General features: G+C 70.7%; 52 protein-coding genes (1 of these 52 cut by a window edge). 31 read left to right on the top strand and 21 right to left on the bottom strand.

Features of this window, described 5'->3' with window-relative positions:
- Both ABH926_RS46210 and ABH926_RS46205 read right to left on the bottom strand, forming a co-directional pair.
- Nucleotides 1-600 carry the 5' portion of an ArsR/SmtB family transcription factor gene (locus ABH926_RS46210; protein WP_370373512.1) on the bottom strand. The gene continues 162 nt to the left of window position 1, outside the view, so the window shows 600 of its 762 coding nt (coding positions 1-600); it begins with the start codon at nt 598-600; its stop codon lies beyond the left edge, outside the window.
- Nucleotides 601-721: 121 nt separating this feature from the next.
- Entirely contained in the window at nt 722-1,774 is a 1,053-nt protein-coding gene (locus tag ABH926_RS46205; RefSeq protein ID WP_370373510.1) for a phosphatidylinositol-specific phospholipase C domain-containing protein, read from the bottom strand.
- A 267-nt stretch (nt 1,775-2,041) separates the two neighbouring features.
- Between ABH926_RS46205 and ABH926_RS46200 the strand changes: the two genes are divergently transcribed.
- Together ABH926_RS46200 and ABH926_RS46195 are read left to right on the top strand one after the other, a co-directional pair.
- Nucleotides 2,042-2,884 (top strand): SAM-dependent methyltransferase, encoded by an 843-nt coding sequence (locus ABH926_RS46200; protein WP_370373508.1) that lies wholly within the window; start codon nt 2,042-2,044, stop codon nt 2,882-2,884.
- Nucleotides 2,885-3,034: 150 nt separating this feature from the next.
- The gene (locus ABH926_RS46195; protein ID WP_370373618.1) at nt 3,035-4,849 is read left to right on the top strand and encodes an ABC transporter ATP-binding protein; all 1,815 of its coding nucleotides are present in this window, start codon (nt 3,035-3,037) and stop codon (nt 4,847-4,849) included.
- Between the two features lie 9 nt (nt 4,850-4,858).
- Here the strand turns inward: ABH926_RS46195 and ABH926_RS46190 are convergent, their stop codons facing one another.
- Nucleotides 4,859-5,551 (bottom strand): B3/4 domain-containing protein, encoded by a 693-nt coding sequence (locus tag ABH926_RS46190; protein ID WP_370373506.1) that lies wholly within the window; start codon nt 5,549-5,551, stop codon nt 4,859-4,861.
- 173 nt (nt 5,552-5,724) lie between these two features.
- Here ABH926_RS46190 and ABH926_RS46185 point away from each other — a divergent pair, with 173 nt between their 5' ends.
- Nucleotides 5,725-7,785 carry a phosphocholine-specific phospholipase C gene (locus ABH926_RS46185; protein WP_370373504.1) on the top strand — a complete coding sequence of 687 codons (2,061 nt, stop codon included), beginning with the start codon at nt 5,725-5,727 and terminating at the stop codon, nt 7,783-7,785.
- A 202-nt stretch (nt 7,786-7,987) separates the two neighbouring features.
- Complete coding sequence (locus ABH926_RS46180) at nt 7,988-9,070, top strand: FUSC family protein (RefSeq protein WP_370373502.1); 1,083 nt, start codon at nt 7,988-7,990, stop codon at nt 9,068-9,070.
- A gap of 17 nt (nt 9,071-9,087) precedes the next feature.
- Here ABH926_RS46180 and ABH926_RS46175 read toward each other — a convergent pair whose 3' ends face one another.
- Together ABH926_RS46175 and ABH926_RS46170 are read right to left on the bottom strand one after the other, a co-directional pair.
- Nucleotides 9,088-9,666 carry a potassium channel family protein gene (locus ABH926_RS46175; protein WP_370373500.1) on the bottom strand — a complete coding sequence of 193 codons (579 nt, stop codon included), beginning with the start codon at nt 9,664-9,666 and terminating at the stop codon, nt 9,088-9,090.
- Entirely contained in the window at nt 9,663-10,595 is a 933-nt protein-coding gene (locus ABH926_RS46170; protein ID WP_370373498.1) for a hypothetical protein, read from the bottom strand. Before ABH926_RS46170 ends, ABH926_RS46175 begins: the two co-directional genes overlap by 4 nt.
- Before the next feature lie 262 nt (nt 10,596-10,857).
- Here ABH926_RS46170 and ABH926_RS46165 point away from each other — a divergent pair, with 262 nt between their 5' ends.
- The 12 genes from ABH926_RS46165 (at nt 10,858) to ABH926_RS46110 (ending at nt 25,714) form a co-directional block, all read left to right on the top strand.
- On the top strand, nt 10,858-12,237 hold the full coding sequence (locus ABH926_RS46165) for a S8 family serine peptidase (protein ID WP_370373496.1): 1,380 nt from the start codon (nt 10,858-10,860) through the stop codon (nt 12,235-12,237).
- Nucleotides 12,238-12,465: 228 nt separating this feature from the next.
- Entirely contained in the window at nt 12,466-13,680 is a 1,215-nt protein-coding gene (locus ABH926_RS46160; protein WP_370373494.1) for an ROK family protein, read from the top strand.
- A gap of 604 nt (nt 13,681-14,284) precedes the next feature.
- Complete coding sequence (locus ABH926_RS46155) at nt 14,285-14,899, top strand: ThuA domain-containing protein (RefSeq protein ID WP_370373492.1); 615 nt, start codon at nt 14,285-14,287, stop codon at nt 14,897-14,899.
- Nucleotides 14,900-14,996: 97 nt separating this feature from the next.
- A complete protein-coding gene (locus ABH926_RS46150) occupies nt 14,997-16,427 on the top strand; it encodes an aldehyde dehydrogenase family protein (protein ID WP_370373490.1) in 1,431 nt (476 codons plus the stop codon).
- Nucleotides 16,428-16,440: 13 nt separating this feature from the next.
- A complete protein-coding gene (locus ABH926_RS46145) occupies nt 16,441-17,760 on the top strand; it encodes an ABC transporter substrate-binding protein (protein ID WP_370373488.1) in 1,320 nt (439 codons plus the stop codon).
- A 20-nt stretch (nt 17,761-17,780) separates the two neighbouring features.
- Nucleotides 17,781-18,671 carry a carbohydrate ABC transporter permease gene (locus ABH926_RS46140; RefSeq protein WP_370373487.1) on the top strand — a complete coding sequence of 297 codons (891 nt, stop codon included), beginning with the start codon at nt 17,781-17,783 and terminating at the stop codon, nt 18,669-18,671.
- Complete coding sequence (locus ABH926_RS46135; RefSeq protein WP_370373486.1) at nt 18,668-19,597, top strand: carbohydrate ABC transporter permease; 930 nt, start codon at nt 18,668-18,670, stop codon at nt 19,595-19,597. Before ABH926_RS46140 ends, ABH926_RS46135 begins: the two co-directional genes overlap by 4 nt.
- Nucleotides 19,594-20,535 (top strand): aldo/keto reductase, encoded by a 942-nt coding sequence (locus ABH926_RS46130; RefSeq protein WP_370373485.1) that lies wholly within the window; start codon nt 19,594-19,596, stop codon nt 20,533-20,535. Before ABH926_RS46135 ends, ABH926_RS46130 begins: the two co-directional genes overlap by 4 nt.
- A 159-nt stretch (nt 20,536-20,694) precedes the next feature.
- Nucleotides 20,695-22,527: a serine/threonine-protein kinase gene (locus ABH926_RS46125; RefSeq protein ID WP_370373483.1), complete on the top strand. Its 1,833-nt coding sequence runs from the start codon at nt 20,695-20,697 to the stop codon at nt 22,525-22,527.
- Nucleotides 22,528-22,641: 114 nt separating this feature from the next.
- Nucleotides 22,642-24,402, top strand: a complete 1,761-nt coding sequence (kstD, locus tag ABH926_RS46120; RefSeq protein ID WP_370373481.1) for a 3-oxosteroid 1-dehydrogenase — start codon at nt 22,642-22,644, stop codon at nt 24,400-24,402.
- Between the two features lie 119 nt (nt 24,403-24,521).
- Nucleotides 24,522-25,082: a SigE family RNA polymerase sigma factor gene (locus ABH926_RS46115; RefSeq protein WP_370373479.1), complete on the top strand. Its 561-nt coding sequence runs from the start codon at nt 24,522-24,524 to the stop codon at nt 25,080-25,082.
- An 11-nt stretch (nt 25,083-25,093) separates the two neighbouring features.
- Nucleotides 25,094-25,714: a hypothetical protein gene (locus tag ABH926_RS46110; protein ID WP_370373477.1), complete on the top strand. Its 621-nt coding sequence runs from the start codon at nt 25,094-25,096 to the stop codon at nt 25,712-25,714.
- Here the strand turns inward: ABH926_RS46110 and ABH926_RS46105 are convergent.
- Complete coding sequence (locus ABH926_RS46105) at nt 25,704-26,084, bottom strand: darcynin family protein (RefSeq protein WP_370373475.1); 381 nt, start codon at nt 26,082-26,084, stop codon at nt 25,704-25,706. The genes ABH926_RS46110 and ABH926_RS46105 overlap by 11 nt on opposite strands.
- Complete coding sequence (locus tag ABH926_RS46100; RefSeq protein ID WP_370373473.1) at nt 26,084-26,974, bottom strand: NAD(P)H-binding protein; 891 nt, start codon at nt 26,972-26,974, stop codon at nt 26,084-26,086. The genes ABH926_RS46105 and ABH926_RS46100 overlap by 1 nt, the downstream gene beginning before the upstream one ends.
- Before the next feature lie 114 nt (nt 26,975-27,088).
- Here ABH926_RS46100 and ABH926_RS46095 point away from each other — a divergent pair, with 114 nt between their 5' ends.
- Nucleotides 27,089-28,123, top strand: coding sequence for a LysR family transcriptional regulator (locus ABH926_RS46095; RefSeq protein WP_370373472.1), 1,035 nt, complete (start codon nt 27,089-27,091; stop codon nt 28,121-28,123).
- A gap of 44 nt (nt 28,124-28,167) precedes the next feature.
- Here ABH926_RS46095 and ABH926_RS46090 read toward each other — a convergent pair whose 3' ends face one another.
- The 3 genes from ABH926_RS46090 to ABH926_RS46080 form a co-directional block, all read right to left on the bottom strand.
- Complete coding sequence (locus tag ABH926_RS46090; RefSeq protein ID WP_370373471.1) at nt 28,168-29,253, bottom strand: sugar ABC transporter substrate-binding protein; 1,086 nt, start codon at nt 29,251-29,253, stop codon at nt 28,168-28,170.
- 358 nt (nt 29,254-29,611) lie between these two features.
- Nucleotides 29,612-30,103: an RICIN domain-containing protein gene (locus ABH926_RS46085; protein WP_370373469.1), complete on the bottom strand. Its 492-nt coding sequence runs from the start codon at nt 30,101-30,103 to the stop codon at nt 29,612-29,614.
- A gap of 191 nt (nt 30,104-30,294) precedes the next feature.
- On the bottom strand, nt 30,295-31,902 hold the full coding sequence (locus tag ABH926_RS46080) for a lipase (protein WP_370373467.1): 1,608 nt from the start codon (nt 31,900-31,902) through the stop codon (nt 30,295-30,297).
- A 182-nt stretch (nt 31,903-32,084) separates the two neighbouring features.
- On the opposite strand from ABH926_RS46080, the gene ABH926_RS46075 reads away from it, so the two are divergent.
- From ABH926_RS46075 to ABH926_RS46050, 6 genes are read left to right on the top strand one after another with little or no spacing between them, the layout of a single operon-like run.
- Complete coding sequence (locus ABH926_RS46075; RefSeq protein WP_370373465.1) at nt 32,085-32,834, top strand: response regulator transcription factor; 750 nt, start codon at nt 32,085-32,087, stop codon at nt 32,832-32,834.
- Nucleotides 32,831-34,213: a sensor histidine kinase gene (locus tag ABH926_RS46070; protein ID WP_370373464.1), complete on the top strand. Its 1,383-nt coding sequence runs from the start codon at nt 32,831-32,833 to the stop codon at nt 34,211-34,213. The genes ABH926_RS46075 and ABH926_RS46070 overlap by 4 nt, the downstream gene beginning before the upstream one ends.
- A gap of 58 nt (nt 34,214-34,271) precedes the next feature.
- Nucleotides 34,272-34,685, top strand: coding sequence for a hypothetical protein (locus ABH926_RS46065; RefSeq protein WP_370373463.1), 414 nt, complete (start codon nt 34,272-34,274; stop codon nt 34,683-34,685).
- Nucleotides 34,682-35,008: a hypothetical protein gene (locus tag ABH926_RS46060; protein WP_370373461.1), complete on the top strand. Its 327-nt coding sequence runs from the start codon at nt 34,682-34,684 to the stop codon at nt 35,006-35,008. The genes ABH926_RS46065 and ABH926_RS46060 overlap by 4 nt, the downstream gene beginning before the upstream one ends.
- 9 nt (nt 35,009-35,017) lie before the next feature.
- On the top strand, nt 35,018-35,950 hold the full coding sequence (locus ABH926_RS46055) for a PHB depolymerase family esterase (protein WP_370373459.1): 933 nt from the start codon (nt 35,018-35,020) through the stop codon (nt 35,948-35,950).
- Nucleotides 35,951-35,954: 4 nt separating this feature from the next.
- Entirely contained in the window at nt 35,955-36,548 is a 594-nt protein-coding gene (locus ABH926_RS46050; protein WP_370373457.1) for a hypothetical protein, read from the top strand.
- A gap of 79 nt (nt 36,549-36,627) precedes the next feature.
- Here ABH926_RS46050 and ABH926_RS46045 read toward each other — a convergent pair whose 3' ends face one another.
- The 3 genes from ABH926_RS46045 to ABH926_RS46035 all read right to left on the bottom strand — a co-directional run bounded on the left by ABH926_RS46045 (nt 36,628) and on the right by ABH926_RS46035 (nt 39,897).
- Complete coding sequence (locus ABH926_RS46045; protein WP_370373455.1) at nt 36,628-37,812, bottom strand: nitrous oxide reductase family maturation protein NosD; 1,185 nt, start codon at nt 37,810-37,812, stop codon at nt 36,628-36,630.
- A gap of 353 nt (nt 37,813-38,165) precedes the next feature.
- A complete protein-coding gene (locus tag ABH926_RS46040) occupies nt 38,166-39,005 on the bottom strand; it encodes an SDR family NAD(P)-dependent oxidoreductase (RefSeq protein ID WP_370373453.1) in 840 nt (279 codons plus the stop codon).
- 49 nt (nt 39,006-39,054) lie between these two features.
- Complete coding sequence (locus ABH926_RS46035; protein ID WP_370373452.1) at nt 39,055-39,897, bottom strand: MaoC/PaaZ C-terminal domain-containing protein; 843 nt, start codon at nt 39,895-39,897, stop codon at nt 39,055-39,057.
- Nucleotides 39,898-39,998: 101 nt separating this feature from the next.
- Between ABH926_RS46035 and ABH926_RS46030 the strand changes: the two genes are divergently transcribed.
- Nucleotides 39,999-40,487, top strand: coding sequence for an SCP2 sterol-binding domain-containing protein (locus tag ABH926_RS46030; RefSeq protein WP_370373450.1), 489 nt, complete (start codon nt 39,999-40,001; stop codon nt 40,485-40,487).
- 92 nt (nt 40,488-40,579) lie between these two features.
- Here the strand turns inward: ABH926_RS46030 and ABH926_RS46025 are convergent, their stop codons facing one another.
- The 3 genes from ABH926_RS46025 to ABH926_RS46015 form a co-directional block, all read right to left on the bottom strand.
- Nucleotides 40,580-41,974, bottom strand: coding sequence for an FAD-binding oxidoreductase (locus ABH926_RS46025; RefSeq protein ID WP_370373447.1), 1,395 nt, complete (start codon nt 41,972-41,974; stop codon nt 40,580-40,582).
- Between the two features lie 10 nt (nt 41,975-41,984).
- Nucleotides 41,985-42,350: a VOC family protein gene (locus ABH926_RS46020; protein WP_370373445.1), complete on the bottom strand. Its 366-nt coding sequence runs from the start codon at nt 42,348-42,350 to the stop codon at nt 41,985-41,987.
- A 119-nt stretch (nt 42,351-42,469) separates the two neighbouring features.
- A complete protein-coding gene (locus ABH926_RS46015; RefSeq protein ID WP_370373444.1) occupies nt 42,470-44,002 on the bottom strand; it encodes an MFS transporter in 1,533 nt (510 codons plus the stop codon).
- Between the two features lie 137 nt (nt 44,003-44,139).
- Here ABH926_RS46015 and ABH926_RS46010 point away from each other — a divergent pair, with 137 nt between their 5' ends.
- Entirely contained in the window at nt 44,140-44,739 is a 600-nt protein-coding gene (locus tag ABH926_RS46010; RefSeq protein WP_370373442.1) for a TetR/AcrR family transcriptional regulator, read from the top strand.
- Between the two features lie 62 nt (nt 44,740-44,801).
- On the top strand, nt 44,802-45,773 hold the full coding sequence (locus ABH926_RS46005; RefSeq protein ID WP_370373441.1) for a DUF2797 domain-containing protein: 972 nt from the start codon (nt 44,802-44,804) through the stop codon (nt 45,771-45,773).
- Between the two features lie 50 nt (nt 45,774-45,823).
- Here the strand turns inward: ABH926_RS46005 and ABH926_RS46000 are convergent, their stop codons facing one another.
- A complete protein-coding gene (locus tag ABH926_RS46000) occupies nt 45,824-46,813 on the bottom strand; it encodes an NAD(P)-dependent alcohol dehydrogenase (RefSeq protein WP_370373616.1) in 990 nt (329 codons plus the stop codon).
- A gap of 126 nt (nt 46,814-46,939) precedes the next feature.
- On the opposite strand from ABH926_RS46000, the gene ABH926_RS45995 reads away from it, so the two are divergent.
- The 3 genes from ABH926_RS45995 to ABH926_RS45985 all read left to right on the top strand — a co-directional run bounded on the left by ABH926_RS45995 (nt 46,940) and on the right by ABH926_RS45985 (nt 49,267).
- Nucleotides 46,940-47,599: a TetR/AcrR family transcriptional regulator C-terminal domain-containing protein gene (locus ABH926_RS45995; RefSeq protein ID WP_370373439.1), complete on the top strand. Its 660-nt coding sequence runs from the start codon at nt 46,940-46,942 to the stop codon at nt 47,597-47,599.
- Nucleotides 47,600-47,657: 58 nt separating this feature from the next.
- Nucleotides 47,658-48,257 (top strand): hypothetical protein, encoded by a 600-nt coding sequence (locus ABH926_RS45990; protein WP_370373437.1) that lies wholly within the window; start codon nt 47,658-47,660, stop codon nt 48,255-48,257.
- 71 nt (nt 48,258-48,328) lie between these two features.
- Nucleotides 48,329-49,267, top strand: a complete 939-nt coding sequence (locus tag ABH926_RS45985) for an oxidoreductase (protein ID WP_370373435.1) — start codon at nt 48,329-48,331, stop codon at nt 49,265-49,267.
- Between the two features lie 176 nt (nt 49,268-49,443).
- On the opposite strand, the gene ABH926_RS45980 is transcribed toward ABH926_RS45985, so the two are convergent.
- Genes ABH926_RS45980 through ABH926_RS45965 form a run of 4 tightly spaced genes read right to left on the bottom strand, consistent with a single transcriptional unit; the run spans nt 49,444 to nt 52,344 of the window.
- Entirely contained in the window at nt 49,444-49,983 is a 540-nt protein-coding gene (locus ABH926_RS45980) for a GNAT family N-acetyltransferase (protein WP_370373434.1), read from the bottom strand.
- A 23-nt stretch (nt 49,984-50,006) separates the two neighbouring features.
- Complete coding sequence (locus ABH926_RS45975) at nt 50,007-50,834, bottom strand: isocitrate lyase/phosphoenolpyruvate mutase family protein (RefSeq protein WP_370373433.1); 828 nt, start codon at nt 50,832-50,834, stop codon at nt 50,007-50,009.
- 10 nt (nt 50,835-50,844) lie between these two features.
- The gene (locus ABH926_RS45970; protein WP_370373431.1) at nt 50,845-51,423 is read right to left on the bottom strand and encodes an AAA family ATPase; all 579 of its coding nucleotides are present in this window, start codon (nt 51,421-51,423) and stop codon (nt 50,845-50,847) included.
- Nucleotides 51,424-51,438: 15 nt separating this feature from the next.
- On the bottom strand, nt 51,439-52,344 hold the full coding sequence (locus ABH926_RS45965; RefSeq protein WP_370373430.1) for an esterase/lipase family protein: 906 nt from the start codon (nt 52,342-52,344) through the stop codon (nt 51,439-51,441).
- A 196-nt stretch (nt 52,345-52,540) separates the two neighbouring features.
- Between ABH926_RS45965 and ABH926_RS45960 the strand changes: the two genes are divergently transcribed.
- Together ABH926_RS45960 and ABH926_RS45955 are read left to right on the top strand one after the other, a co-directional pair.
- Nucleotides 52,541-54,166 carry an AMP-binding protein gene (locus ABH926_RS45960; protein ID WP_370373428.1) on the top strand — a complete coding sequence of 542 codons (1,626 nt, stop codon included), beginning with the start codon at nt 52,541-52,543 and terminating at the stop codon, nt 54,164-54,166.
- A gap of 202 nt (nt 54,167-54,368) precedes the next feature.
- Complete coding sequence (locus ABH926_RS45955) at nt 54,369-56,057, top strand: AMP-binding protein (RefSeq protein ID WP_370373426.1); 1,689 nt, start codon at nt 54,369-54,371, stop codon at nt 56,055-56,057.
- Nucleotides 56,058-56,164: the final 107 nt, after the last annotated feature.

Here is a 56,164-nt window from a genome sequence, read left to right as displayed (position 1 = left end):
GCCGACCGGCTCGATCTCCCAGGTCACCCGGGTCGTCCCGGCGGCCTCGGCCTGCGGGCCCCACAGCGCGCGCATGGTCTGCACCAGCCGGCGCGGCGGATCGACCACCAGGTTCTCGCCCTCGATGATCGGCCGCTCGGCCGCCGGGTGCCTCAGCTCGTACCGCGAGCCCCGGGTCCAGTCGGACTCCACTTCCAGGCCGAAGTGGTACTTCGCCCGGATGTCGGGATCGGTGATCGCCTCCCACAGCCGTTCGGGCGTGGTGCGGATGTAGATCTCGAAGACGCGCTCCATGAGTTCCTCCAGCTCACGCTTCAGGCCCACCAGCCCGGCAGCCCACTGCTCGGTGTACTTGCCGACCCAGCGGTCGTGGACCTGGCGGATCGGGACCGGGTTGAGGAAGTGCAGCTTCTCCCGGCCGCGCCGGCGGGTCACGACCAGGCCCGCCTCCTCCAGGATCCGCAGGTGTTTGGCCACGGCGATGCGTGTCATCTCGTGCCGCGCCGTCAGGGCCGCCAGGGTCTGGCCGTCGTCGGCGAACAGCTCGTCCAGCAGTGCTCGGCGCGTCGGGTCGGCCAGGGCCTTGAACACGGGGTCCATGGCTTCCACAATAGGAAACCATTTGGTTTCCTGTCAACGGCGCGCGGCGGGGGCGGACAGCACACCGCCCGGCCGTGAGAACCCGGCCGAGCGGTGGGAAAAGCGGCTTTGAGCAGGTGGTTCAGCCGCGCGGCAGGACCTCGGACAGCACCGCGGGCAGGCCGGTCCAGTCGGTCGAGACCACACTGGCGTGCTTGCTCGCCAGCAGCGCCACCCGGGCCTGGGCGTCGGACTGGCTCGGGGCGGTGTCGCTGAGCGCCGGGGCGACGTTCTGCGCGTCGGTCATGATCAGGATGTAGTGGTCGGTGTCGTACCACGACGTGTCGACGCTGGTGACGAAGGTGTTGGCGTCGCCGTCGAAGACCACGAACCACGGCCGGATCGAGGTGTCCGAGTACTGGCTGCGCGGGTCGCCGGTCTGCGCGCCCAGGACGCAGGGGAAGACGGCGGCCTGCGACACGTTGCCGGCGGCCGCCAGGTTCTTCAGGTACGTGCCGTACTCGACGTCCGTGTGCAGGGTGTCGAACGGGTTGGCCAGCTCCACCGTGCCGGGGATGACGTAGAGGATGACCTTGCCGGCCAGCGCCGAGCGGGACGGCCAGGCGTCGGCCTTCGCGGCCGCGTCCAGGTTCGGGTACGTGCCGTTGAGCAGGTCCGCGGGCCGGTACACCAGGCTGCCGAGGTGGGCGTTGATCAGCGCGTCCAGCTGCGAGGGGCCCAGGCCGTAGTCGGCCTCGAAGCCCTGCTTCATCTCCAGCTTGATGTACAGCGGCCCGGAGGTGGTGTGCGAGGCCAGCCAGTACTTGACGTCGTCCAGGCAGGACCCGAGGTCCTTGTTCGCCGAGCCGGTGTAGATGTCGGCCGGCTTGGCGGCGTCGACGCAGTTGTTGTTGTTCCCCAGCGGGTTGCTGTGGCTCACCTTCCACTCGTTCGTGAACACGTCGGTCCAGGTGTCGAGCTCGATCATCGACGTCCCGGCGTCCAGCGCGTTGGCCAGGTGCGGGAACTCGGCCCCGTCGTCGTACGTGTTGTGCAGGCCGACCACGGTGCTGTGGGACACCGGGGACGAGCCGGTGTCCGCGGCGGCCGGCGCGATGGTCGCGGCCAGTGCGAGCACGGCGGCGCCGAGCGTCGCGGCGCCGGCCGTGAAGCGGCGGAGCCAGGGTGCTGTCATGGGTGGGTACCTCCTGGGTGGCAATCGCCGGAGCGTGGGGTTTGCTCCGCGGTGGAGGTTAGCCGCGATGTCAGGAGGAAGACAGAGTCCTCAGATGAACCGTGTGTGACCGGTTGGATCACCCGCGTTCGGTGGTTGAAGTTTCACAGAGTCCTGATACCAGAGCCCTGCCGCCTTCGCGCGGGTATTTCGTTATCATGCGCTTCGAGGACCGCGATCATGGCGGTCCTGCGCCGCGCTGCGCGGCACGCGACGAAAGGGTGGGCGATGACGAACGAGGTCCGGGCCGGGCAGGCGCCGAAAGAGGACGACTACCCCGCGGTGGACCTGCGGATGGACGTGCCGCACTCGGCGCGCGTCTACGACTACCTGATCGGCGGCAAGACCAACTTCGAGGCGGACCGGATCGCCGCCAAGGCCTCGGTCGAGGCCTGGCCGGCCCTGCCGGTCTCGATGCGGACCACCCGCGACTTCATGCAGCGCGCGGTGCGCCACCTGACCGAGGAGTACGGCGTCCGGCAGTTCCTGGACATCGGCACCGGCATCCCCACCTCCCCGAACGTGCATGAGATCGCCCAGGCCATCGCCCCGGAGGTGCGCGTGGCCTACGTCGACAACGACCCGATCGTGCTGACCCATGCCAGGGCCCTGATGTCCAGCACCGCGGAGGGCGCCACCTGCTACGTGGACGCGGACTTCCGCGACCCGGAGTCGATCATCGACAACCCCCGGCTGCGCGAGGTCCTGGACTTCTCCAAGCCGGTGGCGCTGTCGCTGATCGCGATCGTGCACTTCGTGCTGGACTCCGACGACCCGCAGGGCACCGTGCGCCGTTTCATGGACGCGCTGGTCCCGGGCAGCTTCCTGGCGCTGACGGTCTTCACCGGCGACACCGACCCGGTCGGCGTCGGCGGCGTCAGCCGGGAGTACAACGCCCGCGGGATCCCGCTGCAGGTGCGCGACAAGGGCGAGACCGAGGCCTTCTTCGAGGGCTTCGAACTGCTCGACCCCGGTGTCGCGCTGGTGCACCACTGGCGGCCGGACGCCGGCGCGGCGCCGATCCGCGACCAGGACATCGCGATGTACGCGGGTGTGGCGATCAAGCGTTAACCAAGTGCAGCCGGGCGCGCGCAGCGGTAGCCTGCGCGCGTCGGAACACCCAGCCGACGGAACAGCCCACGGAACGGATGGAGACGGACATGGCCGCCACGGGACGCCCCGGACCCTTGTTCGCCGAAACCGCCCGGAGGGCACCCCTTGCTGTTCCGTCTGTTGGAGAACTCTGCTGACCCCTTCCGTCCCGACCGCCACAATCCCGGCACCCCGCCCGCGGCGGCCCGGCGGTTCCTGACCCGCGAGTTCCGGCCGCTGCGCACGGTCGTCCTGTTCGCCCTGGCCACCACGGTCGCCAGCGCCGCGATCGAGGTGTGGCTCATCGGGTACGCCGGCCGCCTGGTCGATGTGCTCACCGCGACCAGCCGGGACCGGTTCTGGCCCGAACACGGCCGCGGCCTGGTCCTGGCCGCGGTGCTGGTGGTGATCGTCAGGCCGCTGATCCACGTCTGCGGCGAGGGGCTGGACGACATCGCCTTCCGGGTCAACGCCCAGTCGCTGGCGCGCTGGCGGCTGCACCGCTACGTCTCGCGCCAGTCGGTGGGCTGGTTCCGCGACGACCTCGCCGGCCGCATCGCCACCTGGGTCCGCGACGGCGGCACGGCCGCCGCCACAGCCTCCTACGCCGTCATCCACACGCTGGTGTCGGTGGCGGTCTACCTGGCCGGGTCGGTGTGGCTGATCGCGTCGATCGACCCGCGGCTGGTGCTCCCGCTCGCGGCGTGGATCGTGCTGTACTCGGCGCTGCTGGTGTGGCTCGTCCCGCGCTATCGGGCGGCCCACGAGCGCATGCAGGAGACCGAGTCCGAGCTCACCGGGCTGCTCGTGGACACCTACGCCAACGCCGACACCCTGGCGCTGTTCCCGGACCGCGAGGCAGACGACCGGCGGGTCTTCGCCGCCGCGCGCCGCGCGTACCTGGACGTGCAGCGCGTCGAGGTGACCATCAACGCGAGCATGACGGCACTGGGCGGCGGGCTGCTGGTCGGCCTGGTCGGCTACGGCATCGTGCTGTGGCAGGCCGGCGCGGCGGCGATCGGGCTGGTCGCGGCGGCCTCGGCGCTCAGCCTGCGCATCACGTCGATGGGGGAGTGGCTGCTCGACGCGCTCTCGGACATGTTCGGCGCGCTCGGGCAGCTGGACCGGTCGCTGCGCACCGTCGCGCAGCCGCTGGCCGTCGAGGATTCGCCGAACGCTGTCATCCTCCCGCCGGCCAAGGGACGCATCCGGTTCGAGGGCGTCAGCCATCACTACGGACGCGGCGCCGGCGGGCTGGACCGCCTGAGCCTGGACGTCGCCGCCGGCGAGCGCGTCGGCCTGGTCGGCCGGTCCGGGGCGGGCAAGTCGACGGTCGTCAGCCTGCTGCTGCGGTTCTACGAGGCCGAGTCCGGCACGATCTGGATCGACGGCCACCGCATCGCCGACGTCACCCAGGACAGCCTGCGGCGGCAGTTCGCCGTCGTGGCCCAGGAGGCGACGCTGCTGCACCGCTCGGTGCGCGAGAACATCGCCGGCGGCATCGCCTCCGACGACGCGGCGGTCGAGGCGGCGGCCCGGCAGGCCGCCGCCGACGGGTTCATCGCGGCGTTGCGCGACGCGCAGGGGCGGCGCGGCTATGACGCGCTGGTCGGGGAACGCGGGATCCGCCTGTCCGGAGGGCAGCGGCAGCGGGTCGCCCTGGCCCGCGCCGTGCACCGCGACGCGCCGATCCTGATCCTGGACGAGGCCACCTCGGCGCTCGACTCCGAGGTCGAGGCGGCCATCCAGGAAACCCTCGGCGAGGTGATGGAGGGCCGCACCGTGATCGCGATCGCGCACCGCCTGTCGACGATCGCCCGCATGGACCGCATCGTGGTGCTCGACGCCGGGCGGATCGTCGAGGAGGGCACGCACGAGGCGCTGCTGGCGCGCGACGGGCTCTACGCCACCTTGTGGTCGCGGCAGTCCGGCGGGTTCTTGTAGGACGCGTGCTCAGGCTTCGAACCGTGGTGCCGCCGCGCTGAGCAGCGCGGCGGCCGGCGTCGTCTCCCAGGCCGCGGCCAGCTCCTCGGCCAGCGTCTTCATCAGGGCGGCGACGTCCTCGGCCGCCGAATCGTGCAGCGCCTCGGCGACGATCAGGACCCGGGAGGTGGCCGGGCGGACCGCCGACAGGCCGCTCTGCCGGTTGGTCCAGCGGCGGGCGTGCGACCGGCCGGCGGCGTCGGCGAAGATCACCTCGCCGGGCTCCGGGTTCTCGGTCGTGCTGCCGAAGGTGTGGTAGACCTCGTCGCCGCCCGCGTGCCGGACCTCCAGGTCCCCGGAGATCTGGTCCAGGTCCAGGGCGGCGACCGGGATCGCATATGCGACCGAGACCGCGTTGCACAGGTCGATCAGGGGATGGATACGGGGCAGGTCGCCCTCCTTGCGCAGGCGGCGCAGCAAGGCTTCGGAGGCGCAGCGGTACTGCGTGGGCTTCAGGCCCATCTTGGCGAAGGCCTGGCGCCAGGCCTTGATCTCGGCCAGGTCGGACTCGGTGCCGCCGGCCAGGCGGTCCTTCGCGATCGCCGTGAAGCGGTCGACCTGCTCGGCGACATCGGGCGCGGTGGTGATACCGGAGGTGGTCAGGGCGGCGGCGGCCAGGCCCGGGAACTCCGACCGGATGGCTTCGGCGTGCTGGAAGTACATGGGCTCAGCTTTACCGGACTGGTCATCGCGGCGAACAGGACCAATCCGGTTCGCAAAGTGTGGACCAACGTGCTCTTGAGGGTCTGGCCTGTTCGGCCGCGATCGTTGAGAATGCTTCAGGTTTCCCCACACCCCACCACCCCACCGCACCCCTCATCCCAGGAGGCCCCATCGTGGCGCCCGTTTCCCGCCGCACCTTCCTCGGCTCCGCCGCCGCCCTCGGCGCGACCCTCGGCCTGGAGTCCCTGCCCGGCTCGATATCGCAGGCCGCTGCCACCGGCACGGGGACGATCCGCGACGTCAAGCACGTCGTGGTGCTGATGCAGGAGAACCGCAGCTTCGACCACTACTTCGGGAGTCTGCAGGGGGTGCGCGGGTTCGCCGACCGCGCGACGGTGCAGATCGCCGGCGGCTACTCGGTGTTCAACCAGCCCAACGGCTCCGGGCGGCAGTACCCGTGGCAGCTGTCGGACACCAACACCTGGTGGTTCGGGACCAGCAAGGAAGACCTCGCGCAGTGCGACGGGTCGCTGGACCACAGCTGGTCCACGCAGCATTCCGCCTGGAACGGCGGCAAGATGGACAACTGGGTCTCGGCCAAGGGATCCAACCGGACCATGGGCTTCCTGAACCGCTCGGACATCCCGTTCCACTACGCGCTCGCCGACGCCTACACGGTCTGCGACGCCTACCACTGCTCGATCCTGTCGGCGACCGGCCCGAACCGCACCTACCTGTGGTCCGGCATGATCGACCCGAACGGCACCGCCGGCGGCCCGGCGTACGACGGCGGCTCGGAGTCGAACCTGAGCTGGCAGACCTACGCCGAGGCGCTGCAGAACGCCGGGGTGTCCTGGCGGGTGTACCAGAACGCGAGCGACAACTTCGGCGACAACGCGCTGGCCTACTTCAAGCAGTTCACCGGCGCGGCCACCTCCAGCCCGCTCTACCAGCGCGGCATGTCCTCGGTGCCCTCCACCGGCTCCACGCCGGACGACATCGCCGCGGCGATCAAGGCCGACGTGCTCGGCGGGACGCTGCCGCAGGTGTCGTGGGTGGTGGCCAGCCAGGCGTTCTCCGAGCACCCCGACGCGCCGCCGAACGACGGCGCGCACTTCGTGAACCTGGTCATCCAGGCCCTGGCCGCGGACCCGGCGACGTTCGACAGCACCGTGCTGTTCCTGAACTACGACGAGAACGACGGCTTCTTCGACCACGTCCCGCCGCCGGTCGCGCCGTCCGGCACGGCGAACGAGAGCACCCAGGGCGCCCCGATCGGCCTGGGCTTCCGGGTCCCGATGGTCGTGGTCTCCCCGTGGACCCGCGGCGGCTGGGTCGACTCGCAGGTCTACGACCACACCTCGGTGCTCCGCTTCCTGGAGACCTGGACCGCCGCCCTGGGCACCCCGGCGACGTGTTCGAACATCAGCGCCTGGCGCCGCCAGGTCTGCGGCGACCTCACCGGCGCCTTCGACTTCGCCAACCCGGTCAGCGGCCTGCCGAGCCTGCCCGCCACCAGCACGGTGATCGGGCAGTCGTTCTGCAACGCGCAGACCAACCCGAGCCCGGCGAACAACGCGCTGCCGACGCAGGAGAGCGGCACCCGGCCCGCGCGGGCGCTGCCGTACCAGCCGAACGCCTGGGTGGACCACCTCGAGTACGACGCCAACGGGCAGATCCTGATCTGGCTGGAGATGGCGAACCAGGGCCCGCAGGCCACCGCCGCCGCGCACTTCTCGGCGTACGCGAACGCCTACCGCACCGGCGGGCCCTGGCAGTACACCGTCAACGCCTACAGCAACGGCACCGACGGCAGCGTCAAGGACTTCTTCAACATCGGGACCAACTACGGCAACGGCCAGTACGACCTGACCGTCGTCGGCCCGAACCGCTTCCTGCGGCGCTTCACCGGCAACGCCAACGGCAGCGGCGCCACCGCCGAGGCCGGCACGTACTACGCCCCGGCGCCGAACACCGGGCAGCAGGCGGTGTGGTTCTCGATGAAGAACACCGGTACGAGCACGGTGACGTTCACGATCACCTCGACCAACTACCGGACCGACGGTCCGTGGACGTACCAGGTGGCCGCCGGGGCGACCGTCAGCGACTACTTCAACGCGGTCGCGTACAACAACGGGTGGTACGACTTCACGGTCACCGTGAGCTCGGACTCTTCGTGGAGCCGCCGGGCGACCGGGCACCTGGAGACCGGGGCGGCGAGCATCACCGGCTGAGAGCGGGGCCGCTTCGGATGAGGCGGACGCGGGAGCGGGCGCCCGGACCTTCGCGGTCCGGACGCCTTCGCGTTGTGGCCGTTTTAGCACGATATAGGTGGAGAAGACTGAAGCTGAAGGTGGTAGAGGGGCGACTGATGCGAGAGTGACCATGGCTGGTGCCGGCAGACCCGCGGGACAGCCCGTTCACGGGCGGACGGTCATGGGCTGGCTGTCGAAGGTGTTCGCGCTCAACCCCGCGGGGCTCAACTGGCCGCGCGGGGTGTGGTTCCTGGACGTCGCCATGGTGCCGTTGTTCATCCTCTGGGCGATCGGCTACGAGCAGTACCTTCTGAGCGCGTTGTTCGGTCTGCTGTTCTCAGCCCTGAGCGACCCCGGTGGCGCCTATGCGAACCGTGCGTGGCGTATCGCCGTCTTCGGGCTGTTCGGCGCGGGTGTGACCGCACTGGGGTTCGGCATCGGCGGTCAGGCCTGGGGCTGGCTCGCACTCGTGACCTTCGCGGTCACGCTCGTGGCCGGCTTGGGGGCCGCGTTCGGTGTGCGCAGGTTCGTCGTCGCACTGCTTCTCAACATCTGGTTCATCATCACGGTCGCGGTGTCGTTCGGCCTGCACCATCACGTCCGCATCACCAGTTACACCTGGGCTCAGGTGCTCGCCTGGGTCGGGGGAACGGCGTTGTGGATCGTCACGACGTTCCTGGCCTGGCTGATCGGCGGGCGTCGGGACCGGCCCCAGCCGTTCGAGGAGCTCCCCGGTGACACCACGCGCCGGCCGCTGACCAAGCCGTTGGTCATGTTCGCGGTGATCCGTGCGCTGGTCATGGGCGCCACCGTCGCACTCGCGTTCGGGCTGGACCTGTCGCACGGCTCCTGGATGCCGATCGCGGCCATCGTCGCGCTGAAGCCGAGCTTGGAGCAGTCCACCCTCGTGGCCGCCCAGCGTCTTGCCGGGGCGCTGATGGGCGCCGTCGTCGCCGCGTTGTTGCTGCTGGTGCCCGCCAGCGAACACGGACTCAAGCTCTTCTCGGTGCTGCGCGGACTAGAAGTAGTCGCACTCCTTCTGTTGATGCATGGGGTGGCCATCCGCTTCTTGAGCTACGCGTTCTATTGCGCGGCCATCGCCGCGGGAGTCCTGATCCTGCTGGACCTTCCGCAGCCTTCGAACTACGCCGCCGAGGGCTACCGGGTGCTGTGGACGCTGTGCGGCGCGGGGTTCGCCGTGCTCGTCATGCTGCTCGCGGGCCTGCTCGCCAAGCGCACCGCGGCGAAGCACCCGGCCTCATAGGGCCCGCCGGGTCTGCATCATTCGTCGTCGTCGCTCTGGGAGCTGTCCGGGCCTGCTTTGCGCTGCTGGCCGCGTCGGACCGCGCGCACGAAGACCTTGATGGCCACGCCGTAGATGATCAGGTCGGTGAGCATCTGGCCGGTGACCACCAGCCGCGCCGTCTCGGTTTTGGCGGTGATGTCGCCGAACCCGACGGTGGAGAAGATGGTGACGGTGAAGTAGAGCCCATCGGTGTGGGTGAGGTGCTCGCCGAAGCTGGCAGGCACCAGGTTGGCCAGTGCGACGTATGTGGCGGCGAACAGCAGCAGGAAGAACGGGACGCTGGTGGCCAGCGACTCCACGGCCCGCAACGCCGGATACCGGGATCGGACGATCCCACCGACCTGCAAGGCGACCAGGACGACGAACCCGACCAGCCCGATCACGAGCATGGCGACGGTGAGTGAAGTGCTGGAGTGGTCCAACGGCAGTACGTAGTACAGGGCCCCGATCGCCACGATCGACCCCACCACCCGCACGATCGTCCAAACGAGCCTGCTCACGGGGGGCCGGGCCGCGGCCTGGTCCTGGCCGGCGCTGCCGGCGCGGGCGGTCATGATGCCCGCCGCAGTTTCCCGGCCGCGGCCCGGAAGGACAAGCCGCGGTCGTGCCACATCATTCCGGTGGCCGCGCCGAGGGCGATCACCACGCCGATCGCGATGAAGAACGACATGAGGGAGAACACCACCCCGATCGGCCCGTACTCCTGGTAGGAGCCGGTCACCATGCCGGAGAACAGGATATGGAAGAAGACCAGCATGCCGATCCAGAACATTCCGGTGGCGACGGCACACGGCATCAGTCTGCGCCACGTGACCCGTGCGCCCAGCAGGAACCACATCGTGAACCACCAGAAGACGATGAACCCGGCGATGTTGACGATCCACCACGCGACCGGCGCGCTGGTGTAGAACGTGTGCGCCGCCGCGGTACCCAGGATGCTCCAGCCCACGGCCAGCGCCAGCCAGACGAACGCGCGCAGCTTGTCCCATTTCACCGGCCGCAGCTGGAAAACCCGCAGGTACAGAGCCTGGATCGAGGAGGCCGCAGCGACCCCGCTCAAGACGAACCAGACCCACGAGGTGCCTGTGATGGCCGCGGAGGTCGCTGAGGAGGAGGTGAACAGGTGACCGACATCGGCGGCGGCCTGATGGTTCAAGCCCAGCCGCAGCGATAGCGTCGACGTGGCTGAGCGCCCGGCCAGGGCGGCGGCGATGATCATGAACGGGAAGGCGCACAGCAGGAGCATGGCGGCCAGGATGAACGCCTGGTTCATGAAGTCCACCGCGCCCAGCCGGCCCCACAGGTCGTCAGCCCAGGACCCGGTGTATTTGGCCTGCGCCGACTGAACTGCCCGCCGGATCCGCCCGTCCCGTCGCAGGTCGGTGGGCTTCCCGCCGGTCTGCCCACCTTCCGCGGTGCCTCGTGCCTGCGTCGCGCGCCTGTCGTGCGATCCGTTCGGCGTCTCGCCAGTCGTCCGCATCATGCATCCTCCAGCGGGCCTCCTTTCGCCAGGATTTCACGGTATCCGCGCCCCGGCAGCTCGGACCTGCGGCAGGGTTCTCAGGCTCCTGGCAAAGGGGGTCGCGGTCGTGACGCCGGATCTTCATCGCGCGACATGTGCGCAGCCTGCGTCAGGACTTGACGGATTCTTGGTAAACCCTTGGGTAGCCACGTCATCTAATCCTTGCCAATGTCCAGACTTGGCATCAATCCCGCCACCTCCCTTGCCACCCTCAGGAGGAGTCATGCATCGGGCTACATCAGGGCTCGTAGCCGCCGGAGCGGCGGTCGCGCTGTCCCTCGCGCTGGGCGTCGCCGCGCACGCCGCCACCGTGAACGCCGACCCCGCGCCGGCCGCCATCCCGCACCCGGTACCCGTCCCCGTCCCGGCCCCCGGGCACCACCACTTCAGCGCCGCCGTGACCCGGGTCGGCGCCGCCACCACGCTCCCGGACCGGGTCAAGCGTGTCGAGCAGGCGCTGCAGTCGACGTCCCCGCAGCTGCAGCGGGCCTATGACGTCGCGCCGCTGTACCAGAACCACATCGACGGCACCGGCCTGACGATCGCCACGCTGGTGGCCTTCGGCGACAAGAACGCCCAGAGCTACCTCGACCAGTACGACGCGGACAACGGCCTGCCGGCGGCGAACCTGCAGACCATCGAGCCGGCCGGCGCGGTTCCGGCGTGCACCGCCCCCGGTGTGAACACCGGCGACTGCCAGGACTGGGGCGGCGAGACCGACCTCGACATCACGATGATCCACACGCTCGCCCCCGGCGCGAAGATCCTGATCATCGCCACGCCGGTCAGCGAGACCGAGGGCATCACCGGGTTCCCGGAGCTGATGTCCGCGATGTACTACACCGTGTCCCACCACCTCGCCGACGTCATCTCGATGAGCATGGGCACCCCCGAGGACGACTTCGCCAGCTCCGCGCAGCTGCACGGCCTGGACGGCCACTTCAAGAACGCCACCGACAACGGCGTGACGGTCCTGGCCTCCAGCGGCGACGACGGCGCCGACGGCATGAAGCTGGACGGCACCACGCCGTGGGGCAAGCCGGTGGTGTCCTTCCCCGCCGACGAGGCTTACGTCACCGCGGTCGGCGGCACGGTGCTATCGCTGGACGACAATGGCAACCGCACCCGGCCGGACAGCCTGTGGCCCGAATCCGGCGGCGGTGTCTCGCACGAGTTCGGGATCCCGTCCTGGCAGCGGACCACCGCCGCCGCGACCGGCGCCGCGGGCCGCGCGCTGCCGGACGTCACGATGGAGGGCACTTCCGGGACCTCGGAGTCCGCCCCGCTGATGGCCGCGCTCGTCGGCCTGGCCGACCAGTCTGCCGGGCGCGACCTGGGGCTGATCAACCCGGCGCTGTACGCCCTCGGGCCGAACGGGAGCCGATCGGGGGTGGTGGACGTGACCAGCGGGTGCAACTCGACGGCGAGCGTCAACGGGTTCTGTGCCAGGGGAGGGTACGACATCGCCTCGGGATGGGGGACGATCGACGCCGCGAAGTTCGTGCCGGCGCTCGTCACCGCGTCCACGCCGGGCAACAGCATGCGGGTCGATGTCTGGGCGAAGGGCGCCGGACACATCCGCGTGATGGAGAAGCAGCAGTGAGCTGATCTGCGCTGATCCACGCTGATCCACGCTGATCCGCGCTGATCCGCGCTGATCCATGCAAGCACGCGGACCGCAGCAGGGCGCCCCGGAGCTCCGGCTTCGGGGCGCCCTGCTGTTGCGGTACCTGCCGAGGGCTTTCTGGTACCGGCCGAGGACCGTCCCGGCCGTCACCGGCGCGTAACGGCCCGGCACCGTCCCGACCGGCGGTCTGGCACAATTCCTCCTGTGATCCAGGCTGGTGCGCAGACGACGCGCGATCTCCGTCGCCGCAGCCGTGCCACCCTGCTTTCCTGCGTCTACCTCGGGCGGGCGACGAGCCGGCCGGAACTGGCGCGGCTGGCCGGGATGAGCTCGGCGGCGGTCAGCAACGTCGTCTCCGACCTCATCGCCGACGGACTGGTGGCCGAGGCCGGGTCGGTGGACTCCAACGGCGGTCGGCCGCGGACCGTGCTCGCGGCGCAGCCGGGGTTCGGATACGCCGTCGGCGTGGACATCGGGGAGACCCACATCCACGTGGTGCTGTTCGACTGGACGCTGTCCACCCTGGCCACCTCCACCCACGAGATCCGGGTCGGACGCCTGGATCCGGACGTGGTGGTGCGGCTGGTCGTCTCCGGGGTGCGCTCACTGCTGGACAGCACCGGCGTCCCGCACGAGCGGCTGCTCGGCATCGGCATCGGGGTACCCGGCGCGGTGCAGGAGGGCGAGCGGGGCGTGGTCCACGCGCCGACGCTCGGCTGGTCCGGCGTGCCGCTGGGCGACGCACTGCGCGCCGAACTCGACGCCCCGATCCTCATCGACAACTGCGCCCGCACCCTCGGCCAGGCCGAGGCCTGGCGCGGCGCCGGCCGCGACGCGCGCCGCGCGGTCGTCGCCCTGTGGGGCGTCGGCGTCGGGGCGGCGATCGCCGAGGGCTCGTCGTTGGCCGAGAGCGGCTCCAGCTCGACCAGCGAGTGGGGGCACGCGGTGATCGAGGCCCACGGGCGGGCCTGCCGCTGCGGCTCGCACGGGTGTCTGGAGGCGTATGTCGGCGCCACCGCGATCTTGGACGCGTACCTGGAGCACCCCGCAGGCCGCCCCTTTGCCCAGGACGGGACCGAGGCCAGGATGGCCGAACTCGCGGCGCGCGCCGCCGGCGGCGACGACGAGGCGGCCACCGCGACCCTCGACGACGTCGCGGAGTACCTGGGCATCGGAGTCGGGAACCTCATCAACATGATCAACCCCGACCAGGTCATCCTCGCCGGCTGGGTCGGCGAGCAGCTCGGACCGCAGCTGCTGCCCGCGATCCGGGCCGCCGCGCAACGGCACGCCCTGCCGTACCTGTTCGACCAGACCCGGATCGGCGTCGGCGAACTGGGCCCCGGCGCGGTGGCACTGGGGGCGGCGACACTGCCGGTGGCGCGGGTGCTGGCGGCCGGCGGGCACGTCGCGGCCTGATACGCGGCGGTTTCACGCCAGGTCTCTTGTTTCAGTCGGTATCAGGGGTGACACAAACCGTTACGGAGAGTAGAGCTCAGTCCTGACAGCCAATGCCCGACGGGCGGGAGATGCCAACTACTGCTACGGGCAGTCGATCTGGTACAACGCCGCCTCCGCGTCGTGGGGCGCAGCCTGCTGACGCTCTCGCGATAGTTCCAAGGCCTGGCCCTGCCGACGATCTCCACTTTCGTGGTCCCGAAGCGTTCGAATGGCCACGGCGACGACCAGGCCGAGGATGACGCCGATCAGACGGGAGTCGTCGGACCCGGCGCCGACTCTACGCGCTCCTGTTCGATGTTCGATTGTCGAGGTCGGATAAGGGACATTCGTTCGGACCCTGCCCCGAGCCGCGCATAAGCCACAAGCCCGCTGTCTTGATCCTCCCGGCCATTGTCAGCCGTCGATCACTTCCCTTACGTTGTAGACAAAGTGTCCTGCACCGTACCAGGGAGGCCCCGTGACAGCCAGTTCCCCCGCCAGTTCCCCAGCCGATTCCCCCGCCGGCCCTCCCGCTCCCCGCACCGCCCTCGTCGTCCGCGGCGGCTGGGAAGGTCATGCCCCGGTGGCCACCACCGAGCTGTTCATCCCATCGCTGCAGGCCGCCGGCTTCGCCGTCGAGGTCGCCGACAGCCTCGACGTCTACTGCGACACCGAGCGCCTCGCGCGCACCGACCTGGTCGTCCAGTGCTGGTCGGAGGGGGAGCGGGCCGAGGAGTTGACCAAGGAGCAGAGTGCCGGGCTGGTCGGGGCGGTGGCGGCCGGGACGGGGTTCGCCGGGTGGCACGGCGGTGTGCTGGCGGCGTTTCGGAACCGGGACTACCTGCGGGTGGTCGGTGGGCTGTTCCTGTTCCATCCGCCGGAGTTCCTTACCTATCGGGTGCGGATCGTGGACGAGCATGCCGGGCATCCGATCGTGGCCGGGCTGGGGGATTTCGACGTCCACAGCGAGCAGTACTGGATGCTCACCGATGACCGGAACACCGTGCTGGCCACCACGGTCGTGGACGCGCGCGACGGTCTGCAGGGCGGCGCCCCGGTCTCCATGCCCGTGGTCTGGACCAGGCGTTGGGGGGCCGGCAAGGTCTTCGTCTCCGCGGTCGGGCACCGGGTCGAGGACCTGCGCGAACCATCTGTCAGGGCCCTGACGGAGCGCGGTCTGGTCTGGGCCGCGCGGTAGGGCGCGGTGGCGGCGGGGGCGTTGACAGGCCTCTTCCGCCCCCTTATCTTTCATCGTTAATTAAGTCCGGTCGGGATTGCAGAGGTCGGGATCCTTGATGAGTTCTGTCAGTACGGAAGCGGTGGAGTACACCGCCGAGGTCTACATCGACGGCCGTTTCGAGGCGCCCGCCTCGGCCTGGCGGCCGGTCCTGGACAAGGCGGCCGGTACCGCGTTCGCGCGTTACGGCGACGCCTCCGCCGAGCAGGTCGACCGCGCGGTGGCCGCCGCGCGGCGGGCGCAGCCGGCGTGGGCCGCCACCGATGCGAACACCCGCTGCGAGATCCTGCGGGCTTTCGCGGCGCAGCTCCAGCAGCGGCACGACGAGCTGATCGCGGTGATCGTCCGTGAGACCGGCGGCACCGCGGAGAAGGCCGAGGAGGAGCTCGGCCAGGCGATCAACCAGCTGCTGAACTCCGCGACCCAGCTCACCGAGAACGCCGGGGCGATCCTGCCGCCGTACAAGCCGGGCAAGATGTCGCTGTCCCGGGCGGTGCCGCTGGGGGTCATCGGCCTGATCGTGCCGTGGAACTACCCGATGAGCCTGGCGATGCGGGCGCTGGCGCCGGGGCTGGCCTACGGCAACGCCGTCGTCCTCAAGCCCGCCGAGCTCACGCCGATCGCCGGCGGGCAGGTGCTCGCCGAGGCCGCGCGCGCCGCCGGGGTCCCGGACGGCCTGCTGGCCGTGCTGCCCGGCGACGGGCCGGCCACCGGTGCCGCGCTGTCCCGGCACCCGGGGCTGGACCTGATCCACTTCACCGGGTCCTACGAGGTGGGCGCCGCGATCACCGAGCTCGGGGCCCGCACCGGCACGCCGGTGGTCACCGAGCTCGGCGGGGACAACGCCTTCGTCGTGCTCGATGACGCCGACGTCGAGCAGGCCGCGAGCTGCGCGGTCTGGACCGCGCTGTGGTACCAGGGCCAGACCTGCATCAGCGCCGGCCGGCACATCGTGCAGCGCCCGATCGCCGAAGCCTTCACCGAGGCGGTCGTGGAGCGGGTCCGCAAGCTGCGGGTCGGCGATCCGCTGCGCGAGGAGGTGGACCTGGGCCCGGTGATCAGCGCCGGCCAGCTGGCCCGCTTCCACGAGGGGCTGGTCCTGCCCTCGGTCGCGGCCGGGGCGAGGGTCGCCGTCGGCGCCGAGTACGACGGCCTGTTCTACCGGCCGACCGTGCTGACCGGCGTCACGCCGGACATGCCGATCTTCCGGGAGGAGACGTTCGGGCCGGTCATGCCGGTCACGGTCGTCGACTCCGAGGCGGAAGCGCTGGAGCTCGCCAACCGCCACCGGACGCTGATGAACTCCGTGTTCTCCGGCGACCCGCTGCGCGGCTACGCGTTCGCCGAGCGCCTGCACAGCAACGAGGTACACGTCAACGACGGCTACGCCCGTCACGGTGGGGAAGGTCAGCTGGCCGGGTTCACCCGGCGGCAGTGGATCGGTCTGCAGACCACGCCGGTGTCCTACCCGGCCTGGGCCAATCACTAAAGGAGGCAAGAGATTGCGTACCACCGTTGTAAGAGCCACCACAGCCCTGACCGCTATCGCCGCCATCGCGGCCATGGCTGGATGCAGTTCCTCCACGTCCGCCAAGAGCAGCGCCGCGGGCGGCTCGCAGGGCAAGGTGACGCTGACCTTCGTCAACTGGGACGGCGGCATGCAGGCCGCGGTGGACCAGTGGAACAAGGAGAACCCGAACATCCAGGTGCAGCTGACCAAGCCCTCCGGCACCGGCTACACCCTGTACAACAAGCTGATCACCAACAACGCCGCCGGCACCAACCCGGACGTCACCGAGGTCGAGTACCAGGCGCTCCCGGCGCTGATCGCCAACAAGGTCATCGTCCCGATCGACCAGTACATCGGCGACATCTCCGCGGACTTCGACAAGTCCTCGCTGGCGCAGGTGCAGTTCGAGGGCAAGACCTACGGCGTCCCGCAGAACGTCTGCCCCATGGTCTTCTTCTACCGCAAGGACATCTTCGACTCCCTGGGCCTGAAGCCCCCGACCACCTGGGCCGAGTACGCCGCCGACGCCGCGACCGTCCACGCCAGGAACCCCAAGCAGTACATAGGCAACTTCTCGGCGGTGGACTCCGGCTGGTTCGCCGGGCTCGCGCAGCAGGCCGGCGCCAACTGGTGGACCACCTCCGGCACCACCTGGAACGTCGCCATCGACGACGCCCCGACCCAGAAGGTCGCGAACTACTGGAGCGACCTGATCGACAAGGGCCTGGTCTCCCCGGAGCCGAACTGGTCCCCGCAGTGGAGCACCGACATGAACGACGGCACGATCATCGGCTGGGTGAGCGCGCAGTGGGCGCCGAACCAGTTCCCGTCGGTGGCCAAGGACACCTCCGGCAAGTGGGTGGCCGCGCCGCTGCCGGCCTGGGACGCCGGCGACCCGACGGTGGGCATCTGGGGCGGCGAGACCGAGGCCGTGACCTCGAACTCCAAGCACCCGGCCGAGGCCGCGAAGTTCGTGAAGTGGCTGAACTCCTCCGCCGAGGGCGTCAGGACCCTGATCCAGCAGGTCGACGCGTTCCCGGCGTCGCTGTCCAACCAGAACCAGGACGCGCTGAAGACGCCGCCGCCGTTCATGTCCGACCAGCAGGACTACAACACGTTGATCGCGCAGGAGGCGAAGAGCGTCCGCACGTTCCAGGTCTGGGGACCGGACGCGAACGTCACCTTCGACGCCTACTCCAACGACTTCGCCGCCGCCCTGCAGAACAAGACGCCGCTGTCGGCGGCCCTGACGCAGATGCAGCAGGCGACGGTCGACGACCTGAAGAAGCGCGGCTTCTCCGTCACGGGCTGAGGAAGGGCGAGGAAGAGGACATGAAGGCTCGTCGCCAGCGTCACACCCTGCTTCCGCAGGCCCTGCTCCTTCCGGCCGTGGTGTTGTTCCTGCTGTTCACCGTCGCCCCGGGCGGCTATGCGATCTACCTGAGCTTCATGAAGCAGAAAGCCGGCGGCGGCCTGTTCGGGACCGACAACCCGACGACCGTCTTCGCCGGGCTGGAGAACTACCAGGCGGCCTTCGGCGACGCCGAGTTCTGGCACAGTATCGGCCGGATGCTGCTGGTCGCGGTGATCGGGGTGCCGGCGACCATCGGCCTGTCGACGCTGTTCGCGCTGTGCCTGGACGCCAAACGGACCCGGCTCGTCGGCTTCTCGCGCCTGGCGATCTTCCTGCCGTACGCGGTGCCCGGCGTGGTCGCCACCTTGCTGTGGGGCTTCATGTACCTGCCGGCGACCAGCCCGATCGGCGGGGACGTGGTGAACTACTTCGGCTCGCACACGGTGTTCTTCGCCGTGGCCAACGTGGCGGTGTGGGGCGTCCTGGGCTTCAACATGGTCGTCATCTACACCTCCCTGCGCGGCCTGCCGCGCGAGCTGTTCCAGGCCGCCGAGCTGGACGGGGCCAGCGAGCTGCAGATCGCGCTGCGCGTCAAGCTGCCGATGCTGGCCCCGACGCTGACGCTGGTGACCGTCTTCTCGCTGATCGGCGCCCTACAGCTGTTCAACGAGCCGACCACGCTCAAGCCGGTCACCAACGCGATCAGCTCGACCTGGGTGCCGTTGATGCGCGTCTACACCGACGCCTTCGTGGACAACGACATCTACCGCGGGGCCGCCGCCTCGTTCCTGCTCATCGTGCTGACGGTCGCCGCCACCGTGGCCGCCAACACGGTGCTCCGTCTGATAGCGCGTGGGAGTGAACGATGACAGCGGCCACGACCGGGACCGGGACGGCGCGCGGAACCGGCGTCGGGACCGGCGGGGGCAGGTCCGGCAAGGGCGGGTCCGGCGCCAAAAGGGGGCGCACCAACTGGGTCGCGACCATCATCCTGCTGATCGGGGCCGTGTACTGCGTGCTGCCGGTGGTGTGGATCGTGATCGCGTCCACCAAGACCAACAGCGAGCTGTTCTCGACCGCGCCGTTCGCGCCGTCGTTCCACGGCGGCTTCTTCTCCAACCTGCGCGCGCTGTTCGCCTACGACCACGGCATCTTCGCGCGCTGGGCGGTCAACTCGGTGATCTACGCGGTCGGCGGCGCGACGCTGTCCACGATCGTGTGCGGCTGCGCCGGCTACGCGCTGGGCAAGTACCGCTTCCACGGCAGCGTCTGGCTGTTCCGGCTGATCGTCGCCGCGGTCCTGCTCCCGCAGATCATGCTGGCCATCCCGCAGTTCCTGCTGCTGGCCAAGCTGGGGCTCACGAACAACTACGCGGCGGTGATCCTGCCGCAGTTGGTCAGCCCGTTCGCCATCTACCTGTGCAAGGTCTACGCCGAGGCCTCGGTCAGCGACCAGGTGCTGGAGGCGGCCCGGGTCGACGGGGCCTCGGAGTGGCGGATGTTCGCCTCCATCGGATCGCGGCTGATGATGCCGGCGCTGGTGACGGTGTTCCTGCTGCAGTTCATCGGGATCTGGAACAACTTCCTGCTGCCGTTCGTGATGCTCAACCGGGACCAGCTGTTCCCGCTGACCGAGGGGTTGTACGGGCTGCTCATCATCACCGGCGGCCAGGCCGCGCAGTACACGATCGTCATCATCGGGGTGTTGGTGTCGATCGTTCCGCTGGCCGCGGTGTTCCTGCTGTTGCAACGGTATTGGCGGGTGGACTTGGTGTCCGGAGGGGTCAAGGCATGATGGCCGGTCTTCCGCGGCTGGGCTTCGGCGCCGCCGCGATCGCGAACGAGGGCGTCGGAGCCGGGCAGGCCCTGGACTGTGTGGACGCGGCGTGGGAGAGCGGGATGCGGTACTTCGACACCGCGCCCATGTACGGATCCGGACACTCCGAGCGGTTGCTGGGTCTGGCTCTGCGGGGTCGGCCGCGTGCGGAGTACGTGCTGAGCACCAAGGTCGGTCGCCTGGTCCGCCCCTCCCATCCCGACACCGCACAGACCGGGGCGCCCTGGATCTACGACTTCAGCCCGGACGGCGTGCTCACCTCGGTGGAGGAGAGCTTGTTGCGTCTGGGCGTGGACAGTGTGGACATGCTCTACATCCACGATCCCGACGACCACTGGCGCGAGGCGTTGGAAGGTGCCTGGCCGACGGTGGCCCGGCTGCGCGAGGAGGGAGTGGTCCGCGCGGTCGGCGTCGGCATGGTGCAGGCGCCGATGCTGGCGCGCTTCATCCGCGAGACCGACATCGACCTGGTGCTGGCCGCCGGTGTCTACACCCTGCTGGACACCCAGGCCATCGACGATCTGCTGCCGGAGGCCGAGCGCCGGGGCGTCGCCGTCGTCGCGGCCCAGTCCCTGCACGGCGGGCTCATCGACGGCGTCACGAACCCCATGTTCCGCTACCGGCCCGTCGACGAGCAGACCCGTGCGAAGACCGCGCGGATAGCAAAGGTTTGTCATGGGTTCGAAATTCCCACGGCGGCCGTGGCATTGCAGTTTCCTTATGGACATTCCGCGGTCCGCTGTGTCCTGACCGGCCCCGCCTCGCGCGGGCAGCTGGCCGAGAACCTGTCCTGGGCCTCGGAGCCGATACCGCCCGCACTGTGGGCCCGCTTGCGCCAGGAGGGGCTGCTGCCGCCGGACGTCCCGGTGCCCTCGCCCGATCTGACGATTGTTTAGTTTGCAACAAGTCGATTACTAGTCGAACGGACTTGCTCGAAGCCGCGCTTCTCCCTGCATCAGAGGGCTAAATTACTAGGGACTCTTCAACAAAGCTCCAGCAGCTCCAGCACCCACCCTGGCTCCGGCGCCACAGCCCCTCCCGGAGGACGGTTCTCGATGCGGACGCGGACAGGGCAGCCGCCCCAAGCGTTTCACCCCGCCCGGATCGGGCCGTACGAGGTGTTGCGCCGGCTCGGCGCCGGGGCGATGGGCGAGGTGTTCCTCGCGCGCTCGGCCTCCTCGCGGCTCGTGGCCGTCAAGACCATCAGGTCCGGACTGGCCGAGCACCCCGGCTACCGGCGCCGGTTCGCCCACGAAGTGGACGCGGCCAAGCGGGTCAGCGGCGCCTTCACCGCGGCGGTGGTGGGCGCCGATCCGCATGCCGACCTGCCGTGGCTGGCCACGGTCTACGTGCCCGCGCCGTCGTTGGAGGAACTGGTCACCACCTGCGGGCCGATGGCGGTCTCGACGGTGCGGTGGCTGGCCGCCGGGTGCGCCGAGGCGCTGGAGTGCGTGCACCGGGCCGAGCTGGTCCACCGGGACTTCAAGCCGGCCAACGTGCTGGTCACCGCCGACGGCCCGCGCGTCATCGACTTCGGACTGGCCCGCAGCGACGGGCTGCCGCAGGGCACCGCTGCCGGGATGGTGATGGGGACGCCGCTGTACATGGCGCCCGAGCAGGCGATGGGGGACCGGGTCGTCGGGCCGGCCGCCGATGTGTTCGCGCTCGGCGCGACGCTGTACCACGCGGCCACCGGCGCGGCCCTGTATCAGGAGGAGAAGGCGGTCGGCGTCCTGCTGCAGAAGATGCGGCAGGCTCCGGACCTCACGGCGGTGCCCAGGGAACTGCGCGGACTGATCGCCGGGTGCCTGGCGCTGGACCCCGACGACCGGCCGACACCCGCCTCGCTGATCGCGGCCCTGGCACCGCACCTGGCCGTGGCCGACACGGTGCAGCCGCTTCCCGAGGCGGTGCTGGCCTACATCGAGGACTACCGCGTCGCGCAGATGGAGCTGACGCGGTCGCGCCGGCCCGGGCCGGACGCGGCCGGCGCTGCCGCCGAGGCGGCGACCCACGCGGCGGCGCCCGACGGTGACTTCGGCGACTCCGGCGAGCTCACGGCCCTGGGGGACCGCAGAGACAGCAGAGACAGCAGAGGCAACGGAGACTTCGGCGGCGGCAGCGGCTTCGGCGGCGACGGGACCGTGGAGGTGGAGCAAGACCCGCGGCCCCGCCATCCCTCGCTGCCCCCGGACGAGGTGTCGTCGTACCACTCCACAGCGCACCGCCGGCGGCACCGGACCCGCTGGTGGGAGCGCGACCGGTTCGGGCGGCGCTCGCCGGTGGTGCCGGCGGTGGTCGCGGTCTGCGTCCTGCTGGCCCTGGGCGGCGCGGCGATCAGTGGTCTGCTGCTGATCGGGTCGCTGAAGGGCGGCACCAGCGGCACCAGCGGCACCAGCGGCGACTCGGCGCATCCGGCGGCCGGCCCCGGGGCCCCCGTCACGACGACCGCGGGGCTCGGCGCCACCGGCGTGCCGCCCGGCTCCCCGCCCCCGACGAACTCGCCGCCCCCGCCCCCGCCGACCCGAGGCGGCGGCCCGCCGCCGCAGGGGCCGCCCCCGGAAGGCGGCCCGCCCAGCCCGCCGCCGGGCGCGGTCACCCAGGCCGGCGGCACCCAGCTCGGGGTGCGGCCGCCGTTCGGCGACCCCCGGACCACCTACATCCTCAACGGCAACGGCTGGCCGGCCGGGCAGACCGTCACCATCACGTTCCTCGACGCCGCCGTGCCGCCGGTCAAGACCGTGGTGGACGGCAGCGGGATGTTCAGTGTCGCGCTCGATCAGGGCGCCGGCGCGCTGGTGCTGCCCGACGGGCGCTACCACGTGCGGGCCGCGTCGGGGAGCCGGTCGCTGGCGGTCTCGTTCGTGGTCGGGCCGCCGCTGTACTGAGGGACCGGCGCAGGTCCGGAGCCTCTTGACTTCCCAAGACCACCGGATCAGATTCCTGATGCACCGTCAGGGCTGTCCTGATTGTTCTCAGGCCTTTGATTCGGAGGGCTTCGCATGCCCGAGCACGGAACACCAGACCTCTCCCGCCGCCGCGTCCTGCAGGGTGCCGCCGCGGGGACCGCCGCTCTGTTCGGCGCCGGGGCCTTCGCCGGCACGAACGCCTATGCCGACGCCCCGGTGCTGGGCACGTACGACGTCGTCGTGGTCGGCTGCGGTGCCGCCGGGATGACCGCCGCCCTCACCGCGGCCGCCCGCGGCCTGTCCGTAGTGGTCGTGGAGAAGGCCCCGACGTTCGGCGGCTCGGCCGCGCGCTCTGGCGCCGGGATCTGGATCCCGAACAACTCGGTGATCCTGGCCGCCGGCGTCCCGGACACCCCGGCCCTGGCCGCCGAGTACCTGGCCGCGGTCGTCGGCAGCGGATCGACGCCGGCCCGCCAGAACGCGTTCCTGACCAACGGCCCGGCGATGCTGTCGTTCGTCATGGCGCACAGCCCGTGCCGCTTCAAGTGGATGGACGGATACTCCGACTACTATCCGGAACTCCCCGGCGGGATGCCGGGCGGCCGCTCCATCGAGCCGGACGTCATCGACGGCAACATCCTCGGCGCCGAACTCGCCAACCTCAACCCGGCCTACCTCCCGGTCCCCGCGGGCCTGGTGATCTTCAGCCAGGACTACAAGTGGATCAACCTGGCCGCGGTCAACGCCAAGGGCACGGCCGTCGCCGCCGAGGCCGCCGCCCGCGGGGCCGCCGCCGCGCTGGCCGGGCAGAAGCCGCTGACCATGGGCCAGTCCCTGGCCACCGGGCTGCGCGCCGGGCTGATGCAGGCCGGCGTCCCGGTGCTGCTGAACACCCCGCTCACCGACCTGAACATCGTCAACGGCAGCGCGGCCGGCGTCGTGGTCACCCAGAACGGCACCCCCGGCCTCATCAACGCCCGCCGCGGCGTGATCGTCGGCTCCGGCGGCTTCGAGCACAACGCCGCGATGCGGGCCCAGTACCAGCAGCAGCCGATCGGCACCACCTGGAGCGTCGGCGCCAAGGAGAACACCGGCGACGGCATCCTGGCCGGCCAGCGTGCCGGCGCCGCCCTGGCCCTGATGGACGACGCCTGGTGGGGCCCGACGATCCCCAGCGGCGACGGCCCGTACTTCTGCCTGGCCGAGCGCACCCTGCCCGGCGGCCTGATCGTGAACCAGGCCGGGCACCGGTTCGTCGACGAGGCGGCGCCGTACGTGGACGTGGTGCACACGATGTACCGGCAGAACGCCGCGGCGCCGGACATCCCCGCCTGGCTGATCATCGACCAGAACTTCCGCGACCGGTACGTCTTCCGCGACATTCTGCCGACGCTGCCGTTCCCCGACTCCTGGTACCAGAACGGCTCGGTCTGCAAGGACCTGACCCTGTGGGGCCTGGCCGGCCAGATCGGCGTCTCGCCATCGGTCCTGACGAACACCGTCGCGCACTTCAACGGCCTGGCGGTCACCGGCAAGGACACCGACTACGGCCGCGGGGCCAGCGTCTACGACCACTACTACACCGACCCCGCCATCATCCCGAACTCGTGCCTGGCACCGCTGTGGCTCGCCCCGTTCTACGCCCTGAAGATCGTCCCCGGCGACCTCGGCACCAAGGGCGGCATGGTCACCGACGAACGGGCCCGCGTCCTGCGCCCCGACGGCTCGGTCATCGGCGGCCTCTACGCGGCCGGCAACGCCAGCGCCGCCGTCATGGGGCACAGCTACGCCGGTGCCGGTTCCACCATCGGTCCCGCGATGACGTTCGGGTACATCGCCGGCAACGACATCTGAACCCGCTGGGAAAACGGCCGGCGCAGGCAACCTTTTCCCCGCCCACCGAGTGTCAATGTCCACAAGCCGCGCGGCGACCGGACCGCGCGGCCGGACCACGGCGAAGGCGGGGACAACCGATGGCGGACAGCGAACCGGCCGGGTTCCGCGAGTACGTCGCCGCCCGCAGGCAGGGGCTGCTGGCGACGGCCTATGTGCTCACCGGTTCTCAGCACGGCGCCGAGGACCTGGTGCAGGCCACCCTGGTCAAGGTGTGGCCGCGCTGGAACCGGGTCGCCGGCGCCGGGGACCCGGACGCCTACGTCCGCAAGGCGCTGCTGAACACGTTCCTGTCCTGGCGGCGCCGTGACGGCGGCCGGGAGGTCCTGAGCGAGGACGTCGGGGCAGTCGCGCCACGGCGCGCCGGCGCCGGCGCCGGCGGTCTGGGCTCTGACACGGGCTCTGACTCCGACTCCAGCTCCGGCAACGCGATGACCGGCGTGCTGGACCGGATGGTCGTCCTGGACCTGGTACGGGCTCTGCCCCGGCGCCAGCGCGCCGTTGTAGTACTGCGCTACTACGCCGACCTGTCCGAAGCGCAGATCGCCGAGACGCTGGACTGCTCGGTCGGCACCGTCAAGAGCCAGCACGCCAAAGCCCTGGCCACCCTGCGCCGCCGCACGCCGGCCGAAGACCGATAGGAGCGGATCCGATGAAGCAGCAGGACTTCGACACCCGCCCGCTGGCCGAGGGCCTTCGCGACCTGGCCGGCCAGGCCGCCGACGCCCCGGGCCTGTTCGACGCCGTGGCCGCCGGCGCGCGCCGCCGGTCCGCCCGGCTGCGCGTGTCCGGTGCGGTCCTGGCGGTCGGCGGCGTGCTGGGGGTCGCGGCCGGGGTGGCGGCGTGGCAGTCGGCGTCGGGGGCGGGCGATGCGGTTTCGACGGCGGCTGTCGCGCCGGCCAGGTGCCCGGACCTGCCTCCCACCGCGGTCCGTTCCAAGGGGCCTGGTGGTCGGCTGTACTCCGGGACACCGGCCGCTGCGACCCTGTGTGTCTACGGGTTCTCCGACAGCCAAAGCGGAATGTCGGCGCGCGCGGACCAGATCACCGGGTCCTCGCTCAAAACGCTGATCCACGTCCTGACCCACGCGCGGACACCCGGATCTCAGATCTGCACGGCCCAAGCCGTCAACCCCGAGCAACTGTTGATCATGCAGTTCCCCGACGGCTCGAGCCAGGACCTGGTCGTCAACCTGAGCGGATGCGGGACCGTGACGAACGGCGATCGCACGGTCCTGCTTCCGAAGGAGCTGTTCGACCTGCTCAGGTACTGATCGTGGCGACGTTCTCCAGGCCGTAGGTCCGGGCGTAGCCGTTCTCGGTGCCGACCAGGAGGTCGACGACCTCGAAGTAACGATCCCAGAACGGAGTCTCGCGCAGCGCGTCGATGAGGAGCTGGTAGGCGTGGTGGTCCTCGGCCTCCCAGACCCAGACGTCGGTGACGCGCGCGGAGTAGAACTCCGTGTCGTAGAAGCGCGAGCGGACGCCGCTGGTCTTGGCCTCGATGGCCGGCAGGACCTGGGTGGTGAAGGCGTGCACGCGCTCGTCCACGGTCAGGCCCAGCCACTCGGGAGTGGTCTTCACCAGCATGAACGCGGTGACCGGCGGCTCTGTGATCGGCGGCTCTGTCTGCTGGGTGGTCATCAGGACGCCACCGCCGGCTTGAGCGTCTGGGCGCACCAGTGCTCGAACGTGGTGGGGGAGGAGGTTTGCGGCGTGCGCTCGATGCCGGCGTCCAGGCCCTCGTCCTTGGCCCGCTTCATGTCCACGATGCCCTGGACGAACTCCGCGTTGAGGCCGTAACCGACCAGCGTCGTGGACATCTCCTCCAGCGACTGGCGCTCGTAGCGGACCGGGCGGCCGAGTTGCTCGGTCATGATGCGGGCCAGGTCGTTGGCGGACAGGTCCCGCGGCCCGAGCACCGGGACGCTGCCGACGCCGGTCCACGACCGGTCCAGCAGCAGGCGTGCCGCGGCGGCCGCGATGTCGGCGACGGCGACCAGGGGCGCCTTGCGGTCGGCCTCGACGGTGTCGACGAAGACGCCCTTCTCCCGGATCGAGTCGGCCCCCTCCAGGAGGTTCTCGAAGAAGGACGGGTTGGCCAGGGCCCGGTAGGCGACTCCGCTGTCAGCGATGAGGTCGTCCATCGCCAGCGAGGCGGTGACCAGGCCGGCGCGGTCGGCCAACGCGGTGCCACGGCCGAGCGCCGAGACGCCGACGACGTGGCCCACGCCGTGCGCGGCGAGTGCCTCGGCCGCAGGGCGGGTGAACGTGCTCCACGCGTCCTGCGGGGTCAGGGAGGAGTCCGGCGGGACCAGCCAGAAGACCGCGTCCGCGCCGTCGAAGGCCCGGTCGACGACCTCGGGGTCGCCGTGCGAGCCGGTGACGACCTCGACGCGTCCGCGCGCCGCGTCCGGAAGCCGTGCGGGATCGCGCACGATCACCCGCAGCGCCTCCTCGGCCGGGGCCGATTCCAGCAGAAGGCCGAGCAGATGCCGGCCGATGTTCCCGGTGGGAGCGGTGATGACGATCATGAATTCCTCGATGGGTCGAGCTGTCGGGGTACGCGTCCCATCGTGCTGAGGGGCCCGGTGATGCCACAATGGGAACTTCGGCACGGAATCCTTGACGGAAATGGAATAACCCAGGTGAGCAGCACGGATTCGGTCGGCAGTGCGGGCTTGGCGAGCAATACAGACCTGGCCGGCAGTGCGGGCTTGGCCTGCAATACAGACTCGGCCGCCAGCACAGACCCGGCCACCATCGACGCCAATCTCGCCATCGCGCTGGACGCCCTGCTGGCCGAGAACAGCGTGACCCGCGCCGCCGCCCGCCTGCACACCTCGCCGGCGGCCATGAGCCGTACCCTGGCCCGCCTGCGCCGCGTCCTGCGGGACCCGCTCCTGGTCCGCGCCGGGCAGACGATGGTCCCGACCCCGCGGGCCCAGGCGCTGCGCGAGGAAGCCGCTGCCGTGGTGCGCAGCCTGGGAACGCTGCTGAGCCCCGGCGCGAGCGTCGACCTCGCGAGTCTGCGCAGCACCTTCACGCTCCAGGCCGCCGACCTGATCGGCGCGGCGCTGGCCCCCGGACTGCTGGGCCTGGCGCAGCGTGAGGCGCCGGGGGTCTCGTTCCGGATCCGCGCCGAGGACCTGGAGGCCGGACCGGCTCTGCGCGACGGCCGGATCGACCTGGAGGTCGGTGCCATCGACCACGTGGACCCCGAGACGCAGGTCGAGGAACTGGTCTGGCTGCGCATGGTGCCGGCGGTGCGGCCCGGGCACCCGCTCACCGAGGGCGCGATGACCCCGGCCCGGCTGGCCGCGGCCGAGCACGTCGTGGTCAGCCGCCGCGGCCGGTTCACCGGCCCGCTCGACGCGGCCCTGGCCGAGTGGGGCCTTCAGCGGCGGGTCGGCGTCGTGCTGCCCAGCCACCTGGCGGCGATGGCGCTGGCCGCGCACAGCGACGTGGTGTGCCTGGTCCCGGCTGCGCTGCCCGGGGCCGCGCCGTCGCCGCTGAGCCGGCAGGCCGTCATGCTCGGACTGAGGCCGCTCGAGGTCCCGTTGGAGCTGCCGCCGCTGGCGATCGGCATGGCGTGGCATCCCCGGAACACGGCGGACGGCGCCCACCGCTGGCTGCGGGGCGCCGTCCGTCGGACGTTGTGTGCCGGGGCCGAGGGCCTGTAAAGGCCGAGGGCCTTGTGAGGACCGAGGCCCTGTGAACGCCCTGCCTACTTGATCCCGTTCGCCGCGCACGCCGCCGCGAACTGGGCCGTGCACACCTCGGCCTTGGTGACCGCGCCGGCCGCGATGACGTCCTGCACGTTCGACTTGACGATGGCCTCCGGCGTCAGCTCCACGGACTGCACGAGCTTGCCGGTGACGGTGTCGGCGACCATGGCGTTGGCCGCCGACGCGGTCTGCCCCTTGGCGAGGTTGACGGCCAGGTCGGCGCCGGCCTGGGCCTCCTTCACGGAGTCCTTGAACACGGTCATGCACTGGTCGCCGTCCAGGACCGACTGCAGTCCCGGGACGGTGGCGTCCTGGCCGGTGACCGGGACCTTGCCGTTGAGGTGGTGCTGCTTCAGGACCGCGATCACCGCCTGGGCCATGCCGTCGTTGGCCACCAGGACGCCGCCGATGTTCGGGGTCTGGGCGAGCATCTTGGTGAAGTTCTTGCCGGCGGTGGCGTTGTCCCAGTTGTCCGTGGACTGGTTCGGGCCCTTGACGAAGGTGCCGTTGTTGTAGAGCTGGCCGAGCACGGAGTCGTAACCCTGCGCGAACAGGGTCGCGTTGTTGTCCGTGGGGGAGCCGTTCACCTCGGCCACGATCGGCTTGGTCTGGCCCTGCAGGCACTGCACCAGACCCTGGCCCTGGAGCTCGCCGACGTCCACGTTGTCGAAGCTGACGTAGTAGTCGGCGTGGCCGCCGAGGGTGAGGCGGTCGTAGTCGATGGTGGCCACGCCCTCCTGCTTGGCCTTGGTCAGCACCGCGATGCCCGAGGCGGCGTCGAGGTCCACGATCATCAAGACGTTGACGCCCTCTTTGAGCATGTGGTCCGCGATGGCCTGGAACTGCGCCTTGTCGCCCTGGGCGTTCTGGATGTCGTATTTGACACCCTTGGCCTTGAACGCCGCCTCCAGGGCGGGATGGTCCTGGGTCTCCCAGCGGGCCGAGGACGTGGTGTCGGGCAGGATCACGCCGATGTACGGCGTCCGGCCCTTGGCCGAGCCGTCGGAGGAGCCGCTGCTGCAGGCCCCCAGGGCGAGGGTCGCGACGGTACCGGTCGCCATGGCGCGGATGATCAGTTGTCTCAACGTTGGTTCCTTTTAGGGTGCCGTGGGCGCACGCCGTTGTCTTTATGGTCGTTCCGTTGGTTCCGTGACGGATTCCGCGGTCATGCCGCGGGATCCGTACAGCAGGTGGCGTTGCGTACGGCGCTGACGCGAGACGGTCCTCACGCGCCAGTGTCAGGGTGGCCAACGAAATGCTCTTTTGGAGGATCGAAAACTATGGGGCGCGGTGGGGTCGGCGCCAGAGGGCTGTGGCCGGAATCTCGTCAGACGGCCGTAACGATTCGGACACATGATTTGTTGTTTACGCACAAAACCCGGGGCCGCCTCGTGGGCGGCCCCGGTGAGCTGTCTCAGCTCGGGCTTCTCCATTAAGGGCTGGTCAGAAGTCGGAGTGCCACTTCTGGTAGTGGTCGGTGGTGTCGCACGGCCAGGTTCGCAGGAGTGTGCCATTCCCGACACTGTCGGTGTTCAGGCACTGGAGGCTGGACACGTTCTGGATGACCGCGTACGCACCGTTGGTGAACGGCGAGGGGTTGTCGGCGAACAGGGTGGTCCACTGCTGCGTGTTCGAGCTGTCGCACGGCCCCATGACCACCGTCCCGTCGCCCTGCGCCAGCGCGTCCAGGCAGTAGCGGGTGTTCTCGTTGACCAGCGAGTAACTTCCGGTGGCGACCCCGTTGACGGAGTCGGGGGTCTGCGACCACTGCTGCTCGGGCCCGCCGGTGCAGTTCCACATCTGGACCGTCTCGGCGTTCTGCGTGGCGTTGTCGATGCAGTGGGTGGAGCCCCAGATGCGGATCGAGGTGAAGGGGAAGGGCGGCTGGTCGGCCTGGGCCGCGCCGCTGGAGACCGCGACGGCCGGCAGTGCCATGACAGCAGCGGAGGCGAACAGGGCTGTCCTTTTGGTGAGGTGTCGCAATGGTCTGCTCCGATCGGTGCTGGAATGCTTCGAAGGGCATGCTTTCGAAGGTCAGCGTGGTCGGAGAGACGGCCGGGTGTCGCGTCCTGTTCCGTTCAGCGGAACACCGGACGCGACACCCGTGATCGGATCGGTGACCGGTCTCAGTTCTTGGCGGGGTAGGTGAACTCGTCGGCGGGGCTGGACGGGCTCGAGTACCCGTTCACGACGACGGTGACGTTGAAGGTCTTGCCGTCGAGCCGCTGCTTGAGAATCTCACCCGGGACCTCCGCGGTGAGGTACGGCCCCTCCGGCTCCGTGTAACCGAGCTTCACGTTCGGTGAGGCCAGCTTGCCGAAGAACACCGCGGCGCCTTCGGCGAAGCCCTGGCCGTAGACCGAGATGGTCTCCCCGATGGCGGCGGTGGTCGGCGAGATGCTGGAGACCCATACCGGTTCCGGGCCGCCGACGGCGAACTTGGACAGCGGGGACGCGGCGGACGTGCCCAGCGGGGTGGTGACGCGGACGTCGACGACGCCGCAGACCGGCGGCACGCCGGTGATCGTGATCTGGGTGTCGTTCACCACGGTGATCGTCGAAGCGGGGCAGGCGTAGGTGCCGAAGTCCACGCCGAGATTCGTGGCGGGGTCGAAGCCGCCGAAGCCGCTGCCCGCGATCTCGATCGTCCCCGTGATGGCCTCGGTCGAGGCGGGGGTCACACCGTCGACGGCGGGCGGTGTCAGGAGTTTCAGCGGCGAACCCAACAGGGCCAGGTAGGTGGCGTTTTCGTGCTGGAACCCGATCTGGCCCGTGAAGTCCTCGAGCGTGTTCGCGGTCAGCTTCTCGTTCGACAGGCCGTAGGTGGTGTTCAGGGTCTGCTGGTTCGACGGTCCGGGCTGGACGTAGACGTTGTTCCCCGGAAGCGTTTCGATGATCCGGACGAGATCCGCCAGCTCGCCGGTCACCTGGGTGCCCTTCGGGTACCAGGGCGAGTTCTTTTTGCTCGGGTCCTTGTTGTACGGGTCGTCCAGGACGTTGCCGAGGGTGGCCCAGGCCTGCGGGACGATGTCGTACACGTTCACGAAGAAGTCGCACTGGACCAGTACGGAGTTGTTGATCAGGTTGTCGTCGAAGTAGGTGGCGAAGGTCTGCAGCCCTGCGGTGGGCGCCGCGAAGGTGAGGATCCCGAACGACGGCGGCTTCGGCCACTGGTTCCGCGTGCACTGTGTGACCAGATACGGCGTGATCATGGTCGCTATACATCCGCCGAGGCTGTGGCCGATCACGAAGACCGTCGCACCCTCGGGCATGGAGGAGAGCACGGTGACAAGCGCTTGCTCCATCGCTCCGCCGACGAGATTCCCGAGGGCGGCGGCCTCGGTGTTGACGACTTCCGTGAACGCCGCCATGGCGCCGCTGGACACGGAGACCGTCGTCGTCGCGCCGCTCGCCGGGAACGGCACGACCGTGCCGACGGCGAAGTCCTCCATCGTGTCGGTGACGTTGGCGTTCGTGCCCCGCAGCACCACGGCGACCTGGTTCGAGGCGCTGTCGACCGCGATGTAGGCCAGGTTCGCATTGGTCGGGGTCATCAGGAGCCACTTGGTCTCCCACCCCGGGGCGTTGGCGTTGAGCTGCAGCGTGATGCCGGCGGCGATCCGCTCGCACTGCTGCTGCTGGGTCTCCCCGGAGGGGCGGGTCGTCGCCGCCGTGGACGCGGCCGAGGCCAGTACCATGGCCGTCGCCTTGTCGAGTTGCTGGGTAGCCGCCATTTCTCGCTCCTAGCGTTTGGGCGGGTTTTCGTGCTTTTGGACCGTGGTCCTCCGCAATCCTGGTTCCCGGCCTCCCGGTTCTCGCGCTTGGGGCGCCGTTCGGGCGATGGGGTAGCATCCAGCCGCGATCCAGTCCGTCGGTGACGGCGACGTGCGGTTTCATCGGGCGAAGGGCGGGGCGGGTGGCGGGCCGGACGGCGACGTGGCGTCTGCTGGTGGTCGACGACGATCCCGCGCTGCGACGCGGGCTGGGCCGGGCGCTGGGCCTGTCCGGCTTCGCCGTCGAGACCGCGGCGGACGGCCCGGCCGCGCTGGCGATCCTGGGCGGCGGCGGGATCGACGCGGTGGTCCTGGACGTCTCGATGCGCGGTATGTCAGGGGTCGATGTCGTACGGCGGCTCCGGCGGCACGGCGACGACGTCCCGGTGCTGATGCTCTCGGCGCTGGACGACGTCACCGACCGGATCGCCGGCCTGGCCGCGGGGGCCGACGACTACGTGGTCAAACCGTTCTCGACCGCCGAGCTGGAGCTGCGGGTGCGGGCGCTGCTGCGGCGCGGGCGTCCGGTGCCGCACGGGGTGGTCGCGGCGTGCGGGATCGTGATGGACACCGACGCCCGCACGGTCACGGTCGCGGGCGCTCCGGTGGAGCTCACCCGGCGGGAGTTCGACGTGCTGGAGGTGCTGGCGCGCAACGCCGGGGCGGTGCTGACCCGCGACCAGCTGCTGGACCGGGTGTGGGGCTACGACTTCCAGGTGCGCTCGGACGCGGTGGACACCGTTGTCAGCTATCTGCGACGCAAGCTGGAGACCGACGGCCGGCCGCGGGTGCTGCACACGGTGCGCGGCGTCGGCTTCGCGGTGCGCGGCGGGCTGGGGAGCGGCGGCTTGGAAAGCGGCTTGGAGAGCACTCCGGAGGAAGGCCGACTGTGAAGCTCTCGACCCGCTTCGCCTGGGCCTCCGCAGCGCTGCTGCCGGTGCTGATCATCGCGGCCGGGGCCGCGCTTGTCCCGTGGGAGAGCGCGGACCTGCGCGCCGAGCGCGACACGTACCTGCGCACGCGCGCCGATACCCTTGCCCCGCAAGCGTCTTCGCTGGCCGCGCAGTCCTCGAACCCGGCGTCCCGGGTGCGGGAGGCGTTGCAGGCCCCGGACGACGCGGTCGTGCTCGCGGTGCGCGGCGCGGACGTCACGGTCGGCGACGCGCCCTCGGCCGGGCGGCTGCCGGCCGTCGACGGCGCGTTCAGCGTGCGCGAAGGACTGCGCCAGTGGCGCGGCTACTCGGCCTCGGACCAGGTGACCAAGGCGCGGGTGTGGGTCGTGGAGCCGGAGTCGGTCCTGTCGGCCAAGGTGCGCCGGCTCCGGGGCCGGGTGTGGCTGATGGCCCTGATCGTCTCGCCGGTGGCGTTCGCGGTGGGCGGGTTGCTGGGCCGGCGCACCATCAGGCCTTTGACGGTATTGCGGGAGCGGGCCCGCTTGGTGAGCTCGGGGACCGGGGCGCGGATCGCGCTGCGGACCGGCGTCGACGAGATCGACGACGTCGCCGGGATCCTGGACGCGGCCCTGGCCCACCGCGACGAGCAGGAGATGCGCGTCGTCGAGGCCTGGCAGGCGGCGCGGTCGTTCGCGGCGACGGCGGCCCACGAGCTGCGCACGCCCCTGACCGGGATCCAGGCGGCGCTGGACGTGCTGGAGCACCCGGGCGCCGAGGCCGCGGACCGCCGTGAGGCGCTGGACGACCTGCGGGCGGCGCACACCCGGGTCCTGGGGCTGCTGGAGGTGCTGCGGGCGCTGTCGCGGGCCGAGCTGGCGCGTCCTGAGCAGTTCGCCGAGGTGGACGTCGCCGAGCTCGCCGAGACGGCGCTGTACGCGGCGCGCGGCCGGCATCCCGGCGTCCGGTACGACGCGCGCGTGGACGCCTCGGCCGAGGGCGGCGCGGCGGTGCTGGCGGGCTGGGCCGACGGGCTGCGGATGATCATGGACAACCTGCTCGACAACGCCGCCGTCCACGGAGTTCCGGCAACCGGCCCAGGTTCCGGCCTGATAGTGCTCGGCCTCGCACGGGAGCCCGGTCTCCTCGTCCTGACGGTCGACGACCAGGGTCCCGGAATCGCACCGGAGCTGCGCGGACGTCTGTTCGACCGGTTCGTGGCCTCCGAGGCCAGCCCCGGTTTCGGCCTCGGGCTGACGATCGTGGCTCAGGTCGTCGGACTGCATCAGGGCACTGTCGAGGCGCTGCCGGGACCGGCCGGGTGGGGCACCCGGTTCCTGGTCCGGCTGCCGTCACAAGGTTTTCCCAAAGAGCGCTTCTAACTTCGGTCACGAGCGGCCCGCCGGATTCAGGCGGCCGCACCGACCGAAGGGGACACCCATGTCTCGCACCACCTGGGCGGCCGCGGTGCTGACCGCCGGACTGTTCGCGGGCTCGACCGGCGTGGCGTTCGCCGACAGCCCCACTTCCGCTCCCGGCTCGGGTTCCGGCTCCGGCGTGGCGGAGCTTCGCAATGCGGCCACGCGGGACTGCGCGCTCATCAAGGACCTCGGACCGACGGTCACCGACCTGCTGGCCATCGTCAACGGCGACGCGAGCACGCCGGGTTCGGTGGCGTGGCTCAACGCCGGGGCGGCGAAGGCCAAGGCCGCCGGGCGCGCGAACCTCGCCTCCTGGCTGACCACGCGTGCGACGCTGCGGCAGGAGCAGGGCGCGGTGCTCCAGACGCGGCAGCAGCTGCTCACGACCGGGACGTCGTGGTGCCAGGGGCACGGGTTCGGGGCGGCGTCGTGAGCGGCGTGCGCGGCGTGCGGGCCATGAGCGGCGTCGGCGGCGTCGGCGCGCGGGGCGCGCGCTGGTGTGGTGTGCTGTGTGTGGCGGTGGCCTTGGCCGCGGGCCTTTCCGGGTGCCGGCCGCGAGCGGTCGCCAACCAGAACATGCCGACCATCCCGCCATCGGCGGCCGCGACCAGTTCTGGTCCCGCCACCACCTCGGGAACAGGCCAGCTCGGCCAGCAGGACATCGACAGCCTCAACGGCATCATCGCCTCCGTCGGCGGCGCCGTGACCTCGGTCCGCTCGGCGCTCGGCGGCGACAGCCCGACCGCGAACGGGTGATGGAGCACCGTGAGAAGAGCCCCCTTCGCTGCGGCCGTCGCCTCGATCTGCCTGATCCTGGCCACGGCCCTGGCCGGCTGCCAAAGCGGCTCGGCGGCCTCGTCCGCCCCGTCCACCGCCCCGGTGGGCAAGTCCGCACAGAGCATCCAGGTCGGCGGCGCCACCCGCACCTTCCACCTCTACCGGCCGCAGAACCTGCCGGCGCACGCGCCCCTGGTCGTCATGCTCCACGGCGGCTTCGGCAGCGGCACCCAGGCCGAGCAGGCCTACGGATGGGACCAGGAAGCCGACCACAACGGCTTCGCCGTGGTCTACCCCGACGGCCTGAACCACGCCTGGAACACCGGAGGCGGCTGCTGCGGCACCCCGGCGAAGCAGAACACCGACGACGTCGGCTTCATCAAGGCCATGGTGACGACCATCCAGGGCGAGATCCCCATCGACCCGGCCCGCGTCTACGCCACCGGCATCTCCAACGGCGGCATCATGGCCTACCGCCTGGCCTGCGACACCGACCTGTTCGCCGCCATAGGCCCCGACTCGGCAACCCTCCTGGGCACCTGCCCCTCCCCGAAACCCCTGTCGGTCCTGCACATCCACGGCACCGCCGACACCCGCATCCCCTACGCCGGCGGCGAAGGCCAGGGCTACGCCCACATCAACGGCCCACCGGTCCAAACCGTGGTGGCGACCTGGCGCACCACCGATGCCTGCGCACCACCCACGTCAACCACCACCGGCCCCCTCACCACCTCGACGGCATCGTGCCCCGCCGGCCGCACCGTCGAGCTGATCAGCATCGCCGACGCGGGACACCAGTGGCCGGGCAGCGCGCAGAAACCTGTGAAGGAGGCTTTGACGGGGACGGACGCGCCGTCGAAAGCGCTGAACGCGACGGATGTGTTCTGGCAGTTCTTCGCGGCGCATCCGAAGGATGGTTGATCTGATGAACGCCCCTGAACTGGCTGCGCAACTGGCTGTCGCAGGACTGCGATACCGGTCAATGATCGACACGACCGTGCCCCTGCTGCCGCCGACACTGGCGAATCTCGCCCCGTTCTCTCCGGCCGACGGCGAAATCCCCGGCGGCTTCCAGCTGGAATTCGACGACCCGGACCTGGTCGAGCGCGCGAATACCGGCTGGCACGAATGGTGCCTGAAACGCGGTGTCTTCGACGAGCGGCGCGACTTCCTGGTGGCGGTCCGTATCTCAGACCGCGATTACTGGTGGGCCCGCGTCGAACTCGACGACCCGTGGGACATCATGGGCGCTGGAGCCGCCGGCATCCTCGGCATCAGGCGGGGCTTTCCTCGGTTCACCATGATGTCCCTCGACGGCACCGCCATCATCAGCGGCACAGACTGGGAGATCGGCGTCGGATGCATCTGCGCGCTCAATCCTCAGGACGTGCCGAAGTTCCGGGCGTTCGTCGAGTCCTGGGCCGACTTGGAACCACCCGCATCGTTTCACCGCGAAGCAGCGATTCGTTGGCTGGAGGCCGGCCGCCCGAAGCCGGCCCCCACCACCGACCTCGCTTAGGCGTGGCCACCGGGAACCAGAATTCGCCCTTGGGACGCCGTTCGGGCGATGGGATGGCATCCAGCGCCGCTTGAGTCCGTCACCGACCGCGGCATGCGGCGTCGGCGGGCGAAGGGTGGGGGACGTGGCGGGCCGGACGGCGCCGTGGCGCCTGCTGGTGGTCGCGGCCGGCGCCGTGCCGGCGATCCTGGGCGGTGGAATTGTCGCTGAAGGTGTTCCCGGGCCCGCCGTCCCGGTCCGCGATGTTGGCGGGCTTGTTGCCGGTGATCGTGTTGCCGGTGACGGTGTTGTCGGTGTCGGGGCCGCCTTTGTAGCTGCGGAAGAGCACTACGCCGCCGGACATGGGGGCGGCGCCGACGTTGCCCTCGATGAGGTTGCCGGTCAGGACCGTCTTCTCCACGCCGGTGAGGACGATGCCGATGCCCTGCAGGTACGGCAGCCGGCCGTTCGGGGGGCAGTACTCGTTGTTCCTGCTCACCCGGTTGTCGCGGACGGTCAGGTCGCCGCCGCGCGGGACGCCGTCGTCGCCGACGACGAAGATCCCCGAGCAGTTCTCGGTGACGGTGTTGTCCTCGAAGAGAAGGTTCCGGGCCCGGCGCAGGTCGGCGCCGAACCGGTTCCCGCTCATCCGGTTGCCGGCGATCACGGTGCCCTCGGTGTCGAGCGCGCCGCCCTTGCCGTTGGCCATGTTCGTCACGAAGATCCCGGCCTGGCCGTTGCCGACGGCGCGGTTGCCGACCAGCCGGCCGCGCGTTGACTTCTCCTGGCTGATGCCCTCGTCGCCGTTGCCGTTGACCATGACGTCGCGAACCGTCATCCGATCGGTCCCGGAGCCCGAGACGCCGTTTTGGGGGAAGTCCGAGACGGTCAGCGACTCGATGCGCACGTCGGTCACCGGGTGGCCGGCCGTCCCGAGCACACAGATGCCGTTGCCGGGAGCCGAGCAGTCGGCGCCGACGGGCTCGGCGACGCCGGCTCCTTGAGCGGATCCGGTGGCGGTAGCCGACGTGGCGGCCGGAGCGATCACGGTCGCCGCACCGGCGCCCCGGATGGTCAGGCCCGATACGCGGACCAGGATGCCGCCCCGGTAGACGCCGGGCAGCAGCCTGATCGTATCGCCGGCGTGTGCTCCGTCGACGGCGTGCTGGATCGACTCGCCGGGCCGGACGACGATGTGCGCGGCGGACGAGGACGAAGCCTGCACGGGCAGCGCGGTGGCCACCATCGCCGTGCCGCCGGCTAGGACGCCGGCACTGGTGGTCATCAGAGTGCGAGCACAGCGTGAGGGCATTGCTTACCATCTCCTTGCCCTTGGGGGATTTCGGCTGTTGAGACGCTTTGGACTCCATGACGTTATGGGTCCGCAGGGTTGCCCACTAACGATCATTGGGCCGGATGGGTCCGGCACAGCGCCGTCCCAAGATCCCCACCGTGTGCGACGATGCGCGGGACGACCAGGCCGGCGACGCAGGACCCTGCTGGAGACCGCGGCCGTGCTCACCGAGCCGTCGTCGGGCTGCTTCGCTGAATACTGACGGACGGGAGGGCGACCACCGCGGCACGAATGGCGAAAAGGGCCGCCCGAAGGCGGCCCCAACCCGAAACCTCAGCAGCCCCTCACGACATCATCCCGATCCACTGCCCACCGGTGACGTTCAGCACCTGCCCCGAAACGTAGTTCGACCACGGCGAGCACAGGTAGAACACCCCGCCCGCCGCCTCCTCCGGGGTCCCCGGACGCCCCAGCGGGATCAGGAAGCTGGTCGCGCCGACCATGGCCTCGGGGATGCCCAGCTGGACGGTCTCGCCGCCGATCTCCATTGTGTTGTCGTCGCTCTTGGCGGCGGTGAGGCGGGTCTCGATGTGGCCGAAGGCCACCGCGTTGACGTTGACCTTGAACTGGCCCCATTCCTTGGCCAGGGTCTTGGTCAGGCCGACGACCGCTGATTTGCCGGAGCTGTAGTTCGCCTGGCCGGCGTTGCCCATGGTGCCGGATACCGAGCTGATGTTCACGATCTTGCGGAAGACCTCGATGCCCTGCTCGCGTTCCTTCTTCGCGGGGTCGCGGAAGTAGGGGGCCGCTGCTCGGATGGTGCGGAAGGGGACGACGGTGTGGATGTCCAGCATGCGCTGGAACCAGTCGTCGGTCATCAGGTGGATCGGCTTGTCGAGGGTGTAGCCGGCGTTGTTGACCAGGATGTCGATCTTGCCGAAGCTGTCCGCGGCCTTGGCCACCAGGGCTTCCGGGACGCCTTCGGCGGTCAGGTCGCCGGCGAAGACCGCGGTGTCGGTGCCGTGGGCCTTGGCGATCTCGGCCGCGGTCTCGGCGGCCGCGTCGCCGTCGAGGTCGTTGATCAGGACGCCGGCGCCCTGCGAGGCCAGCAGGTCGGCGGTGGCCCGGCCGATGCCGCGCGCCGATCCGGTGACGATCGCGACCTTGCCGTCCAGGACTCCCATGTACGCTCCTTGGCTTTGGTGAGGGTGGTAATGATGGTGATGGGTGCGACTACGACTGGCGGAACACCGCGAGGCCGTCCTTGATCACGACCACGTCGCTGTCCGAGGACGTCTCGAAGGCGAAGCCGCCGGGCCCGCCGGCCGTCCATACCCGGGTGCTGATGTCCTGCCCCGGCAGGACCGGCTTGGCGAAACGTACAGCCAGCCGCTCCAGGTTGCGAGGGTCGTTTTCGGTGACGCCGAGGACCGCGTGCGAGGCGAACGCCATCGTGCACAGGCCGTGGTTGATGATGCCGGGCAGGCCCACGGCCTGGGCGAAGTCCGGGTCCAGGTGGATCGGGTTGTGGTCGCCGGACGGTTCGGCGTAGCGCGCCGTCTGGTCGGCGTCGACGTGTTGCTTGGCCTCGCCGGCGGGTTCGGCGGCGCGGATCTCCTCGGCCAGGGTGTGGCCCGGGGCGTGCTCGCCGCCGCCGGCTTCGCCCTGCGCCCCGCGGAAGAAGGTGGACATCCACTGCTCGTTGACCAGGTCGCCGGCGGCGGTGCGGGTCTCGGACTTCACCGCGACCACGACGCCGGCCGAGGTCTGGCGCACGCCCAGCGGCGCCGAGCGGGTCACCAGCTCCAGGCCCGGGGTGATCGGCCGGTGGTAGAAGAAGTCCTGCTCGCCGTGGACCAGCATCATCAGCAGTTCCGGCGGGGCCACCGCCAGGACCGCCTCGGCGCTGGACTCGAAGGCCGGGACCACCGCGAACACCGGCGGGGCCAGCTCGCCGGAGCGGTGCTCGGGGATCGGGTCGTTGGTCGCCGCGGCATAGGCGGCGACCCGCTCCTGCCCGACGGTGAAGTGCTTCGGCTCGGTCCAGACGCCGAGCGCCTCCAGGTTGAAGCTCATTGCCGTTGCCCCCTTGCGGACGCCGCGCTGCCGGAGAACACTGTGACGCAACTGAACGTACCGTAGAATGATGTAACGATCCAGAGGGGAACCCACCCGCCATGACCGATGCCCATGCCTCTACCGACACCCAGCCCTCCGGCCTGCCCGTCGAACTGGCCGGCGCCGATCCGAACCAGCTGGCCGGCATGGTCGGCCAGCTCTCCGACGCCGAGCTGCGCGAGGTGCTGTCCGACGGCGCGCTGCGCGGCCAGGTGCTCGACGAGATCTTCCGCCGCATGGGCGACCACTTCCGCGCCGACAAGGCCAAGGGCCAGACCGTCGCGGTGCACTTCGTCATCACCGGCGGCCCGGACGGCGCGAAGGACACCTACCAGGCGTCCATCAAGGACGGCGTGTGCACGACGTCCAAGGAGCTCACCGAGCACCCGCGCGCCACCATCACCGCGGACGGCGTGCCGTTCCTGCGCCTGGTCACCGGCGGTGCCGGCGGCGTCGAACTGTTCTTGAAGGGCAAGCTGAAGGTCGGCGGGGACATGATGTTCGCCGCGTCCGTGGCGGGGTGGTTCGCGATTCCGGGCGGCAAGTAGTCGATCATTGATAAGCGCGACGGCGCGCGGAGGGCCTCGGGGGGCCGTCCGCGTGCCGGAAGCGTGGGTCGACCTATATACCTATATGACGATCAGGCTGCCGGCTTGATGTTGGCGTTGTGCCGGAACAGGTTCTCCGGGTCGTACTCCCTCTTGATCGCCGCCAGCCGCCGGTACTTGTCGGCTCCGTACGCGGCGACGACCCGCTCCTGGTCCGGCTCGACCATGAAGTTCACGTAACTGCCGGCGCCCCGGGAGAACGGAAGCAGCGCCTGCCAGTACTCCTTGACCCACTCGATGTCCGCGGCCAGCAGCTCCGGCGCCGGCGCGATACAGGCGAAGTTCACCGCATAGGTGGGACGCCGCAGCCCGCTGAAGGCGGTGGCGTCATCGTCGACCGCTGTATAGGCGCCGTCGAGAGTGAAGACCGGGGCGAAGGACATGGGAGAGCTCTTCCTTCCGGAGAACTCCTTCATCACCTCGATCGCGTCGTCGGTAAGTGCGTCGAGGTACAGCGCCCGTTCATAGGCGAGGATCCCGGGCGGCGCGGCGTCGTCGAGCAGCGATTGCAACGCGGTGTAGGGCATCGGCGTGACCAGGTCGAACAACGGCGGCAGCTGTTCCCGGACCCCGGCGACGACCTTCTCGTGGACGTCCGGGGCCCCGAAGCCGACGATGATCAGCGCGTGTCCGGGCGCCAGGTGGAACCGCTCGGGGACGAACGGCGCCGGCGGTGCGTTCATCCCGATCCCCAGCATCGCCGCGAAGCCCGCCGGCAGGCTCTCCAGCGTTTCGCGCATCGTGCGCAGCGCCTCGGTCCCCTGCGAGAGCGGCCAGAACAGCAGCCCCACCTGCACGATCGGCCCGACCGGGTGCAGGTCGAACCGGAACTCGGTGACCACGCCGAAGTTCCCGCCGCCGCCCCGGATCGCCCAGTACAGGTCCGGATGGGAGTCCGCGCAGGCCTCGACGATCCGGCCGTCGGCCAGCACGACCTCGGCCGAGCGCAGGTTGTCGATGCTCAGACCGTGCTCCCGGGTCAGCCAACCGAATCCGCCGCCGAGGGTCAGCCCGCCGACGCCGGTGTGGCTGACCGTCCCGGCCGGCACCGCCAGGCCGAGGTTCTGGGTGGCGGTGTCCAGGTCGGACAGCAGGGCGCCGCCCTGGCAGTACGCCGTTCGTGTGACGGGGTCGACCCGCACCGCGGACATCGCCCGCAGATCGACGGTCAGCGCGTCGGGCCAGACGGCGTTGCCGGCGAAGTTGTGTCCGCCGCCGCGCACCGAGACGTCCAGGCCGCGGATGCGGGCCGCGATCAGCGCCGCGGCCACGTCCTGCGCGTTCTGACACTGCGCGACGGCGGCGGGCCGGTGGTCGATCGCCCCGTTCCAGACCATGCGGACGCTGTCGTAGTCGGGGTCGGGGTCGGCCTCGGTGACGACCCGTCCCGAGAAGTTGGGGTATGTGCCGCCGATGTGACCGGACATCGTCGTGTCCTTACTCTTGGAGCACCGCCAGCCAGTTCCCTGCCGGGTCCTTGAACCAGGCGATCAACGGGCCGCCGAGCCGGCTGATCCCGTCCTCGTCGACGCCGGGCAGCCGCTCGAACTCCACGCCGCGGTCGCCCAGGCTCTTCACCGCGGCCTCGATATCGTCGACGGGGAAGTTCAGGATGGTGAAGCTGGCCGGCGTGTGGGCCGCGCCCTTGGGATAGATCATGATCTCGGTGTCGCCGCCGACGTGCAGGCGGAGCATGCCGCCGGCCTCGGTGACCGGGATGCCCAGAGTCTCGCCGTAGAACTTCTTGGCGGCGGGGATGTCGTTCACGGAGAAGCCGCTGAAGGCCTTCGTGTTTTCGAACATGCTGCGACGCTACCCGCAGTGGCCCGGCGCTGCCTGTCCTGAGCACACGCCGAAGCCCGGCGCCAGGTCCTCCCTGACGCCGGGCTTCGGCGTGCGTGCCGCGGGCTACCGCCCCAGGTTCACGCGTCGGCGTGCACCGGCAGGATGGCGACGTGGTCGGTCTCCTCGGCGAGCTCGATCGCGTGCTCGTCGACCGCCGGCATCGCGTTCTTGCCGGGCAGCAGGAACAGCGTCGCGAGCGCGGCCAGCACGCCCAGGCCCGCGCCGACCAGCAGCGCCGTGCCGAAGCCGCCGGACAGCGCCTGCGCCGGGTTGTCGCCGGTGCCGAACAGGTGCGAGGTGCGGGCCGAGGCCACCGCGGCCAGGATCGCCAGGCCGAGCGCGCCGCCGACCTGCTGGGCGGTGTTCAGCAGGCCCGAGGCCAGGCCCGACTCCTCCTCGGAGGCGCCGGCGGTGCCGGCCACGGTCAGGGCCACCCAGGCCATGCCGCCGCCCAGGCCGATCACGATCTGCGGCAGCAGCAGGTCGGTGACGTAGCTGCCGTTCGCCGGCATCCCGCTGACCCACAGCAGGCCGGCGGCCATCACGACCATGCCCGCCACCGTGGTGGCCTTGATCCCGACCTTGGCCACCAGCTGTCCGGCGGCCGTGGCGGCCACCATGATCGCCACCGCGATCGGCACCAGCGACAGGCCCGACTTCAGCGGCGAGTAGCCCAGGACCTGCTGGGTGTACAGGGTCATGAAGAAGAACGCCGGCATCAGGCCCATGACCTGCAGCATCGAGGCCACGTTGGCCCCGCGCAGCACCGGCCGCCGGAAGATCGACAGCGGCACCAGCGGCTGCTTGGTCCGCTGCTCGATGACCACGAAGGCGACCAGCAGGAGCACGCCGACCGCGCCCAGGCCCAGCGTCTCCGGCGAGGTCCAGCCCACCTTCTGGGCGTTGACGAGCACGAACACGATCCCGGCCAGGCCCGCGGTGACGGTGAACGCGCCGGCCAGGTCGAACCCGGAGCGCTGCCCGCTGGGCGAGCCCACCGGCAGGATGCGCGGCGCGAGCAGCGCGGCGATCACACCGATCGGGACGTTGACCCAGAAGCAGGCCTGCCAGCCGAACCAGTCGGTGAGCATGCCGCCCAGGATCAGGCCGACGGCGCCGCCGGCCCCGGCCACCGCGCCCCACACGCCCAGCGCCTTGTTGCGCTCGGCCTTCTCCTCGTCGGTGTTGTCCGGGAAGGAGATCAGCAGCAGGGACAGCGCGGCGGGGGAGACCACCGCGGCGGCGAAGCCCTGGACGGCGCGGGCGCCGATCAGGAAGCCGGGGTCCGGGGACACCGAGCCGGCCAGCGAGGCCACCGAGAACAGGATCAGGCCGCCCATGAACATCCGGCGGCGGCCCAGGTAGTCGGCCAGCCGCCCGCCCAGGAGCAGGAACCCGCCGAACATCAGGGTGTAGGCGTTGGTGACCCAGGACAAGTCGGCCTGTGCGAAGCCGAGACCCTTGACCAGGGACGGCAGCGCGACGCCGACGATGCCGGCGTCCAGGATCAAGACGAACTGCGTGACCGCGAGCAGCCCCAGAGCCGCTCCGCGGTTGATCGCGCGGCCGCTCAGCGGGGCCGTGGCTGCGTTCGCTGCAGCTGCTGACATGGAGACATCCCCTAAAAACGGAAGGTGAATTACGGTTCCGGTTAACAGCTGAGACAGTAGCGGAACCGTCCCTCCGGTTGTCAAGTGGAAACGGAGGTCAGCTTCCGGTTAATTAAGGGGAGGTGTACCGTTCAACCATGGTCCTGTCGCAGACACCGCCCACGAGCCGTCCCCTGCGCGCCGACGCCCGGCGCAACCGGGAGGCGATCGTCGCCGCCGCCGACGACCTGTTCCGCGTCGACGGCATGTCGCTGCAGATGGACGAGGTGGCCCACCGCGCCGGGCTCGGCGTCGGCACCGTCTACCGGCACTTCCCGACCAAGGAGGCGCTGACCGTCGAGCTGGTCCAGCACCGCGTGGAGACGACGATCAACCGGGCTGAGCAGACCATGCAGCACTGCGACCCGGCCAGCGCGCTGCGCCGCTTCATCCAGGACATCGCGCAGGTGATGGGCGAGGACATCGGGCTGCGCGAGTCGTTCCAGATGCAGGTGCTGGCCGACAACCAGCTCGACGAGTGCGTGTACTACCGCCAGGACCTGCACGAGCGGAAGCTGGCGATGGTGAAGCGGGCCCAGGAGGCCGGCGTGGTGCGCGGCGATCTGGGTCTGGAGGACTTCGACGCCCTGATGTGCGGGATGGGGCAGGCGATCGTGGCCGGCGGGAACCCGGCGCTGATGGCCGATGTGCTGCTGGAGGGGCTGCGGGTACCGCGGGCGGAGACTTCGCACGAGTAGTCGGCGGGGCCGTCGAGAACGACTGTCGGTGCGGTGGTCTATCGTCGCCCACAATGGAAGACGTGCCCGCGAATCCGAACCCTGTCTCAGTCCCCGCACCCTCGCCGGCGCCTGACCGCCTCTGTACCGGTCTGAGCTGGTTCGAGGAGAAGCCCGCGCTGACCTCGGTCGAGGGCGGCGACTTGCGTCTCAAAGCGCTGAGTCCGGGCACGCGCCTGGCCCTGACCTGGTCCGGGCGCCGCCGCTGCATCGGCTGGACCGCGCCCGGGAAAGGCCGTACCCCGTGTGCCGACGACGCCGACATCGACGGCGCGGCCACGCTGGCGCAGTGCCCGGCCTGCCAGAACCGCGACCACGGCCTGGCCGTCGCCCGGGACCGGATCACCGACGACGGCCGCTCCTACCAGCTGTATCTGGCGTGGTTCGCGCCCGGCATGCTGAAGGTCGGGATCACCGGCGTGCAGCGCGGCGTGGCCCGGCTGCTGGAGCAGGGCGCGATCGGCTACACGGTGATCGCCACCGGCACGCTTCCGGCCGCCCGCCGCGCCGAACTCACGGTCTCGGCTTCCGGCCTGGCCAAGGAGCGGTACCGCTCGCGGGCCAAGGTCGAGGCGTGGTGGGGCCTGCCGGAGACGGACGGGCTGCGCTCGGCGCTCACCGAAGGCCGGAGCAAGGCGCTGCGGATGCTGGCCGACCACAGCCTCGACGCCTTCCCCGACGGTCCGCTGGTCGACAACACCGCCTTCTTCGGGCTCGGCGACGGCGCCCCGGCGACCTACCGCGAGGTCCAGGCCCTGGACGACAGCGGCAGCCTGGCCGGCGAGGTGCGGTCGGTGATCGGCAAGCACCTGTTCCTGGCGGCTGAGGGCGGCGGCGCGCCGCTGCTGCTCGACACGCGGCTGCTGGCCGGACGGCACACGGTGCCGGTGCCGGTGCCGGTGGCGGATGTGGACGGCTCCGATCCCGGTCCGGCCGGGGTGCGGACGGTGGAGCGTCGGCGGCCGCTGGTCTACGACACGCCGACGCTGTTCTAGGCGTACATCTGGGAACACCGGGCCGAGGCCCTAGACGGTCATGCCGAGGCCTACACGGTGATGGCGACCTTGCCGATGGCGTGGTGTCCCAACACGTGTGCCACGGCGGTGGCGGTCTCGTCGAACGGATAGGTCCGCTCGATGACAGTTCGGACCTCGCCGGTCTCCAGGAGATCGGCGAGCGCGGTCAGGTCCTCGCGGTTCACGGCGAGCATGACGAACTTGACCGTGGTGGAGCCTTTGCCCATCAGCGCGGCGCGCGCCATCCTCGGCAGGGCCGCCAGCAGCCCTCCGTTGATCCCGAGGCTGTTCGGGATGAACACCCCCTCGGGGGTCAGCAGCCGGGCGACGGCCTTCGGCCGGTGGTTCATCACGTTGTCCAGGATGACGGCGTACCGCGTCTGGCTCTTGGTGAAGTCCTGCTCCGCGTAGTCGATCACGTGGTCCGCGCCGAGCGACCGGACCAACTCGGCGTTGCGGGCGCTGCACACTCCCGTCACCTCGGCGCCGAGCGACTTGGCGATCTGGACCGCCATCGTCCCGACGCCGCCGGAGGCTCCGTTGATCAGAACGTGCGCGCCGGGCTGTACCCGGCCCGCGTCGCGCATCGCGAGCAGCGCGGTCAGTCCCGCCATGACCGACGCCGCGGCCTCGTCGAAGCCGAGCCCGGCCGGTTTCTTCGCGAGCTGGGACCCGGGGGCGACGGTGTACTGCGCGAAGGTGCCGGCGTTCGAGTCCTTGGTGCCCCACAGGGACCCGAACACCTCGTCGCCCGGCTGGAGATCGGTGACCGCCGAGCCCACGGCCTCCACGGTGCCGGCGACGTCGCTGCCCCGGACCGGTTGCTTCGGCCGTCGGGCCCCGGCTTGTAGGCGGAGGATGTAGGGCTCTCCGGCGACCGTGGCCGAGTCCGGGGTGTTGACGCTCGTGGCCCGGACGCGGATCAGGACGTCGTCGTCGCCGGGCGTGGGCCGGGCGGTCTCGTCGAGCCGGAGGACGCGTTCGGGCGGTCCGTATCCGTGTTGGACGACGGCTTTCATGGTGTCTGGTGCGGTCGTCATGCGCTGGTCCTCCCGCTGTTCGTGATCCGACGACCTGGTACGCTCACTCTCGTCCTTACGCCGTAAGGGTAGCCCTTACACTGTAAGGGCGCAAGGAGGAGGGCCATGGTGTCAGGTGCCGAACGTCGCGTTCAGCTGACCAGGCAACGGGTCGTGGCCGCCGGTATCGCGCTGGCGGACCGGGACGGCATCGAGTCGATCAGCATGCGCAAGCTCGCCCAGGAGCTGGGCGTGGAGGCGATGTCGCTCTACACCCATGTCCGGAACAAGGAGGACCTGCTCGACGGCATGGTCGACGCGGTGATCGCCGAGATCCCGACGGACACCGCAGGGGCCGGCTGGAAGGCGTCGCTGCGTCAGATGGCACTCGCCGCGCGCGGCGTCGTCCTGACCCACTCCTGGGCGCCGCATCCCATCGCGACGCGAGCCGCGCCGGGGCCGGCGGGGCTGCGCTACATCGACACGGTGCTCCGCGTCCTGCGTGAGGCGGGCTTCACCGTCGCGCAGGCCCACCACGCCTTGCACATCCTCGGCAGCCGGCTGCTCGGGTTCACCCAGACCCTTTTCGACGACTCGGGCGCGGACGTCGGCCCCGAGGGGGCCGCCGGCATCGCCGCCGAACTCGCCGCCGCTTTTCCGTACGTCGCGGAGCTGGCCCTCGCGGTCACCCACGCGGGCGCCCTCGGGCCCTGCGACGACGACGCCGAGTTCGAGTTCGCGCTCGATGTCATCCTCGACGGCCTGGACCGGATCCAGCGCGGCTGATAGTGATGTGGCTGATACTGATGTGAGAGTCCTGCGATCTTAGAACCGGGGGGGCTTGATGGGTCAGGCGCGGAACTGGGAGGCGATCGGAGCCGTCGCCGGCATCGCCGGGGTGGTCCTCGCCCTGGTCGCGTGGTTGGCGCCGAATGACTCCATCTCGCAGGCGGGACCGGCGCCGCATACGTCGGCGCCCACGACGACGGTGCCCGTCAGCCCGACCACCTACTCGCCGCCCTACTCGCCGCCGCCGTTCACGACCGAGCGGCCCAGCACGTCGCCGTCGCCGTCGCTGACGTCGCCGTCGTCGACGACGCAGGCGCCGACGACGCAGCCGCCGCCCGCCCCGCCGTCCTCCGTGCCATCGGTCCGGCCCCTCGGCTGTGACGAATCCTTCGACGCCATCAACACCTTCGACAAAGCCTGGGCGGCGGCCACGACACCGGGGGCTCGCTACATAGCCGCGGACAACGGCTACAAGGCGATGTCGGGCATCGTGCTCTACGCCGACGACCCGCCGAAGTCACAAGACAATGTCCTGTCCGGGGACTTCGTGAGCATCGTGGGGCCGTTGATGGACGACGAGCCTGTCCAGCCCGGCCAGATCAGCCGACTCAACGCCGACATCGGCGGCCTGCGGGTCGCGTGCGGCGCCTCCTGAGCCCGGGCGCCGATCTGCCCGTTGCCCGCCGGCCTGTCTAGACTGAATGAACATTCAGTCGGAGGTGCGCGATGAGCTGGACCGCCACAGACATCCCCGACCAGCACGGCCGCACGGCCGTCGTCACCGGCGCCAACGGCGGGCTCGGACTCGTGACCGCCAAGAACCTGGCGGCGAAGGGCGCCCATGTCGTGATGGCCATGCGCAACCAGGCCAAAGCCGCCGCCGCGGTCGAGCAGATCCGGGCGGCCGTCCCGGACGCCGCCCTGGAGCCGGTCGTGCTCGACCTGTCCTCGCAGGCGTCCGTGAAGGAGGCCGCCGCGCGGATCCTGGACGCGCACGACCGCCTCGACCTGCTGATCAACAACGCGGGCGTGATGGCGATCGCCGAGACGCGCACCGTCGACGGCTTCGAGATGCAGTTCGCCGTGGACCACCTGGGCCACTGGACGCTGACCGCGCTCCTGCTGCCCGCGCTGCTGCGCACACCCGGCTCCCGCGTCGTGACCGTGACCAGCACGGCCCACCACCAGGGGCGCCCGGTGGACGTCGCCAACCCGCACCTGCACGGCCGCTACGGGCCCTGGCGCGCTTATGGCCAGGCGAAGCTGGCCAACTTCCACTTCGGGCTGGGACTCCAGCGTGACCTGGAGCGGGCCGGCGCGCGCACCGCCAGCCTGATCGCGCACCCGGGCCTGTCCGACACCGACCTGCAGGCGGTCAGCGTGCAGGGCTCCGGCGGCGGCGCCTCGCAGCGCTTCTTCCATGCCCTGGCCCAGCGCACCGGCATGTCCCCGGACAAGGGAGCGCTGTCCCAGCTGCGCGCGGCCACCGACCCGACGGCCAAGGGCGGCGAGTTCTACGGCCCGATGTTCGTCAGCAACGGGGCTCCGATCCGCAAGCCGATCCTGCGCAGGATCGGGATGGACCGGGCGGTGGCGAAACTCTGGGAGGTCTCCGAGAGCCAGACCGGAGTCGCGCTCGACCCGCGCACCCCGGCCGGCGCGTGATGGCGGTGTCTGCTTCCGGGGTGCCGACGACCGGGCGGCAGCGGTCCGCTCGGCGCTGCGCACCCTGGTCGCGCGGAACGGCTTCCTCGTGATCATCTCGGGGAACCCCACACCCCCGCCGCGAGGTCAACCGCAGACCCGGTGGGTCTTGTCGGTCACAGCACTACGTCACAGCACTACGGAGCGACGGCCGCTTCAGGGCCGCGGCGGTGCTCCCACTTGAACAGCTCGTAGGTCCGGCCCTTGTCGGTGACCGTGTCGGGTTCGGCGTCGCAGGGCTCGAAGCCGGCCGCCCGCGCGACGGCGGCGCTGGCGTCGTTGTCGGCCTCGATCTCCAGGAGCACCACCGGCAGGCCGAGGCTGGTGTGCGCGTACTCGGTCAGGGCTTGCAGGGAGCGGGTCGCCAGCCGCTGTCCCCGGTGGGCCGTGCCGACGGCGTACCCGATGCTGCCGCTGGTGAAGCCGAGCAGGACCTCGCCGAGTGCCTTCTGCCCGTCGAGGGTGATCGCCAGATGCAGACGCCTGTTCTCCTTGCGCGCCGTCTGCACGCCGCGCAGGTAGCGCAGCGCGGCGGCTTCGTCGAACGGCGACTCCAGGGGCGTCCGGTACGCCACCTCGGGATCGTCGAAGAGCTCGGGCATCGCGGGCACGTCATCCTCGGTCCACTCCCGGAGTGTCAGGCCGTGGGCGGTGATGACGATCGGGTCGGTCTGCATGCCCGACATCCTGTCAGCCCGGCTCAGCCGAAGTACTTCTCGATGTCGGCGTGCGGCAGCACCCCGCTCTTGCCGAACTCGAACGTCCCGTGCTCGGCGATCTCCCGCGCCGCGCCGACGGCCGCGCTCATCGCGGCGCGCGCGAGGTTCGAGCCGAGGCTGATGCGGCGCACGCCCCACTCGCCGAGCTGCTCGACGGTCGCGGTCAGGCGCGCGCCGCCGGCCAGGACGTTGACCGGCTTGCCGACCTCGGAGACGACCGTGCGGATCTGCTCCTCGGTGGTCAGGCCCGGGGCGAACAGCACGTCGGCGCCGGCGGCCTCGAAGGCCTGCAGGCGCGCGACGGTGTCCTTCAGGTCGTCGTGGCCGTAGAGGAAGTTCTCGGCGCGCGCCGTCACCGCGAAGGGGAAGGGCAGTGCGCGGGCCGCCTCGATCGCCGCGGCCAGGCGGTCCAGGGCCTGCGGCAGCGGGATGACCGCGTCGTCCACGGCGTCCTCGATGGAGCCGCCGACCAGGCCGGCCTCGGCGGCCAGGCCGATGGTCCCGGCGATCTGCTCCGGGGTGGTGCCGAAGCCGTTCTCCAGGTCCCCGGCGACCGGCAGGCCGGTGGCGCCGACCAGGGTGGCGGCGTTGGCCAGGCTCGCCTCGCGGGTGATGGCGCCGTCGGCCAGGCCCAGGCTGTGCGCGATGCCGGCGCTGGTGGTGGCCAGGGCCTTGAAGCCCAGGGCGGTGAGGATCTTCGCGGTCCCGGCGTCCCAGGCGTTGGCGATCACGAACACGTCCGGTCCGGCGTGCAGACCGGCCAAGGTCTCGGCGCGGCGGTACTGGTCTTCGGGGGTCAGCAGGCTCATACACCGAACCCTACGCGGCGAACACTTCGGCGAGCGCCGAAACCTTCGGGAGCAGGCGGTCGTGGCCGGGGAAGGAGGTGTCGAGCTCGTGATGCGGCACCGGCGGGGGAGTGTCGGGGCGGATGGCGGCGGCCCAGGCGTCGAAGTCCGCGAGTTTCGCAGCGTCCTCAGCCCGGCCGCGCGCCGAGATCCGGGACCGCAACGCGTTGACGTCGCAGCGGACCCAGACCAGGCGCACCGTTCCGCCGCCGAGCTCGGCGTACCACTGCGACCAGCGCGCGGGGTCCCGGATCTGCGAGGTGAACGGCGCCACGAGCATCACCGGGCAGCCGGCAGACCGGATCTCCCGCGCGGTCGCGGTCATCCCGCCGTATTCGTGGACCTTCACGTGCTCGTCGTACCAGGCGCCCTCGCGCTCGCCGAAAGGGCGCCTGGCCGCCGCCAGCACCTCCGAGGCGAAGCCGCGGTACATGGTGTCCTTGTCCAGGACGGCCGGGACCGGCGCCAACCGCGCGGCGAGCAGCCCGGCCACCGTCGACTTCCCGACGCCGGGTGCCCCCGCGACCACCCACACGTCGGCCATAGGCATGCGGTGCACCCTAAATCAGAGCCCCACCGGACCGGTCAGCAGATCCGCGCAGGTCGTCGGCGTCGCGTCCGCCGGGTCCAGCGCGTTCGCCGCCTCGTGGAACGCGACTCCGTCGACCGTCCCGACCAGGATGTGGTCCGAGATGTCCAGCGGGCACAGGTCCTGCACCACGATGTTGTGCACGTCCGGGCCGCTCAGGAACTGGTTCGTGTACGGCGTCACCAGCTCGTCGTTCCGCGTCACGATCGTCGTGTACTGAACACCGGGCACTGTGTCCCCGCCGGTGTCGAGCCGCCGGTTGAACGCAGACTCCACGAACTGCTCCACGCACGCCGGACACGCCGTCCCGATCACGGACGTCGCCCCGGGGATCTGCTGCGCGACGGTGAACAGCCCCGACGCGGTCCCGCCGTGGTTGGTCGGCGCGATCCCGACCAGCGTGTGCACCTTCGGCGCGCCCCCGAGGAACTTCAGGTAGTACCGCGGCAGCGCCCCGCCGCCCTGGGAGTGCCCGACGATGTCCACCTGGCTCGCGCCGGTCGCGGCCAGGACCCGGTCCACATACGCCGACAGTTGTCGGCCGGACTGTTCGATCGGCGCGATTCCGTGCACGAGCGGGATTCCGTCGTACTGGCCGTAGTCGAGCTCGAACACGCAGTAGCCGAGGTTGGCGAAGTAAGGACCGCCGATCGGCCATTGTTCGGCGGGGTTGACGAAGGTCCCGTGCAGCAGAACCAGGGGCCGGGGATGCTCGGCGCTCGGTCTGCATCCGAAGTCGTTGATACCGGAGGAGAAGGCCGGAGCCTCGTCCGCGTGCGCCGGGGCGGCGATCAGGGCGGTAGGCCCGGCGAGCAGGGCGGCGGCCAGGAAACGGGCCGCGAGGTGTCGCAGGGTTCGAGGACGGGAGGAAGCCGGTCGCATGACTCCTTTCTAGGCGCGTGGCGCGCTTGCGTACATTCTCAATCCCATGACATTCACCCGTATGGCCTCAAGGTCGCCCGACCACGGGCCGGGTATTGACGCGGGCTCCAATTTACCGGAGGGTAACTTTCAGCGAGCAGCACCCGCGGCACCCCGCATCCACGGACGAAAGCACGGACGAAAGCAGGTACCGACCATGCCCGGCCCGGCAGGCGCGACCATCGACGGCGGCGGCTCCCACCTGGCGGTGGCCGCGACCCTGGTACGGGCCGGCGTGATCCGTCCCGGCCCCCCGCACCGCAGCGTCGGGCAACTGCGCGCGCTGGCCTCCTGGGGCGCGACGATCGCCGGCGGCTTCCGCGCCGCCGCCAAGCGCACCCCGAACGCCGAGGCCGTGATCGACGAGCGGGTCGTGCTGACCTACAAGCAGCTCACCACCCGGGCCACCCGCCTGGCCAACGGCCTGCAGGCGCGCGGCGTCGCCCCCGGGGACAAGGTCGCGCTGCTGTGCCGCAACCACGCCGGCATGGTGACCTGCTTCATCGCCTGCGCCGAGCTCGGCGTGGACGCGGTGCTGCTCAACACCGGCCTGTCCGCCGGCCAGATGATCCAGGTCATCACCGAGCAGCAGCCCAAGGCGGTGATCGCGGACTCGGAGTTCGACACGGTGCTCACCGACTGCCCGGACGGCGTGCTGCGGATCAACGCCTGGCCCGAGCCCGGCGCCGCGATCGCGCTGAGCCTGGACGACGTCATCGACGCCGCCCCCGCCACGCAGCGCAAGCCCCCGGCCAAGCCCGGCCGCATCATCGTGCTCACCTCGGGCACCACCGGCGCCCCGAAGGGCGCGCGCCGCCCCAACCCGCCGGGCATCGGCGCCGCGGCCTCGATCCTGAGCCGGATCCCGCTGCACGCCGGCGAGCGGATCCTGGTCCCGGCCCCGATGTTCCACTCCTGGGGCCTGGCCGCGCTGCAGATCAGCATGCCGCTGCGGGCCACGCTGATCATGCAGCGCCGGTTCGACCCGGAGGCCACGCTCAAGGCGATCGCGGCCAAGCGGCCCACGGCGATGTTCGCGGTCCCGGTGATGGTGCAGCGGATGCTGGACCTCGGCGAGGACGTGATCAAGAAGTACGACACCTCGACGCTGCGGATCGTCGCGCTGTCCGGCTCGGCGATCCCGGCCGCGGCGGTGACGAGGTTCCTGGACACCTTCGGGCCGGTGCTCTACAACTTCTACGGCTCCACCGAGGTCTCCTGGGCCTCCATCGCCGACCCCAAGGACCTGCGCCAGGCCCCGACCACGGCCGGCCGCCCGCCGCTGGGCTCCAAGATCGTGATCCGCGACGTGGCCACCGGCGACCCGGTGCCCACTGGCACGGTCGGGCGCATCTTCGTTTGGAACGACATGCTCTTCGAGGGCTACACCAACGGCGCCGACAAGGAGACCGCCGACGGCTACATGGCCACCGGCGACCGCGGCTACGTCGACTCCCACGGCCTGCTGTTCGTCTCCGGCCGCGACGACGACATGATCGTCTCCGGCGGCGAGAACGTCTTCCCGCGCGAGGTCGAGGAGCTCATCGCGGCCCAGCCCGGGGTGCGCGAGTGCGCGGTGGTCGGGGTCCCCGACGCCGAGTGGGGCCAGCGCTTCGCCGCCTACATCGCGCTGCTGCCCGGCGCCTCGATGAGCGAGGAGGAGGTCAAGGCGTTGGTGAAGGCGGGCCTGGCGCGCTTCTCGGTGCCCCGGGACGTGCACTTCGTGGACGAACTGCCGCGCAACGCCACCGGCAAGGTCGTGAACCGGCTGCTCGCCGACTGAACCGTGATCGCGTGACGTGAATGAAGTCCGGCCGCCGGGATAACGGCGAGCCGTCCTCATCACGATCCGCGGGCCCGAGCCGCCACCGGCACGGGTCCGCGCTGCCGGCCACCGCCCGGGCCGGCGACACCTGAACGGAACCGGAACACTGCACGTCCACACGCACAGCCATCCGTCACCCCGACAGGAGGGCACCGCCGCCATGTCCGCCAACCGCGCCGAGCCCAGTGAGATCACCGGCCCCAAAGGCACCCACCTGCGGGTCCTTCGGATCCTGACGCGCTCGGGGATCCTGCGCCCGGCGCGCCCCGACCGCAATGTCCGCCAGTTGCTCAGCCTGGCCCGCTGGGGCGCCACCGTGGCCGGCGGCTACCGGGCCGCCGAGGCCCGCTCGCCGCACCGGATCGCGGTGATCGACGAGCGGCGCGCGGTGACCTACCGCGAAGTGCAGCGCCGCGCGGTCCGGCTGGCCAACGGCCTGGAGAAGCTCGGCGCCGCGCCCGGCGCCCGGGTGGCCGTGCTGTGCCGGAACCACGCCTGGTTCGTCGAGGCGGTGGTGGCCGCCGCCGAACTCGGCGCGGACGTGGTCCTGGTCAACACCGGCCTGACCGTGCGCGCCACCGCCGAGGTGCTGCGCGCGCACGAGCCGAGCGTGGTGATCGCCGACGCCGAGTTCGCCGACCACGTCGCCGCCGCCCGGCTCGGCGTGCCGTTCCTCATCGCCTGGCCGGACGCCACCGGGCCCGGTTCGGGGCGCCCCTTCGACTCGCCCGCGCACCGCAGGGTCGCCACCGCCACCGTGGACGACGTCATCGCCACCGCCAGTGCCGCCAAGCGCCGCCCGCCCAAGCGCCCCGGCCGCATCATCGTCCTGACCTCCGGCACCACCGGCGCGCCCAAGGGCGCGCAGCGCGCCAACCCGCCGGGGCTGTCCGCCGCGGCCGGTCTGATCTCCCGGATACCGCTGCGCTCCTGCGAATCGGTACTCGTGGCCACGCCGCTGTTCCACATGTGGGGCCTGGCCGGGCTGCAGATCAGCATGGCGCTGCGCAACACCCTGGTGCTGCAACGGCGCTTCGAGCCCAAGGCCGCGCTGCAGGCGATCGACGAGCAGCGCTGCTCGGTCGTGTTCGGCGTCCCGGTGGTGTTGCAGCGGATCCTGGAGCTGCCGCCGGCGCTGCGCGACTCCTACGACGCCTCGTCCCTGCGGATCGTGGCCACCTCCGGCTCGGCGATCCCGACGCCGGTGGTCACCTCGTTCATGGACGTCTTCGGCGACGTCCTGTACAACTTTTACGGCTCCACCGAGGTCTCCTGGGCGGCCGTCGCCGAGCCCGCGGACCTGCGCATCGCCCCCAACACCGCCGGCCGCCCGCCGCTGGACTCCCGGCTCAAAGTGCTCGACGAGCGCGGCGAGGTGGTGCCGCGCGGCGTCACCGGCCGGATCTTCGTCTGGAACACGCTGCTGTTCGAGGGCTACACCAGCGGCGGCACCAAGGAGCACCGCGCCGGGTACATGGCGACCAACGACCGCGGGCACCTGGACTCCTCCGGCCGGCTGTTCGTGCACGGCCGCGACGCCGACATGATCGTGTGCGCCGGGGAGCAGCTGTTCCCGCGCGACGTGGAGGACCTGCTGGCCTCGGTGCAGGACATCCGGGAGGCCGCGGTGGTCGGGGTGCCGGACGCCGACCAGGGGCAGTGCTTCGCCGCCTACGTCGTGGTACGGCCGGGGGCGGAGATGTCCGCGCCGCAGGTGCGCGGCGTCGTGGCGCGGTACCTGCCGGGCAACGCGGTGCCGCGCGATGTCGTGTTCGTCGACGCGCTGCCGCGCAACGCCACCGGCAAGGTGGTCGTGCGGGACCTGCCACCCTCACTGGCCGGCGCCTGATCGGCGCCGGCCCTAGATGATTGAGTCCGATCGTTGGGCTGGTCAGTGGTCGTAAGCGATTAGTGATCGCTTGCTGGGTGCGCCGGTCTTGGTGTTGTGCCAGATCG

The sequence above is a fragment of the Catenulispora sp. GP43 genome, from assembly GCF_041260665.1.
In the GTDB taxonomy this organism is placed as follows: Bacteria; Actinomycetota; Actinomycetes; order Streptomycetales; family Catenulisporaceae; genus Catenulispora.
This window is presented reverse-complemented; position numbering and strand designations above follow the sequence as displayed.

Bases quoted from the DNA above. Each gene is read 5' to 3' on its own strand.
- ABH926_RS46205 (WP_370373510.1), bottom strand. From the start codon at position 1,774: ATGACAGCACCCTGGCTCCGCCGCTTCACGGCCGGCGCCGCGACGCTC.
- ABH926_RS46200 (WP_370373508.1), top strand. From the start codon at position 2,042: ATGACGAACGAGGTCCGGGCCGGGCAGGCGCCGAAAGAGGACGACTAC.
- ABH926_RS46190 (WP_370373506.1), bottom strand. From the start codon at position 5,551: ATGTACTTCCAGCACGCCGAAGCCATCCGGTCGGAGTTCCCGGGCCTG.
- ABH926_RS46180 (WP_370373502.1), top strand. From the start codon at position 7,988: ATGGGCTGGCTGTCGAAGGTGTTCGCGCTCAACCCCGCGGGGCTCAAC.
- ABH926_RS46175 (WP_370373500.1), bottom strand. From the start codon at position 9,666: ATGACCGCCCGCGCCGGCAGCGCCGGCCAGGACCAGGCCGCGGCCCGG.
- ABH926_RS46170 (WP_370373498.1), bottom strand. From the start codon at position 10,595: ATGATGCGGACGACTGGCGAGACGCCGAACGGATCGCACGACAGGCGC.
- ABH926_RS46165 (WP_370373496.1), top strand. From the start codon at position 10,858: ATGCATCGGGCTACATCAGGGCTCGTAGCCGCCGGAGCGGCGGTCGCG.
- ABH926_RS46150 (WP_370373490.1), top strand. From the start codon at position 14,997: ATGAGTTCTGTCAGTACGGAAGCGGTGGAGTACACCGCCGAGGTCTAC.
- ABH926_RS46140 (WP_370373487.1), top strand. From the start codon at position 17,781: ATGAAGGCTCGTCGCCAGCGTCACACCCTGCTTCCGCAGGCCCTGCTC.
- ABH926_RS46135 (WP_370373486.1), top strand. From the start codon at position 18,668: ATGACAGCGGCCACGACCGGGACCGGGACGGCGCGCGGAACCGGCGTC.
- ABH926_RS46130 (WP_370373485.1), top strand. From the start codon at position 19,594: ATGATGGCCGGTCTTCCGCGGCTGGGCTTCGGCGCCGCCGCGATCGCG.
- ABH926_RS46125 (WP_370373483.1), top strand. From the start codon at position 20,695: ATGCGGACGCGGACAGGGCAGCCGCCCCAAGCGTTTCACCCCGCCCGG.
- kstD (WP_370373481.1), top strand. From the start codon at position 22,642: ATGCCCGAGCACGGAACACCAGACCTCTCCCGCCGCCGCGTCCTGCAG.
- ABH926_RS46115 (WP_370373479.1), top strand. From the start codon at position 24,522: ATGGCGGACAGCGAACCGGCCGGGTTCCGCGAGTACGTCGCCGCCCGC.
- ABH926_RS46110 (WP_370373477.1), top strand. From the start codon at position 25,094: ATGAAGCAGCAGGACTTCGACACCCGCCCGCTGGCCGAGGGCCTTCGC.
- ABH926_RS46105 (WP_370373475.1), bottom strand. From the start codon at position 26,084: ATGACCACCCAGCAGACAGAGCCGCCGATCACAGAGCCGCCGGTCACC.
- ABH926_RS46100 (WP_370373473.1), bottom strand. From the start codon at position 26,974: ATGATCGTCATCACCGCTCCCACCGGGAACATCGGCCGGCATCTGCTC.
- ABH926_RS46085 (WP_370373469.1), bottom strand. From the start codon at position 30,103: ATGGCACTGCCGGCCGTCGCGGTCTCCAGCGGCGCGGCCCAGGCCGAC.
- ABH926_RS46080 (WP_370373467.1), bottom strand. From the start codon at position 31,902: ATGGCGGCTACCCAGCAACTCGACAAGGCGACGGCCATGGTACTGGCC.
- ABH926_RS46065 (WP_370373463.1), top strand. From the start codon at position 34,272: ATGTCTCGCACCACCTGGGCGGCCGCGGTGCTGACCGCCGGACTGTTC.
- ABH926_RS46050 (WP_370373457.1), top strand. From the start codon at position 35,955: ATGAACGCCCCTGAACTGGCTGCGCAACTGGCTGTCGCAGGACTGCGA.
- ABH926_RS46045 (WP_370373455.1), bottom strand. From the start codon at position 37,812: ATGACCACCAGTGCCGGCGTCCTAGCCGGCGGCACGGCGATGGTGGCC.
- ABH926_RS46040 (WP_370373453.1), bottom strand. From the start codon at position 39,005: ATGGGAGTCCTGGACGGCAAGGTCGCGATCGTCACCGGATCGGCGCGC.
- ABH926_RS46035 (WP_370373452.1), bottom strand. From the start codon at position 39,897: ATGAGCTTCAACCTGGAGGCGCTCGGCGTCTGGACCGAGCCGAAGCAC.
- ABH926_RS46030 (WP_370373450.1), top strand. From the start codon at position 39,999: ATGACCGATGCCCATGCCTCTACCGACACCCAGCCCTCCGGCCTGCCC.
- ABH926_RS46025 (WP_370373447.1), bottom strand. From the start codon at position 41,974: ATGTCCGGTCACATCGGCGGCACATACCCCAACTTCTCGGGACGGGTC.
- ABH926_RS46020 (WP_370373445.1), bottom strand. From the start codon at position 42,350: ATGTTCGAAAACACGAAGGCCTTCAGCGGCTTCTCCGTGAACGACATC.
- ABH926_RS46015 (WP_370373444.1), bottom strand. From the start codon at position 44,002: ATGTCAGCAGCTGCAGCGAACGCAGCCACGGCCCCGCTGAGCGGCCGC.
- ABH926_RS46010 (WP_370373442.1), top strand. From the start codon at position 44,140: ATGGTCCTGTCGCAGACACCGCCCACGAGCCGTCCCCTGCGCGCCGAC.
- ABH926_RS46000 (WP_370373616.1), bottom strand. From the start codon at position 46,813: ATGAAAGCCGTCGTCCAACACGGATACGGACCGCCCGAACGCGTCCTC.
- ABH926_RS45995 (WP_370373439.1), top strand. From the start codon at position 46,940: ATGGTGTCAGGTGCCGAACGTCGCGTTCAGCTGACCAGGCAACGGGTC.
- ABH926_RS45990 (WP_370373437.1), top strand. From the start codon at position 47,658: ATGGGTCAGGCGCGGAACTGGGAGGCGATCGGAGCCGTCGCCGGCATC.
- ABH926_RS45985 (WP_370373435.1), top strand. From the start codon at position 48,329: ATGAGCTGGACCGCCACAGACATCCCCGACCAGCACGGCCGCACGGCC.
- ABH926_RS45980 (WP_370373434.1), bottom strand. From the start codon at position 49,983: ATGCAGACCGACCCGATCGTCATCACCGCCCACGGCCTGACACTCCGG.
- ABH926_RS45975 (WP_370373433.1), bottom strand. From the start codon at position 50,834: ATGAGCCTGCTGACCCCCGAAGACCAGTACCGCCGCGCCGAGACCTTG.
- ABH926_RS45970 (WP_370373431.1), bottom strand. From the start codon at position 51,423: ATGCCTATGGCCGACGTGTGGGTGGTCGCGGGGGCACCCGGCGTCGGG.
- ABH926_RS45965 (WP_370373430.1), bottom strand. From the start codon at position 52,344: ATGCGACCGGCTTCCTCCCGTCCTCGAACCCTGCGACACCTCGCGGCC.
- ABH926_RS45960 (WP_370373428.1), top strand. From the start codon at position 52,541: ATGCCCGGCCCGGCAGGCGCGACCATCGACGGCGGCGGCTCCCACCTG.
- ABH926_RS45955 (WP_370373426.1), top strand. From the start codon at position 54,369: ATGTCCGCCAACCGCGCCGAGCCCAGTGAGATCACCGGCCCCAAAGGC.